The following is a 55,098-nucleotide window of genomic DNA, read 5'->3' as shown; positions in this document are numbered from 1 at the left end:
TCTATGACGGCGACCTGGATTATGAGCGCGATTACCTGCGGGCCTATCAGTCGCCCGGCGCGGTGGTGGTCGCGGCCTGGGACGGCGACCGCATGGTCGGCGCCGCAACCGGCGCGCCGATGGAGGACCATGCCGGCGATTTCGCCGCCGCTTTCGCCGACCGGCCCGAGCGGCTGGACGAGATCTTCTATTGCGCCGAATCGGTGCTGCTGCCCGAATATCGCGGCCGCGGCCTGGGCCACGCCTTCTTCGACGGGCGCGAGGTTCAGGGCCGGGCGCTTGGCCGCCGCTACAGCGCCTTTTGCAGCGTGATCCGCCCCCAGGACCACCCGCTGCGGCCCCAAGGCTATCGCCCGCTGGACGGGTTCTGGCAGAAACGCGGCTATGCGCCCTTGCCGGGCGTGGTCGCAGGCTTCGAGTGGAAGGACATCGGTAAGACCGAACCATCCCGCAAACCCCTGCAATTCTGGATGAAAACCCTGTGAGCCGGATCGTGAAAATCGCCGCTGCCGCCTATCCGCTGGACTGGTTGGAGGATCTGGACGCTTACCGCGCCAAGCTCGCCGCCTGGGTCGAAGAGGCCGCCGATTGCGACCTGCTGGTCTTTCCCGAATATGGCGCGATGGAACTGGCCTCGCTGGGCGGGCCTAAGGTCGCGGGCGATCTGGAGGCATCGCTGCACGAGGTCGCCCGCCACGAGGCCGCGCGCGATGCGCTGCACGGCGAGTTGGCGGCGCGGCATGGGCTGCATATCCTGGCCGCATCGGGGCCGCATTTCATCGGGCCGCGCCCGGTCAACCGCGCTGCGCTGTTCGGGCCGCAGGGGCGGATCGGCCATCAGGACAAGCAGGTCATGACCCGGTTCGAGCGCGAGGATTGGGACGTGGTCGGCGCCCCCGGCCTGCGGGTCTTTGACACCGCGGTCGGGCGGCTGGGCGTGCTGATCTGCTATGACAGCGAGTTTCCGCTGCTGGGCCGCGCGCTGGCCGAGGCAGGGGTCGAGGTGGTGCTGGTGCCTTCGTGCACCGACACGGTGGCGGGGTTCAACCGGGTCCGCATCGGCGCCATGGCCCGCGCGCTGGAAAGCCAATGCGTCGTGGTGCAGGCGCCGACCGTGGGCGATGTGGATTGGTGCCCCGCGGTGGATGAAAACCGTGGCGCCGCGGCGATCTATGCGCCCCCCGACGGGCTGTGGCCGGAAAGCGGCGTCATGGCCGAGGGGCTGATGGACGTGCCGGGCTGGGTCAAGGCCGAGGTGGACCTGGACCGCGTGGCTGAAAGCCGCCGCAACGGCCGGGTGCTGCCATTCGCGCATTGGCCCGAGACGGTGGGGGTGCCGGTGCAGGGTGCGACGCCGCGACGCGCGCCCGGTTAACCGAATCTTGGCAGTTTCTGTTGGAGTATCCCCGGCGACACGGGAGTTCTCTGGCATGACCATGATCCATACAGACGCTTATCGCGCAAGGGCATTCCGATCCGGCTGGCCCTGATGCAGGCAGGGCTGACAGACCAATACGTCCGGCGCTGCAACGGCTATTACACCGGCCTCCTTGGTGCTGTTTTTCTGCTCGATGGCCAGAAATACCCGTCGCTCCTGCCGCCCTGCGAATGGCGAAACCTCGACAATCCGGCACTGAAAAACCGTGCCTGGTTCGACCGACCCTGCGATGACAGATCATGGCGGGAGCCGCCCGCCGCATCAGACGCGAACAAGGCCGCGGCGGACGGCCGCCCCGAACCCTAGCCTATTCTGCCACGGCAGGCTCGTCCGGCACCACACCTTCGGGGGTCTCGGCGCCATCGGGCACTGTCGCACCCTCGGCGGGGACGGCCAAGCGGTTGTCCTCCCATTCGCCCTCGGCGACCTGGCCGGTGGCATAGCGCATCACCCCCGCGCCCTGGCGCTTTCCGGCGACGAAATGGCCGGTATAGACATCGCCATTGGCATAGGTCGCGATGCCCTCGCCGTCGATCTCGCCCTCTTTCCAGCTTCCTTCATAGCGGAAACCGTCCGGGGCGATCAGCCGGCCCTTGCCATGGCGCAGCCCGTCCACGAAGGAACCGTCATAGGTGGTGCCGTCGGGATAAGTCGCCTGCCCCTGCCCGTGGCGCTGCCCGTCGCGCCAGGCGCCGTTATAGACATAGCCGTCGGGATAGGTCATCCGGCCCTGCCCCTCGTTGCGGCCGCGCTTGAAGCCGCCTTCGTAGACCAGGCCGTTGGCGTATTTGGCGACGCCCTGCCCCTCGATCACGCCCGCGACCCATTCGCCGTCATAGCTGGCGCCGTCGGGATAGGTGATAAGGCCGCGGCCATGCGGCAGGTCGGCCATCAGCGCCCCTTCATAGACCGAGCCGTCGGGATAGGTGATGCGGCCCAGCCCCTCCATCCGGCCCTCGGCCCAGTCGCCGGTATAGACATAGCCGTCGGTGCCGGTGAAGGTGCCCGCGCCCCAGCGCTTGTCGGCGCGGAAATCGCCCTCGTAGCGGTCGCCGTTGGCATAGGTGGCGACGCCCTTGCCCTCGCGCTTGCCATTGGCGAACCGCCCCTCATAGGCATCGCCCGAGGGCTGGGTCAGCCGGCCCTGCCCGGCCATCTGCCCCGCCGACCAGCCGCCCTCATAGGCCAGCCCGTCCGGCATGGTCAGCTTGCCCTGGCCGGAACGCTGGTTGGCCCGCATCTCGCCTTCGTAGCTTGCGCCGTCGGGATAGGTGATCTTGCCCAGCCCGTCCTTGACGCCCTGTTTCCAGTCGCCTTCGTAGCGATAGCCGTTGGGCTGGGTCAGCACCCCCTTGCCGTCATGCAGCGCGTTCAGAAAGCCGCCCTCGTAGACCGAGCCGTTGGCATAGCGCGCCACCCCCTGCCCCAGGATCTGGCCGTCCTGCCAGTCGCCCTCGTAGCTGCCACCGTCGGCATAGGTGATCTTGCCCTTGCCATGCGGCTTGCCGCCGGCAAAGGCCCCCTCGTAGACCGAGCCGTTGGGGAATTTCGCCACGCCCTGGCCCAGGATCTCGCCCTCGACCCAGTCGCCGTCATATTCATAGCCGGACGGCAGCCTGTAGGTGCCGCGGCCATGCTGCTTGCCGTTGCGGAACGTGCCCTCGTAGACGCCGCCATCGTCATATTGCTTGGTGATGACCGCCTGCGCGCCGGCCGCGCCCGTGCCGGCCATGATGATCGCACAGGCGACAAGGGCTGCCTTCATGGGTGCTGCACTCCGCCTTGTTGCTGCTTTTGGCATCGGTTTATCGCAAGGGGCGCGCCGGCGCAAAGCCCGACTTTTCCTTTGCCGCGCGCTGACCTATCAACAGGGCAAGACACGGGTAAAGGAAACGCCATGACCGACACGTTCCGCATCACCCTGGGGCAGATGAACCCGACCGTCGGCGACCTGCCCGGCAATGCCGCCCAGGCGCGCGAGGCATGGGCCAGGGCGCGCGAAGCGGGCGCCAACCTGCTGGCCCTGCCCGAGATGTTCATCACCGGCTACCAGACCCAGGACCTGGTGCTGAAGCCCGGCTTCACCGCGGACGCGATGGAGCGAATCCTCGAACTGGCGCGCGATTGCGCCGACGGCCCCGCCATCGGCATCGGCGGCCCCCATGCCGAAGGGGACCGGCTTTACAACGCCTATTGGATTCTCAGCGGCGGCAAGGTGGTGGCGCGGGTGCTCAAGCACGAATTGCCGCACAAGCAGCTTTTCGACGAATGGCGGCTGTTCAACGTGGGACCGATCTGCGGCCCCTACAGCCTGGACGGGCTGCGCATCGGCAGCCCGATCTGCGAGGACGCCTGGTGGCCCGAGGTGGCCGAGACCCTGGCCGAGACCGGGGCCGAGATGCTGCTGGTCCCCAATGGCAGCCCCTATCACCGGGGCAAGCTGGACCTGCGCATGGGCCATATGGTCGCCCGCGTGGTCGAGACCGGCTTGCCCCTGATCTACCTGAACTCGGTCGGCGGGCAGGACGACCAGGTCTATGACGGCGCCAGCTTCGTGCTGAACCCCGGCGAGGACGGCGGCGCGGTCAAGGTCATGCAACTGGCCCCCTTCGACGAGATGCTGGCGCATGTCGATTTCGCCCGCACGCCGGCCGGCTGGCGCGCGGTGCCGGGGCGGATGGACCACCAGCCCGACGAATGGGAACAGGATTATCGCGCCATGACGCTGGGGCTGCGCGACTACATGCGCAAATCCGGCTTTGGCAAGGCGGTGCTGGGATTGTCGGGCGGCATCGATTCGGCGCTGGTCGCGGCGATCGCCAGCGATGCGCTTGGTCCCGAAAACGTCCGCTGCGTCATGCTGCCCAGCGAATACACCTCGCAGGCCAGCCTTGACGACGCCGCCGATTGCGCCGGACGGCTGGGCACGCGGCTGGACAGCGTGCAGATCGAAGCCGCCCGCGACGCGGTGGGCGCGGCCCTGGCGCATCTGATGGCGGGCACCCAGCCCGACATCACCGAGGAAAACATCCAGTCCCGCCTGCGCGGCGTGATGCTGATGGCGCTGTCCAACAAGTTCGGCGAGCTGCTTTTGACCACCGGCAACAAGTCCGAAGTCGCGGTCGGCTATGCCACGATCTATGGCGACATGGCCGGGGGCTACAATCCGATCAAGGATCTTTACAAGACCCGCGTGTTCCAGACCTGCCGCTGGCGCAATGAAAACCACCGCGACTGGATGGCCGGCCGCGCGGGCGAGGTGATCCCGCCGCAGATCATTTCCAAACCGCCCTCGGCCGAACTGCGCCCCGACCAGAAGGATCAGGACAGCCTGCCGCCCTATGAGGTGCTGGACGCCATCCTTGAAGGGTTGATCGAAAAGGATCTGGCGCTCAAGGATCTTGTCGCCCAGGGCTTCGAGCCCGAAACCGTCAGAAAGGTCGAGGCGCTGCTTTATGGCAGCGAATGGAAGCGTTACCAGGCCGCGCCGGGGCCGCGCATCTCGACCAAGGCTTTCTGGCTGGATCGGCGCTATCCGCTGGTCAACCGTTGGCGCGACCGGCTTTAGCACCCGCGCGGCGGGAGGGCCGAAATCGGCGTCCCCCGGCGTCCGCGGAAAGGCAAACCTCTGCAATAAAAAGGATAAATCTGGCTATCCCGCAGACCTGTCCCATTCGATAGGTTTATCGTTCTGATCTGAACCGTTTACTCTGGCTTCATTCGCCCCATGGCCCGCGCCTTGCGCGGTCCCTTCTGGTCGGGGCGGTGTTTTTGCCGTTGCGCCCAGTTCGGGCGCTTTGACGAGTAAGGGGTTGCCATGCCGACGGACATTTCGATCCGCGTGATCTATCTTGGTTTGCGCAGCGATCTGGACCTTGATCCAGACGAAACGGTTCCGGGGGCCGAGGCGCCCGGCGACCTGGTCGGCACCACCTTCGGCAGCGCCGAAGCGCCGCTTTTCCGCGACATCAACGATGTCGTGCTGCATGACGGCGACGATGACGGGGCCATCGCCTTTGACAATGCCTCGGGTCCGGCGGCGGCCGAACACGCCGTGCATCAGGGCGCGGTCTATCACCTGGATTCCGGCGTCATTTACAGCGGCACCGTCACCTATGCGGATGGCAGCACGGCCACGGGCGTGGCGCTGCGCGTGCTTCAGGCGACGGACGGGACGCTGGCGCTGGCGCCACCGCCCGCCGGTGCCGCGAACGGCGAAATCGCCGGGCTGACCGGCCTGCCCATCCGCTCGATCACGCTGACCGGGGTCGTCGACCCCGACCGGAACGAATTCGAGCTGGCCGGCTATGGCGCCGCGGATGCGCCGGCCTTCGTCTGCTTTTGCCAGGACACGCTGATCCTGACCGAACGCGGCCAGGTCGCCGTCCAGGACCTGCGGGTCGGCGACATGGTGATCACCCGCGACCACGGGCCGCAGCCCTTGCGCTGGATCGGCCGCAAGCACCTGGCCCCGGACCTGCTGGGACTGTTCGCCACGCTGCGGCCGGTGCGCATCCGGGCGGGCGCGCTTGGCCCCGGCCTGCCCCGGCGCGACCTTTACGTCTCGCAACAGCATCGCGTCCTTGTCGCCTCGCAGATCGCCCGGCGCATGTTCGGCGAGCCCGAGGTGCTGGTCGCCGCCAAGCACCTGACCGGGATCGAGGGGATCGAGATCGTCGACAGCCCGCGGGCGCTGACCTATTACCACCTGCTTTTTGACCGGCATGAAATCATCTGGTCGGAGGGGGCGCAGACGGAATCGCTGTTCACCGGCGCGCAGGCGCGGAAGTCGCTGGACCCTGCGGCGCGGGCCGAAATCGCGGCGCTTTTCCCCCAGCTTGCGGCCGGGCATCCGCCCCGGCCGGCCCGCCCGCTGGGCAAGGGCCGCGAAACCCGCAGGCTTGCCAGCCGCCATGCCGCCAACCGCCGCGCCTTGCAGTCGGCGGTGGCGCGCTAGGGCGGCCGGGGGTCAGACCACCACCGCCATGGGCTTTTGCCAGCCGACGCCGAAGACTCGCTTGTAGCGCGCGATCTCGTTCTCGGGGCCGGTGGCCTTTTGCGGGTTGTCGGACAGCTTGACGGTCGGCCGCCCCTCGGCCGCGACCGCCTTGCACACCAGCGAGAACGCCGCCAAGCCGTCGCCCGGCACCAGGCCGCGGAAATCATTGGTCAGAAGCGTGCCCCAGCCAAAGCTGATCTTGGCGCGGCCGTGAAAGCGGTGGAACAGGTCCTTGATCCTTTCGACATCCAGCCCGTCCGAAAAGATGATCAGCTTGTCGCGCGGGTCTTCGCCGCGCTCCTGCCACCAGCGTATCGCGGCCTCGGCGCCCTGGACCGGATCGCCGCTGTCGATGCGGATGCCGGTCCAGCCCGCCAGCCAGTCGGGCGCATGATCCAGAAACCCCTCGCTGCCATAGGTGTCGGGCAGGATGATGCGCAGCATCCCGTCATGTTCCTCGTGCCAATCGGCCAGCACCTTGTAGGGGGCCTGGCGCAGTTCCTCGTCGCTGTCGGCCAGGGCGGCATAGACCATGGGCAGTTCGTGGGCATTGGTGCCGATGGCCTCGATATCGCGGCGCATGGCGATCAGGCAGTTCGAAGTGCCGATGAAGCGGGTGTCGCCCAGGCCCTCGACCATGGCCTGCACGCACCAATCTTGCCACAGGAAGCTGTGCCGCCGCCTTGTGCCGAAATCGGCGATGCGCAGGTCGGGGCCAAGCTTGCGCAATTCCTCGATCTTTTCCCAAAGCCGGGCCATGGCGCGGGCGTAAAGCACCTGCAATTCGAACCGGCCCATGTCTTTCAGGACGGCGCGGCTGCGCAACTCCATGATGATCGCCAGGGCCGGGATTTCCCACAGCATGACCTCGGGCCAGCGCCCCTCAAAGGTCAGTTCATATTGCCCGTCGCGCTTTTCCAGGTGATAGGCGGGCAAGCGCAGGTTTTCCAGGAACTCCATGAAATCTGGGCGGAACATCTGCCGCTTGCCGTAAAAGGTATTGCCGCGCAGCCAGGTGCTTTCGCCCCGCGTCAGCGTCAGGCCGCGGACATGGTCTAGCTGTTCGCGCAGTTCTCCCTCGTCGATCAGCTCGGCCAGGCGGATGCGGCTGGTGCGGTTGATCAGGCTGAAGGTGACTTGCGTGTCGGGCCGGTTGCGAAACACCGACTGGCACATCAGCAGCTTGTAGAAATCGTCGTCGATCAGCGAGCGGACGATGGGGTCGATCTTCCACTTGTGGTTATAGACGCGGGTGGCGATGTCGACGGTCGGGATCATCATGCCAACACCACCCCCGCCTGGCGCATCTGCGCGCGCGCGGCGTCAAGCGAGCCGTCAAGGTCGATGGCGCGGGCCGCATCCTCGATCACCGTGGCGCGAAAGCCCAGCTTGGCCGCGTCGATGGCCGACCAGGCGACGCAGAAATCCTGCGCCAGCCCGACAAAGGCCAGGTCGTCCAGCCCGCGGTCGCGCAGATAGCCGGCAAGGCCGGTGGAGGTGCGGCGGTCGTTTTCGAAAAACGCCGAATAGCTGTCGATCTGCGGCCGGAACCCCTTGCGGATCACCAGGTCGGCGCAATCGGCGGCCAAAGCGGGGTGAAAGCCCGCCCCCTCGGTCCCGATCACGCAATGGGCGGGCCACAGCACCTGCGGCCCGTAAGCCATGTCCACGACCGAATAAGCCGCCGCGCCGGGATGGTTGTCGGCAAAGCTGGCATGGTCATGGGGATGCCAGTCCTGCGTCAGCACCACGGCGTCGAAATCGGCCATCAGGTCGTTGATCCCTGCCACGATCTCGTCCCCTCCCGCGACCGCCAAGCGCCCGCCGGGACAGAAATCCAGCTGCATGTCGACGACGATCAGGGCCCTTGCCATCGCGTCTCTCCTGTTTTGACGGGGAAATTGGTAGGCGCAGGCGGCCGGGGCGTCAATGCAGCAACTTGATCGCAGGTCCGGGCGGCGCTATGGCCAGCCCATGCTGATCGTCGCCGCGCTTTACCATTTCACCCGCTTTCCCGACCCCGCCGCGCTGAAGGCGCCGCTGGCGAAATGCGCCTGTTCGCATGAGGTCCGGGGCACGCTGCTGCTGGCGCCCGAGGGGATCAACGGCACCATCGCCGGCACCCGCGCTGGCATCGACGCGGTTCTGGCCCATATCCGCGCCCTGCCCGGCTGCGCGGCGCTGGAGTGGAAGGAAAGCACCGCCGAGGCCATGCCCTTCGGCCGCATGAAGGTCCGGCTGAAGCGCGAGATCGTCACCATGGGCCAGCCGGACGTGGACCCCACCGCCGCCGTCGGCCGCTATGTCGCGCCGCAGGACTGGAACGCGCTGATCAGCGCCCCCGACGTGGCGGTGATCGACACCCGCAACGACTACGAGGTCGAGATCGGCAGCTTTGCCGGCGCCGTCGATCCGGGCACCCGCAGCTTTCGCGATTTTCCGGCGTGGTGGCGCGACAATGCGCATCGCTTTCACAACAAGCGCATCGCCATGTTCTGCACCGGCGGTATCCGCTGCGAGAAATCCACCAATTTCCTGCTGGGCGAGGGCGTGGCCGAGGTGTTTCACCTGCAAGGCGGCATCCTGAAATACCTGGAGGAGGTGCCCCAGGAAGACAGCCTGTGGCGCGGCGAATGCTTTGTCTTCGACAAGCGGGTCAGCCTGGGCCACGGGCTGCGGCAGGGCCGCCACGACCTTTGCCATGCCTGCCGCCGCCCGCTGGCGCCCCAGGATCACGACCGCCCCGAATACGAGGAAGGCGTCAGTTGCCACCGCTGCGCCGCCGAATATTCCGACGCCGACCGCGCCCGCTTCCGCACCCGCCAGCGCCAGGCCGAGCGCGGCGAATGCTTTGGCCAGGACCTGCCAACCCGCCCGTGAAATCCAAGCCCTGTCAGGCGGTTGGCGCATTTCGCCGATCGCGCATCACGCGGCATCACGCCCGCTTGACCGCCAACCTGCTGGAAAGGCGGTATTTTCCCGGCGGCCCCGGTGGCGTCTGACAGCGGCTCACTTATGCGTTCCGGGGCGGCGCCAAGCCTTTCATTCCGGGGTGCGGGTGATAGGCAGGCGGTCCGAGTTGAGTGGAGAACCCATCATGAAGATAATCGGATACGCAGCCTTGGCTTCGCTTATGGCCGGTGGCGCCTATGCCGGGGGCTATGTCGCCCCGGTGGTCGAACAGCCGGTCGTGGCGCCCGCGCCCGTGACGATCACCCCCGAAAGCGACTGGACCGGGTTCTATGCCGGTCTGCAATACGGCAAGGGCAGCGCCGATCTTGACGGCGCCCTGTCCGATGTCGGCGATTACGACGGCTATGGCCTGCATGCGGGCTATCAGCGCGACCTGGGCCGCTTCGTCCTGGGCGGCGAGCTGGACTACAACAAGATCTCGCCGGACGAGAATTACGACGATGGCGACCTGACCCGGCTGCGCCTGCGCGCCGGCGCCGACATGGGCCGCTTCCTGCCCTATGTCACGCTGGGCGCGGCCCGGCTTTCGGTCGACGACATCTCGGAAACCGGGCTGACCTATGGCATCGGCGCCGACTACAAGGTGACCGAGCGCTTTACCGTCGGCGCGGAATACAGCCGCAGCGACTTCAAGGACGTGCTGGAGGATGAAACCGGCATCAGCGGCCTGGACCTGGACAGTGACATGGTGCAGTTGCGCGCCTCGTATCGGTTCTGAGCCGGCGCGACGGCCCAGGCGCCCCCCGTCCGGGGGGCGCTTTTCATTTCGGCCTATTTCACCTGACCCAGCCGGCCCGCGGCGATGGCCGCCATGTTCAGGATGTCATTGACCGACGAACTGGTCGAGCAGATCTGGATCGGCTGCGGCACCCCGGTCAGGATGGGGCCCACCACCGTCGCCCCCGCCATTTCCTGCAACAACTTGACCGAGATCGAGGCCGAGTGCCGCGCCGGCACCACCAGCACGTTGGCCGGCCCCTTGAGACGCGAGAACGGGTATTTCGCCGCCTGCGACGCGTTCAGCGCCACATCCACGGTCATCTCGCCCTCATATTCGAAATCGGCGCGGCGGGCATCCAGCACTTCGGTGGCGCGGGCCATCTTCACCGCCCGCTCGCTGATCGGATAGCCGAAATTCGAGAAGGACAGGAAGGCCACCCGCGGCTCCAGCCCCAGGCCGCGCGCGACATGGGCGCCGCGGGTGGCGATGTCGGCCAGGTCCTCGGCTTCGGGCCATTCATGGACCAGGGTGTCGCCCATCAGGATCACCCGGCCATTGTGCAGCACGGCGGTGATGCCCACCGCGCCCGCGGCCGGCGTCACGTCGAAGACCATGCCGATCTGGGCCAGCACATGCGCGTTCTTGCGCGTCGCGCCCGTCACCAGCCCGTCGCCATGGCCATGCGCCAGCATCAAGGCGGCAAAGACATGCCGGTCGCGATTGGCCAGCTTGACCGCATCCTCGCGGTCATAGCCCTTGCGCTGCAAGCGGGTGTAAAGCGTTTCGTGATATTGCTCCAGGTGGCGGGAATTGCCGGCATTGACCACGGCGATCTCGCGCGCCGCATCGGCCAGGCCGGCCGCCTCAAGCTTTTCGCGCACGTCGCTTTCGCGGCCGACGACCAGCGCCTGGCCCATGCCGCCGCGCTGCCAGGCCACGGCGGCGCGCAGGACGCGCGGGTCGTCGCCTTCGGCAAAGATCATGCGGGCCTGGGCCTGGCGGGCGCGGGCATGGATGCCTTGCAGGATCGCCGCGGTCGGGTCCATGCGCGCTTTCAGCGACTGGACATAGCCATCCATGTCGATGATCGGGCGCCGCGCCGCGCCGGTATCCATGCCGGCCCTGGCCACGGCAGGCGGCACGACATGGATCAGCCGCGGGTCAAAGGGCGTCGGGATGATGTAGTCGCGGCCGAATTGCAGCTTGCGGCCATAGGCCACCGCGACCTCGTCGGGCACATCCTCGCGCGCCAGTTCCGCCAGGGCGCGGGCGCAGGCGATCTTCATCTCGTCATTGATGGCGCGGGCATGGATGTCCAGCGCGCCGCGGAACAGATAGGGAAAGCCCAGGACGTTGTTGACCTGGTTCGGGTAGTCGCTGCGCCCGGTGGCGACGATCGCGTCGGGGCGCACCGCATGCGCCTCTTCGGGGGTGATCTCGGGGTCGGGATTGGCCATGGCGAAGATGACCGGGTTCTCGGCCATCGAGGCCACCATGTCCTGCGTGACCGCGCCCTTGGCCGAAACGCCCAGGAACACGTCGGCGCCCTGCATCGCCTCGTCCAGCGTGCGGGCGTCGGTTGCGACGGCATGGGCGGATTTCCACTGGTTCATGCCCTCGGTCCGGCCCTGGTAAATCACGCCCTTGGTGTCGCACATGATGCAGTTTTCATGCCGCGCGCCCATGGCCTTGAGCAGTTCCAGACAGGCGATGCCTGCGGCGCCGGCGCCGTTCAGGACGATCTTCACATCCTCGATCTTCTTGCCCGACAGTTCCAGCGCGTTGATCAGCCCCGCGGCGCAGATGACCGCCGTGCCGTGCTGGTCGTCGTGGAAGACCGGGATGTCCATCACCTCTTTCAGCCGCTGCTCGATGATGAAGCATTCGGGGGCCTTGATGTCTTCCAGGTTGATGCCGCCGAAGGTCGGGCCCATCAGCCGCACGGCATTGATGATCGCCTCGGGGTCCTCGGTGTCCAGTTCGATGTCGATGGCGTTGACGTCGGCAAAGCGCTTGAACAGCACCGCCTTGCCCTCCATCACCGGCTTGGAGGCCAGCGCGCCCAGGTTTCCCAGCCCCAGGATCGCCGTGCCGTTCGAGATCACCGCGACCATGTTGCCCTTGACGGTATAGTCATAGGCGGTCTCGGGGCGTTCGGCGATGGCTTCGACCGGAACGGCGACGCCGGGGGAATAGGCCAGCGACAGGTCGCGCTGCGTCGCCATGGGGGTCGAGGCCACGATGTCGTATTTGCCCGGACGCGGTTCCAGGTGATAGGCTAGGGCCTCTTCCCGCGTGATGCGGGACTTGCGCGGGGTGTTGTCGTCGCTCATCCGGTGCCTCCTCATGACGTGCGGGCAGCAATAGCGCCAGCGCCCGTGGAACCGAAAGGGGTAAAATGCCCGGCCGGCGGCCGGTCAGGGGCTCAGCGCGGCCAGCACGGCCTCGTGATGTCCGCTTAGCGCGGTGGCGGCGGCGGCCAGGGCCACCACACCGGCGATCAGGTCATGGCGCGGATCCCAGCAGCCATGGCGGCGGGCGATCCAGACCGTCACCGGATAGCAAAAGACCTGCGCCAGCGCCTGGCCGGTCAACAGCCCCGGCAGCCCGTGAAGCGCAGCACCCCCCGCAACCAGCGGGAAATAGATCGCCGCGCGCGAGGATTGCATGGCGAAGAAGCCGCGCGAATCCCCCGCCGCCAGCGCCGCCTGTTCATAGCTGATGGGGATGACTTGCAGCATCTGGATGCAGGCGATGGCGACCAGGATGCCGCCCGCCGTGCCGTAGCGCGGATCGTAAAGCAGATCGACCAGCGGCGGGCCCGCCCAGGCCAGCACCACCGCCACCAGCAGCAGCAGCGCCGTCAGCCCGGCGCGGGTGCGCGCCAGGATGCGGGCGTTCTGGGCGCTTTCGGCCGGCGGGTGCTGGCGATAGATCGGGATGAACAGCCGCCCCGCGATCGACGAACCCAGCATGACCGGCACCGTCGCCAGGAACAGGCCGATATTGTAGATGCCCAGTTGATCCAGCGTCAGCACCCGCCCCAGAATGATGCGGTCGCCCTGGAACAGCAAAAAGCCGCAGATGGTGCTGAAAAAGATCCACTTGCCGAATTTCATCACTTCGGCGCGGGCCTCTGGCTCCAGCCGCAGGCGGTTGCGATGACCGGGCAGGAACAGCCGGAACATCAAAAGCTGGGCAAGCGCGCCCAGCACATTGCCCCAGACCAGCGCCCAGACCGATTGCAGGATCAGCGCCGCGGCGATGGTGAAAAGAATGCCGACAAGCTGGTTGGCAAGCTCGATCACCGTCAGGCGGCCCAGTTGCAGATGGCGCGCGGCCGTGTCGATGCGGGTGGGGAAGAAGCCGCCCAGGATCATCGAACTGGCCGCCACCGGAAACACCCAGCCGAACAGCGGCGCGTCATAGAACCAGGCCAGCGGCCAGGCCATGAGGATGGCGGCGCCAAAGATCACGAAGCCGCGGATGATCTTGAGCGTCCAGATCGTATCCAGGAAATCCGGATCATCGCCGCGCTTGCTTTGCATGATCGAGGGGCCAAAGCCCATGTCGCTGAACATGGTCAGGCCGATCAGGAAGCTTGTGACCAGCGCCATCAGCCCGAAATCGTCGGGGCTGAGAATGCGGGTCAGGATCAGGTTCGACCCCAGCCGCATGATCTGGCCCAGGCCGAAATTGACCATGGACCACGCACCGCTGCCCAAAGCGCGCGAGGCAAGGCTTTTGCCGCGCCCCTCCGGCGCGGCGGCTGCGCCGCCTTCGGGCCCGCTCATCAGCCCATCCCGTCGGTGGGCATGCTGACCACCGCCGGCGACGGCAGGCCGGGGATCCGCCCGATCAGCCACAGCGCCACCAGGATGCCCAGCACCACCACAAGGACCATGTAAAGCACGCGCAGGCGGCGCCGGCGCAGATCGCCCGCCGACAGCCGATAGGGCAGCGACACCACCGGCCGGGTGCCGGTGGCGCGGGCGAACTGCTCGGTGCGGCGCAAGACCGGGTTCAGCAGTTCCAGCACAAAGGCCACGGCCAATGCCAGCGCCATGCTGCCGCCGACCCCCATCACCGCGCTTTTCTTGCGGTTCGACATGGCGGGATATTCCGGCGGCAGCGCGCGTTCCAGCAGCACGAAGCGTTCGGTCTGGTCGTTCTGCATTAGCATCTGCTGGGTTTCGACCTGGGCAAGCTGCCGCGAGATTTCATTGTAGCGGTCCTGCAAGCGGCGTTCCTGGCGGTTCATCGTCTCAAGTTCGCGGCTGACTTCGGGCGCGCGGGCGCGGGCGCGGTCGATCTCGGTGCGGCGCAATTCGATCGCGGCCTTCTGCTCGCTCAGGCTGGCAAGCTGGGCCTCGATCAGTTCGGCCTGTCGGCGGATCACGTCCGACCCGCCGCTGCCGGCGCCGCTGTTCAGCCGCGCAAGGGTTTGCTCCAGCCGCGCGATCTCGGGATGGTCGGGCGACAGGGTCCGGCGGGCCTGCGCCAGTTCGATCTCGGCCGAGCGGATCTGCTGCACCAGCGAGGCCGAGGGCCGGGTCTCGGCCGCCGTGCCTCCCGCCTCCAGCGACAGCCGTTCGCGCTGCAAGGTCATGATGTCGCGGTCCAGCGTCGTCTCCATTTCCGTCAGCCGGGCCAGTTCGGTTTGCAGGAACTCTTGCGAACTGGGCAAGGAATCCTCGTTGCGGGCGCTGAACTCGACCAGCTTGCGCTCTTGTTCGGAAAGCTGCTCGTTCAAGCGGCGTTCCTCGCTGCGCAGGTAATCCTGCGATTCCAGGATGCGGGCCTGGCGGTTCTCGCGGTCGCGGTTGACTACGCTGTTGGCAAAGTCATTGGCAATGGCCGCGGCCGTGGCCGGGGTTTCCGCCTGGGCGGTGATGATGATCGCCGCCAGCGACATGCGCGAATCGACCGAGACGCCCGGCGCGGCGATGCTTTCGATCCGGGTGGAACTGCGCAGCGCCGCCAGCTTTTCTGTCTCGCTAAGCGGCGAGCCGGCGAACAGGCCCAGCCGCTCGACCACCTCGCGCAGGTTGGTGCGCGCCATCAGCCGCTGCTCGATCAGCTGCACCCGGCGCGAGGCGGGCAGCGAACTGTCGGCACCCTGGTCGATCGCGGCCGGCATGTCCAGCTGGATCACGGCCGAGGCCTGATAGATGCGCGGCGAGGATACGATCAGGTAAAACGACGTCAGTACGCCCAGGACGATGATCGTCAGCACCAACGGCAGCCGCCGCCAGATCATCGAGATCAGATCCTGCAAGGATTGTATCGGTCCCAAATCTTGACCCTGTCTCTTTTTTGCTCAGTCTTCCGACTTGTTCAGGACCACGCCCATCACCGGCGGCATGCCGACCAGCAGCCTTTCGCATTCCGCCATATGCCCGGCCGTGCCGCGCCGCCCGTCGGCCACCAGCAGCAGCGCATCCGCCAGCGGCAGCGCGGCAAGCGCCGCATCCTCGCCCAGAAGCCCGGCGGTGTCGATGACGGCGATTTCGGCCGGGTGGCTGTCGTGCAGCCGCCGCATGGCCTGGGCCAGCGCCTCGTCCTGCAAAAGCTCGGCCGCCTCGGGCTCGGCCCGCTCGGGGGCCAGGACCGCCAGGTTCGGCGCCTCTTTCACCTGGCAGACCAGCGCGTCCAGGTCGCCGCCTTCGCGCAGCGCCGCCGAAACCGGCGCGCATCCCGCAATGCCAAGCTGCGCCGCAATGCCGGGGCTGCCCAGGTCCAGGTCGATCAGCGTCACCTTGGTATGCGGCTGGCGGGCCAGCGCCAGCGCCAGCTTGACCGCGACAAAGCTGCCGCCGGCGCCCGCCGTCACCGGCACCACCGCCAGCCTGGTCCAGCCGCGGTTGCGCATCTCGCGCAGGATGCGGGTGCGCAGCAGCGAAAAGCGCTGCGCGATAAGCTTGGCGTGTCGCGGGTCCGACGCGGCCAATGCCGCCTCTTGCCGGATGAACCGGCTTGAGACCTGGCCGCGCGCCGCCTGCGGTGCGGCCTGCCCTGCCGGCGTCATGTCCGGCTTGTTCCCTGTCGCGGGCGTCAAACTGTGGCCCCTCTGCCTCTGGTGAAACCGCGCCGTTCCGGAACGGCGACCTGCCGATGACATCCCCGGCAGCGGCATGGTAGCGTCCGCCTCATGAAGGCGACAACCGAAATCAGGCACGATCAGGACAATCTGCCGCATTTCCGGCCCGGCGGCGGGCGATTCGGTCCCAAGCGGGGCTTCGCCCTTGCCGTTGCCGTCTTCCCGGCGGGCGATGGCGCGCGATTCCACCCCCGCGCCCGCAGGCGCCGGGCGGCCGCTCCATGACGCCCTGCACCATCATCCTGCCCGCCCATGACGAGGCCGGCTATATCGGACCCTGCCTTGACCATGTGCTGGCCCAGGATCATCGCGGCCCGCTGGACCTGGTCCTGGTCGCGAATGGCTGCCGCGACGACACCGCCCTGCGCGCCCGCGCCCATGCCCCCGCCTTTGCCGCCCGCGGTTGGCAGCTGCGGGTCGAGGAGCTGGCGCAGGGCGGCAAGATCGGCGCACTGAACCACGGCGACGGCTGCGCGGGGCTGGGGGTGCGGCTGTATCTGGACGCCGATATCCGCATGGGACGGCGGCTTTTGTCGGGGATCATGCGCGCGCTGGACCTGCCCCAGCCGCGCTATGCCGGGGGCCGGCTGGTGGTCGCGCCGGCCCGCAGCGCGGTTTCGCGCGCCTATGCCCGGTTCTGGCAAAAACTGCCCTTCGTCGCGCAGGGCGTCACCGGAGCCGGGCTTTTCGCCGTAAACCAGGCCGGCCGGGCGCGCTGGGGGACGTTTCCCGACGTGATCTCGGATGACAGCTTTGCCCGGCTGCAATTCACCGAAGCCGAGCGCATCCTGGTGGACGAGCCCTATGAATGGCCGCTGGCCGAAGGCTTTTCGCGGCTTGTCCGGGTCCGCCGGCGCCAGGATGCCGGCGTGGCCCAGATCGCGCGGCTATACCCGCATCTGCCGCCGCGCCAGGGCCATGTCCGGCCCGGCAAGACCGAGCTCGCGCGGCTTGCAGCGGCCGATCCGCTGGGCTTTGCCGCCTATGCCGCCGTGGCCGCCGCCGTCCGCCTGGGCCGCAACCGCCAGGAATGGGCGCGCGGGCGCTAGGCACCCCCGCGCATGTGCTAAAGCGGCCTGCGCTTACCCCGTGGGACGACCGATACCCACGCGGGAAATCAGCATGCCTGCCACCCAGGGGACCGCAAGTCCGCGCTGCAAGTCGCCAGCAATATCAAGGAGGAAAGGAATTTTTGGTGGAGCCAAGGGGAGTCGAACCCCTGACCTCTTGAATGCCATTCAAGCGCTCTACCAACTGAGCTATGGCCCCACCGGAGGTCTCGGGCGGCGTTGCCGGCGCCCGTGTGAGGCGTCGTATAGGAGGGCCGGCGAATGGGTGCAAGCGGAAAAATTCGCTCTTCGGGAAATTTCGCGGCCGGGACCGCGGCGGGCTTTCCGGGGCCTTGACGCGCGGGTGGCGCGCCTTGCCGCGGCCGCCGCCGATGAACCCGGCAGGCCTCGCGCGATCCCCGGTTCAGCCCCGCCCGTGCGGCGCGTCCCAGTCGATCAGCGGGTTGATCGGGATGATGCGATGCGGGTTTATCGTAGCATGGCTGTAATGATAATGCCGCACGATATGGTCGAAATGCACGGTCGGGGCCACGCCCGGCCATTGGTAAAGCTCGCGCGTCCAGCCCCAGAGGTTGGGATATTCCCGCAGCCAGCGCCGGTTGCATTTGAAATGCGTGTGATAGACCGGGTCAAAGCGCAGCGCGGTGGTGAAAAGCCGCCAGTCCGCCTCGGTGATGCGGTCGCCGCAAAGATAGCGGTTCGCGGCCAGGTGGTCCTCCAGCCAGTCCAGCGTCTCGAACAGCGGATGCACGGCTTCGTCGTAAGCGTCTTGCGAGGTTGCGAAACCGGCCTTGTAGACGCCGTTGTTCACCTGGTCATAGATGCGGCCGTTCAGCGCCTCGATGCGCTCCAGCAGGTCGGGCGGGCAATAGTCGTCGCGATTGCCGGTCATCGCGTCGAAGGCCGAATTGAACATGCGAATGATCTCGGCGCTTTCGTTGCTGACGATGGTGCCCTGGGCCTTGTCCCAAAGCACCGGCACCGTCACCCGCCCCGAGGCTTTCGGGTCGACCCGCAGATAGATGTCGCGCAGATAGGACAGGCCGAACAGGTCATCCCCGGTCGCGCCGGGGAAATCGGTGGCAAAGGTCCAGCCTTCGGACAGCATGTCGGGATGCACGACCGAAACGCCGATATGCGGCGCCAGCCCCTTGATCGCGCGAAAGATCAGCGTGCGATGCGCCCAAGGACAGGCATAGGAGACATAGAGGTGGTAGCGTCCGCTTTCGGGGCCAAAGCCGCCTCGGCCGGTGGGACCGGGGCTGCCATCCGCGGTGATCCAGTTGCGATAGGCCGTCACGCTGCGCTGAAAGCGCCCGCCGCTGCTGTCGGTGTCATACCATTCGTCCTGCCAGACGCCGTCGATCAACTGGCCCATGCTGCCCCTCGCGCGTTTCCGTCCGGTCCCAGCATAGCGGGACCGGCAGGACGGGCAACCGTACGGTTCAGTCGCGCAGCTGCGACCGCGCCCAGCCGGCGATCGAGGCGGCGTCCATGGCGCCCGATTGCCGCGCAAGCTCGCGTCCCCCGCGATAAAGCAGCAGGGTGGGAATGCCGCGGATGCCCAGGGTGGCGGCGGTCTGCGGCTCGGCCTCGGAGTTCAGCTTGATAAGCCGCATCCCCGGTTCCAGCATCCCGGCGGCGCTGGCATATTGCGGCGCCATCATCCGGCAGGGGCCGCACCAGGGCGCCCAGACATCGACCAGGACCGGGATCGAGCTGCGCCCGATCTGGCGCTGGAACATCGCCCCGTCCACATCGGCGGGCTGGCCGGAAAACAGCGGCGCCCGGCATTTCCCGCAGCGCGCCGATTGCGGGTCGCGCCCCGGCGGCAGGCGGTTGGTGGCGCCGCAGGCGGTGCAGACGATCTGGATATCGGTGCCGGACATGCTGGACCTCGGGTTCATGGCAGTGCCCTTGGGATATGTTCGCATTGCCGTAGGTATTCAAGGCCGGGACCCGGCCAATGGCCTATCCGCCTGAACCTGCGTCCCGCCGGCCGCCCCGGCAGCAGGCCGGACCCGTTGCATGGGCCGGGGCCGCGCCGGGGCCCAGGTCGCGGTGCAACTGGCGGATCGCCTCGTGCTGGGTCAGGAAGATCCGGCCCGACAGGTGGCGCAGGAAATCGCTGCGCCGCAGCCGGTCCATGACCGGACCCTTGACCTCGGACAGATGCAGCCTGACGCCGCTTTCGGCCAGGCGGCGGTTGATCTCCTCCAGGCTTTCCAGGGCGCTAGCGTCGATATCGTTCACCGCCGGGCACATCAGCACGACATGGCGCAGCCGCGGATTGTCCGCCACCAGCGCGGCCACGCGGTCCTCCAGAAAGCGGGAATTGGCAAAATACAGGCTTTCATCGACGCGCAGCGACAGGATTTCCGGCCAGACCAGCACCCGGTGGCGGTCGATATTGCGGAAATGCTCTGTCCCCGGCACCTGGCCCACCACCGCCGAATGCGGCCGCGAGCTGCGGTAAAGCTGCATGACCAGCGACAGGATCACCCCGGCGCTGATCCCCGGCTCGACCCCGACCAGCAACGTGACCAGGATGGTCGCGGCCATCGCCAGGAAATCGCGCGGCGAATAGTCCAGCACCCGGCGGATGGCGCGGAAATCGACCAGCGACAGCACGGCCAGGATGATGGTCGCCGCCAGCACCGCCTGCGGCAGGTCCGCCAGCAGCGGCGTCAGGAACATCGCCGCCAGGGCGATGCCGATGGCGGTGAATACCCCGGCCGCCGGGGTCTGCGCGCCGGCGTCGTAATTGACCACCGAACGGGCAAAGCCGCCCGTCACCGGATAGCCGCCGCCCAGGCCCGCGGCGATATTGGCGGCGCCCAGGCCGATCAGTTCCTGGTCCGGGGCGATGCGCTCGCGCCGCCGCGCCGCCAGGGTCTGCCCGACCGAGACCGATTCGACAAAGCCCACGACCGAGATCAGCAGCGCCGCCGGCGCCAGCGCCACCAGCAATTCGGGCGACAGCCCCGGAAGCGACAGGCCGGGCAAGCCCTGCGGAATGGTGCCGACCAGCGCCACGCCCCGCGCGCCCAGGTCCAGCGCCTTGGCCAGCGCGATGGACACGGCAATGGCCAGGATCGGCGCCGCGCGCGCCAGCATGTCGGCCAGCCAGCCCGGCAGCCCGGCCTGCGCCAGCCCGCGCTTGCCCCAGCGCCGCGCCGCGTAAAGAAAGGCCAGCGCGCCGGTGCCGATCATCAGCGTCCAGGGATTGGTCCGCGCCAGCCCGCCCAGCAGCGACGGCAGGATCTCGGGCAGGGTCGAGCCGCCGCCGCCCACGCCCAGCAGGTGCCGGATCTGCCCCGCCGCGATCAGGATCCCCGAGGCGGTGATGAAGCCCGACATCACCGGATGGCTTAGGAAATTCGCCAGGAATCCCAGCCGGAACAGGCCCGCCGCCACCAGCATCGCCCCCGAAAGCAGCGCCAGCGCCACCGCGGCGCTTAGCGCATCGGCCAGCCCGGCCTGCACGACCGGGCCGATCGCCGCCGCCGTCATCAGCGACACGACCGCCACCGGCCCGACCGCCAGCACCCGCGAGGTGCCAAAGACCGCATAGGCGACCAGCGGCAGGATCGAGGCGTAAAGCCCGACCTCGGGCGGCAGGTTGGCAAGCATGGCATAGGCCAGGCTTTGCGGGATCAGCATGATGGTGACGATCACCGCGGCCAGAAGGTCGGCGCCCAGCAGCGCCCCGCCATAGCCGCGCGCCCATTGCAGCATGGGCAGGCGGCGGATCAGCTGCATCTGCGGCGCATGTCCTGCACGGCTTTCGCGACCATGATCCCCACGATCATCGTGGCGGTAAAGACCACCGGCTCGGGCCGCAGCAGGCCAAGCGCGGGAATGGCGCCGCCGGGACAAAAGCCCGCCAGCCCCCAGCCGATGCCGAACAGCGCCGAGCCGCCGACCAGCGCCGCGTCGATGTCATGGCGCTGCGGCAGGTTGAAGCGGATGTCGAAGGCCGGCGCCGGCCGGCGCAGCACCAGCCGGTAGCCGGCAAAGGTCACGGCCAGCGCGCCCCCCATCACAAAGGCCAGGGACGGGTCCCATGCCCCGGCGACGTCAAAGAAATTCAGCACCTTGGCAGGGTTGGCCATGCCCGAAACCGCGATTCCCGCGCCAAAGACCAGCCCGATCAGCAAAGCCGACAGCAACGCCATCTTACACCCCTTCCGGCTGGGCGCCCGCGGGGCGGGCAAGCAAGGCCGCGACCGGACGCTTAGCGGCGCCCCTGCCTGGACCCGATGGTTGCAATGCGATGCCGAAAAGAACGTCCATGTCGTCCTCCATCCCTTATGTCCTGTTAACCCAGGGAAAACGCGGCCCCCGGCCCCCCAGCGCGGTACGGGCGAACCTTGTCCTTCCTGGTCGCCGTTTCCAATCGGCCAAGTCGAAGTAATATTCGATTATGCGAATATATGCAACGCGCGGATCGCGGGGCGGCATGGATTCTTCTTGTCGGCGCAGGCGTGCGGCTTCATCCTGTTTCCTTGCTTCGGGCGGTGGGCGGCGTCTTGGCGATTGCCGCGGGCTTCCCGAGGTTTCGAAACCAGCGCAAGGAGAACGGAATGCAGATCGGCTGCCCCAAGGAGATCAAGCCGCAAGAGTTTCGCGTCGGCCTGACGCCTGCCGCCGCGGCCGAGGCTGCGGCCCATGGCCACCAGGTCCTGGTCGAGGCCGGCGCCGGCCTGGGCGCCGGTTTCCCGGACGAGGATTACCTGGCCGCGGGCGCGCGGATCGCGCCGGATGCGGCCGCGATCTATGGCGATTGCGACCTGATCGTGAAGGTCAAGGAACCGCAGCCGGCCGAGCGCGCCATGCTGCGCCGCGGACAGGTGCTGTTCGCCTATCTGCACCTGGCGCCCGACCCCGAACAGGCGCGCGACCTGCTTGCCTGCGGCGTAACCGCCATCGCCTATGAGACGGTGACGGACGCGCGCGGCGCGCTGCCGCTGCTGGCGCCGATGTCCGAGGTGGCCGGGCGGCTTGCGCCCCAGGTCGGGGCCTGGGCGCTGCAAAAGGCCAATGGCGGGCGCGGCGTGCTGCTGGGCGGCGTGCCGGGGGTCGGCCCGGCCAATGTGCTGATCATCGGCGGCGGCGTGGTCGGCGCGGCGGCGGCGCGGGTCGCGGTCGGCATGGGCGCCAATGTGACGGTGATGGACCGCTCGCTGCCGCGCCTGTCCTGGCTGGACGACAATTTCATGGGCAAGCTGGCCACCCGCCACGCCAGCGCCGCGGCGACCGCCGAACTGGTCCAGGCCGCCGACATGGTGGTGGGGGCCGTGCTGGTGCCGGGCGCGGCCACGCCCAAGCTGCTGTCGCGGGCGGCCTTGGCCACCATGCCCCGCGGCGCGGTGCTGGTCGATGTCGCCATCGACCAGGGCGGCTGTTTCGAGACCTCGCGCCCCACGACCCACCAGGACCCGATCTACGAGGTCGACGGGGTGATCCATTACTGCGTCGCCAACATGCCCGGCGCGGTGGCGCGGACCTCGACCCAGGCGCTTGGCAATGCCACGCTGCCCTTTCTGCTGGCGCTGGCCGACAAGGGCTGGCGGCGCGCGCTGGTCGATGACGCGCATCTGCGCGCCGGGCTGTCCACCCATGAGGGGCAGCTGACCTCGCCCCCGGTCGGAGAGGCGCTGGGGATGGCGGCGATCACCCCCGACCAGCTTCTGGCCGGATAAGCCGGCGGCCCTGGCCGCAGGATTTACCTGGGCCGGCCGCCGTGATAGCGGGGCGGGCATCCATCACAAGGCCCGCCCATGACCGTCCGCCCCTTCCTGCCCTATGCCGATCGCCGGCTGCATGTCCCGGCCGAACCCGTCGCCGCGATCACCGAAACGGTGCGGATGATCTGGGACGACATGATCGACACGATGGAGGCGATGCCGGGCGTCGGCCTGGCCGCGCCGCAGATCGGCATCATGCAGCGGCTGGCGGTGGTGGACGCGTCCGACAAGCGCGGCCAGGCGCTGCGCATGGCCAATCCCGAAGTGCTGCACGCCAGCGTGCAGCTGCGCGCGCATGAAGAGGCCAGCCCGAACCTGCCCGGCGTCTCGGCCCGGATCGAGCGGCCGCGGGCGGTGACGGTGCGCTTCCTGAATGCGGATGGCGAGATCGAGGAGCGGGATTTCGTCGGCCTTTGGGCGACCTCGGTGCAGCACCAGATCGACCATCTGGACGGGCGGCTTTATGTCGACCACCTTTCGGCCCTGCGCCGCAAGATGCTGGTGGCGAAATCGGCCAAGCTGGCGCGGCGCTGAACGGATCGCGCACCACGCACAGCGCGGGTCTAGCTGGAACCGCTGTCGCCCCATTTGGGCGCGCGCGGAGAGTGCAAGGCCGCAGGAGTATTTGGAAAACGGTGAAAGGGCTTTCTGCGCAAGGGGCCGGGGCAGTTGCCCGCCGGCGCGGCGATGGAGGACGAGGGTTTTTCTGCGCGCGGCGAAGCCCAGACCCGCTTTCACCAGCGGGTGAAGCTCGGGCATTCTGCACGCAAGGAGCCGGGTGCGGCGAGGGAGCGCGGGAAGGGGATCGCGACGGCAGGCGCTTTTCTTTGCCGCGCCGCGCCCCTAACCTTGCCACCGGCGGGCCAAGGGGAACGTGCCTTTCGCGCAGAACCCTGCCGTTGCCGCCGAAACCCGCCCGCCGCCGCGGGCCCAGCCCAAGGGGCGACAGGACAGAGATGTTTTCCGTGCTGCCCCTTCTTGCCGGCCTGCTGTTCATGGCCGCCTCGCTTACGCCGTCGCTGATCCCGCGGGACTGGCTGATGCAGGGGGTTCTGGCCGGGGCGTCGATGGCGGCGGGCTATGTCGCGACCCAATTCCTGCTGGCGCTGTGGCGGGCGCTGGAACTGCCGGTGCTGCGCGGCCGGCCGGCGCGCATCGCCCATGCCGTGCTGGCCGTGCCGGTGCTGGTGCTGCTGGGCCGCGGGGTGATCCTGTCGGGCGAATGGCAGAACAGCATCCGCGCCCGCATGGGCATGGCCGACCTGGAGGTCAACAACACCGCCAAGATGCTGGCCCTGGCGCTGGCGGTGTTCCTGGCGCTGTTCGTGATCGGCAAGGCGATCCAGGCGCTGTTCGACCTGCTGCGGCTGCGGCTGGCGCGCTATATTCCCGCGCGCAGCGCCAATGTGCTGGGCCTGCTGCTGGCGGCGCTGATCGTGGTGACGCTGACCCGCGACGGGGTGGTGAACGGGGCGATGCGCATCGCCGACAGCTCCTATGCCGCGGCCCAGCACCTGACCGATCCCAGCATGCCGCCACCCGCCGAGCCTTGGCAATCGGGTTCGGTCGCGTCCGGCATCGACTGGGAACTGATGGGCAAGCCGGGGCGCGACTTCGTGCTGGGCGGGCCGCGCGCCGCCGCCATTTCGGGCTTTACCGGCCGCCCGGCCAAGGAACCGCTGCGCATCTATGTCGGCCTGGCCCAGAACAAGGACCCCGAGATCCGCGCGCAGGTGGCGCTGGACGAGATGCTGCGCGTCGGCGCCTTTGACCGCAAGGTTCTGGTGCTGGCCAGCCCCACCGGCACCGGCTGGATGGATCCCGCGAGCTATGACGCGCTGGAATACATGCATGGCGGCGACGTGGCGACGGCGGCGGTGCAATATTCCTATCTGCAAAGCCCGCTGGCGCTGATCTTCGAGACCGCATCCGGCCTTGACCAGGCCACGGCGCTGATGCGCGCGGTCTATGACCATTGGCGTGGCCTGCCGCCGGATCGCCGGCCGCGGCTTTACCTGCACGGCATCTCGCTGGGCGCCTGGTCGTCCATGTATGCCTTCAACCCGTTCCAGATGATGAACGAGCCGGTGGCGGGTGCGTTCTGGGTGGGTCCGCCCTTTACCTCGACCCTGTGGCGGCAGGCCAATGACGCGCGCCGGCCCGGCAGCCGCTTCGTCCTGCCCGAACTGGATGAGGACGAGGTGATCCGCTATGCCAGCCAATATGCGCCGCCCGATCGCTCGGGCCGGCCCTGGGGGCGGCTGCGCATCCTGTTCCTGCAATATGCCAGCGATCCGATCGTGTTCTACGACCCGGCCTCGCTGTGGCGGGCGCCGGAATGGATGCGCGAGCCGCTGGCGCCCGACGTCTCGCCCCGGCTGCGCTTCACCCCGGTGGTGACGCAGCTGCAACTGGCGGTGGACATGCTGGTTTCCACCTCGGCGCCGCCGGGCTTTGGCCATAGCTATCACGCCCGCGACTATATCGACGGCTGGGCCGCCGTCACCGCGCCCGAGGGCTGGACGGCCGCTGATAGCGAAAGGCTCAAGGCGATCTGCGGCCAGGAGGAGCGGCCGGGATGCGCAAACGGCTGATCCTGGTGCTGGCGCTGCTGGGGCTGGCGGCCCTGGCGCTGGGGCTGAACACGGCGCGCAACTATGCCGGCTGGCAGCCCGCGACCGAGACACCGGCCGAACGCCTGACCCGGCTAAAGCCGCATTGGCGCATCCTGCGCCCCGATGGTCCCGGCCCGCATCCCGCCGCGGTGCTGCTGTCGGGCTGCGACGGGGTGCATGACAACATGGACCATTGGGCGCGGCAGTTCCTGGCCATGGGCCGGGCGGCGCTGATCCTGGACAGCCACGCGCCGCGGCTGCTGGACAAGGCGCAGACCTGGCGCGCGATCTGCGCCGGGCAGGTGCTGCCGGGGGCCGAACGCGCGGGCGACCTGGCCGTGGCGCTGGCGGCGCTGCGCGACATGCCGGGCATCGACGGCGCGGACGTGGCGCTGCTTGGCGCCTCGCATGGCGGCTGGACGGTGATGGAGCTGCTGCGCCAGTTGGGCGGGGCTGAGCCGCCGCCCGGCCTGACCGCCTGGCCTGCGCCGCCGGGCAGCCTGGCGGCGCAGCTTGGGCCGGTGGTGCTGCTGTATCCCTATTGCGGGTTGCTGAACGGCGCGGCAGGCGGGCCCTGGCCCGGCCATGTGCGGGGGCTGATGTTGCTGGCCGAGCTGGATTCGATCACCGATTCCGCCGATTGCCGGCAGATGGCCAAGGATCTGGTCGCGCAGGGCGCGCATCTGGCCGTCACCACCTATCCCGGCATCAATCACGGTTTCGACCAGCGCGAACGGTCCTTGCTGTCGCCGCTGGAGTTCGACGCGCAGGCGCGGGCGCGGGCCACCCGCGACATCCGCAGCTTCATGCTGGGTTTTTCCCCGCGGCCGGGCAGGATATGAGACCGCAAGGACAACGGAGGGCAGCGATGCGCGTCATCTTCATGGGCACACCCGATTTCTCGGTCCCGGCGCTGCGGGCCATCGCGGCGCGGCACCAGGTCGTCGCGGTCTATTCCCAGCCGCCGCGCGCGGCCGGGCGCGGGCAGAAGCCCCGCCCCTCACCCATCCATCGTGCCGCCGAGGAGCTGGGCCTGCCCGTCCGCACGCCCGAGCGGCTGAAAGCGCCGCAGGACCAGGCGGATTTCGCCGCCCTTGCCGCCGACGTGGCGGTGGTGGCGGCCTATGGGCTGATCCTGCCGCCGCCGGTGCTTGCGGCGCCGCACTTCGGCTGCCTGAACATCCACGCCTCGCTTCTGCCGCGCTGGCGGGGGGCGGCGCCGATCCATCGGGCGATCCTGGCCGGCGACGCGGAAACCGGCGTCGCCATCATGCAGATGGAGGCGGGGCTGGATACCGGCCCGGTCCTGGCCGAGGCGCGCACCGCCATCGGCCCCGAGGATACCACCGCCGCGCTGCACGACCGGCTGGCCGAGATGGGCGCGGCGCTGATCGTCGAGACCTTGCACCGCCTGCCCCTGCCCGCCCGGCCGCAACCGGCCGAGGGCGTGACCTATGCCCAGAAGATCGACAAGGCCGAGGCGCGGATCGACTGGAGCCGGCCGGCCGCAGCCGTGGACCGGCAGATCCGCGGCCTGTCGCCCTTTCCCGGCGCCTGGTGCCTGATCGGGGACGAGCGGGTGAAGCTGCTACGCTCGCGCCCGGCCGCCGGTTCGGGCGCGCCGGGCCGGGTGCTGGCGGGCTTTACCATCGCCTGCGGCGATGGCGCCGTCGAGGTTCTGGAGGCGCAGCGCGAGGGCAAGCGCCCGATGCCGGCGGCCGAGGTGCTGCGCGGCATGGCCCTGCCCGAGCGGCTGGGCTGATTGTAGCAGATCCGCCGCAGGTTGCGGTTGCTGCTGATGGTTCGCGGCGTTTTGCTGGCGCTGATGCCGGCGGCGGGGTTTTGGGGCATCGCCTGGCTGATCGGCGGGGCGATGATCGTGCCGGCCTTGCGGCTTGGGCGGCGGCGGCCGGTCCAGATTGCGCGGTTGCCGGAGTATTTGGGAAACGGTGAAATGGTCAGGTGCCGCGCGGCTTGGCGCGGGTGGTCGGGTCGGCCTGGGCCGGGTTTTCCGGCCAGGGATGGCGCGGATAGCGGCCGCGCATGTCCTTTCTGACATCGCAATAGCCGCCGGCCCAGAAGCCGGGCAGGTCGGTCGTCACCGCGACGGGCTTGCCGCCGGGCGACAGCATGGTGATGCGCAGCGGCCGGTTGCCGACCATCGGGTGGCGGGCAAGGCCGAAGAGCTCTTGCAGCTTCAATTCGACCGAGGGGGTTTCGTGGTCGTAGTCGATGGGCACCTTGCGGCCGAGCGGCGTGACGAAATGCGCCGGCGCCGCCTGGTCCAGCCGGCGCTGGCCGTCCCAGCCGATGCGCGACTTGAGCGCCTGGGCCAGGTCCGGTCCGCGCAGGTCGGCAAGCGTCCGCATCTTGCCCAGGTAAGGCAGCAGCCAGTCGGGATCGGCCAGCAGGCTGTCGTCATCGACCGGGCCGAGTTCCGGGAGCAGCGCGATCCGCGCCCGCAGCCGGGCGGCGCCGGGGCTCCATGTCAGCCCGTTCGCGCGCAGCCCCTCGAATGCGGCGCGGGCCAGCGCCTGCGGGTCGGGATCGTCCAGCGTCCGGTCGGCCAGCACCAGCGCGCCGAAGCGTTCCTGGCGGCGGGCCAGGATGCGGTTTTCGCGCCGCGACCATTCCACCAGTTCGGCGGTCTCGATGCGGGTGGGGAACAGGGCGCGGATCTCTTCCTCGGTCACGGGGGTGGCCATGCGGATGCGCGCCTCTCGCGTGTCGCCGTCGAGGTCGGTGGCGACGATCAGCCGCTGCGCCGCCAGCGCGTCGCCTTCGGGCAGCGCGGCGCCCTTGCCGCCCGACAGCACATAGCGCGGCTGCTCGCCCTTGCGGCGCTGCCCGATGCGGTCGGGATAGGCCAGCGCCGCCATGGCGCCGGGCGAGAGGCCCGCGCCCTCGCCCGCCATGCGGCGCAGGCGCTTGGCCTCGTCGCGGATGCGATGCAGCGTGCCGGGGTTGGCCGGCCAGGGGTGCCGGTCCTGATAGGCGCGCAGGTCGCGGATCGCCGCCAGGCGCAGGGCCAGGTCGGCGGGCGCGCCGGTCAGCGGATCGCGTTCGGCCATCAGCGCCGCCAAGTCGGCGGCATCGCGCCCGGCGGTGACCAGCATATGCGCCAGCCGCGGATGCAGCGGCAGCGGCGCCAGGCGCCGGCCGTGGTCGGTAATGCGATTCTCGCGGTCCAGCGCGCCGAGATCGCGCAGAAGCGCCCGCGCCTCGGCCAGCGCGGCCTCGGGCGGCGCGGTCAGGAAGGCCAGGTCGCGCCCGTCCGAACCCCAGATCGCCAGTTCCAGCGCCAGGCCCGCCAGGTCGGCCACGGCGATTTCCGGCGGGGCGAATGCGGGCAGCGCGCCTTCCTCGGCCCGCGCCCACATCCGGTAGCAGAGGCCCGGCGCGACCCGGCCGGCGCGGCCGCGGCGCTGTTCTGCCTCGGCGCGGCTGACGCGTTCCGTCACCAGCCGCGACATGCCCGAGCCGGGATCGAAGCGCGCCCGCTGCGCCCGGCCGGCATCGACCACCACCTTCACGTCGGGAATGGTCAGCGAGGTTTCCGCGATCGCGGTCGCCAGCACGATCCGCCGCCGCCCGCCGCCCTGGGGTTGCAGGGCCGCGCGCTGCGCCTTGAAATCCATGGCGCCGTAAAGCGGCAGCACCTCGGCCGGGACGTCCAGCATGGCCTGCACCCGACGGATCTCGCCCTCGCCGGGCAGGAAGGCCAGGATGGTGCCGCCGATGTCGCGGGTCGCCGCCTCGGCATCCGCGATCAGCCGCGCCGCCTCGGGGACCAGCCGGCTGCCTGCGGGCAGCGGACGGGGCAGCCAGCGCGTCTCGACCGGAAAGGCCCGGCCTTCGGAGCGGATGACCGGCGCCGCGTCCATCAGCGCCGCGACCGGCTCGGCATCCAGCGTCGCCGACATCACCAGCAGCGCCAGGTCGGGGCGCAGCGCCTGCCGCGCCTCCCATGCCAGGGCCAGGCCCAGGTCGGCATTCAGGCTGCGTTCGTGGAATTCGTCGAAGATCACGCAGCCGATGCCCGCAAGCTCGGGGTCGGACTGGATCATCCGGGTCAGGATGCCCTCGGTCACGACCTCGATGCGGGCGCCCGCCACCGCCTCGCCGCGGATGCGATAGCCGACGGTGCGGCCCAGCGGCTCGTCCAGCGTCTGGGCCATGCGCTCGGCCGCGGCGCGGGCGGCCAGGCGGCGCGGCTCCAGCATCAGGATGCGGCCGGGGATGGCGGGCAACAGCGCCAGGGGCACGCGCGTGGTCTTGCCCGCCCCCGGCGGCGCCATCAGCACCGCGCGGCCATGGGCGGCCAGCGCGGCGGTCAGGTCAGGCAATACGGCGTCGATGGGCAGTTGCATTCCCGCCTTATGGCAAAGCGTCGCCCAGGCGAAAAGACCTGCCCCTACACATCCGCCGCCGGCCTGCCTATCTTGACCCGGCCAAAGCGAGGGACGGAATGGGTATCGCCGACGATCTGATGCAGGGCCTGGGCATGTCCGACCCGGTGATCCGGCTGGGGGTGACGGGGCTGTCGCGGGCCGGCAAGACCGTGTTCATCACCTCGCTGGTGGCGAATCTGCTGGACCGCGGGCGCATGGCGGCGCTGCGGGCGGCCGCCGACGGCTCGCTGAAAGCCGCCTGGTTGCAGCCGCAGCCCGACGATACCGTGCCGCGATTCGATTACGAACGCCACCTGGCGGCGATGACCGGCCCCGACCCGCATTGGCCCGAGGGCACGCGCCATGTCAGCCAGCTGCGCCTGTCGCTGCGCATCCAGCCGCGCGGACTGATCGCCGGCTGGCGCGGCCAGCAGGTGCTGCATCTGGATATCGTCGACTATCCGGGCGAGTGGCTTCTGGACCTGCGGCTGATGGACAAGGATTTCGACCAATGGTCGCAAGAGGTGCTGGACCGCATGGCCGTCCGTCCGGGGGCCGAGGCGTTCCGCGCCGCGCTGGCCGCCACCGATCCGGGGCGCTTTGACGAGGCTGCCGCGCAGGCGCTGGCCGCGGCCTATACAAGCCACCTGCACCTGGCGCGCGAGGCGGGCTGGTCGGATTGCACCCCCGGCCGCTTCCTGATGCCGGGGGAACTGGAGGGCTCGCCGGCGCTGACCTTCACGCCCTTGCCGCATGAGATGCGGGCGACGCCCCTTGGGCGCGAATTCGCGCGTCGCTTCGGCGCCTACAAGGCGCGGGTCGTGAAGCCGTTCTTCCGCGACCATTTCGCCCGCATCGACCGGCAGGTGGTGCTGATGGACGTGCTGGGCGCCATCCATGCCGGCCCGCCGGCGGTCGAGGACATGCGCCGCGCCATGGCCGACATCCTGACCGCCTTTCGCCCCGGCCGGGCGGGCTGGCTGGCGCAGCTTCTGGGCTCGCGCCGGGTGGGGCGCATCCTGTTTGCCGCGACCAAGGCCGACCACCTGCACCACATCCAGCACCCCCGCCTGACCGCGATCACCGCCGCCATGCTGCGCGAGGCGCGCGACCGCGCCGATTTTTCCGGCGCGCGGACCGAGGCCATGGCCATCGCCTCGCTGCGCACCACCACCGAAGAGGTGATCCGCCAGGACGGCGAGGAACTGCCCGCCGTGCGCGGCACGCTGATGGACGGGCGGCAGGCGGCCTTTTATCCGGGCGAGTTGCCGGCCAACCCGGCCGAACTGCTGGTGCCGGCAAGCCAGGGCGCGGCACGCTGGCTGGACGGCGATTATGCGATCATGAATTTCGCCCCGGCGCCGGGCACGTTGCGGCCGGGCGACGGGCCGCCGCATATCCGGCTGGACCGCGCGGCCGAGTTCCTGATCGGCGACAGGCTGTAGGAGGGCGCCATGGCTGAACCCCCGAAACGCCGCGGCCCGGTGCTGCTGGAACTGGGCGAGGCGCAGGGCGACCAGGCCGCGGCCGCCAGCCCCGCGCCGGCATCGGGCGCCGCCCCGAGTCCCCCCGGCGGATCGGCGCGGCCCGATCCCTTGGCCGCGGCCCCGACCCGCCCCGACCAGCGCGACCGCAAGGCGCCGCGGGCCGAATGGCGCGAGGGCGAACCCGCGCCCTCGCCCGCCGACGCGCCGATGATCGACGGCGGGGGTGCCCTGCCCCTGCCGCAGCCGCGCACCATGCAGCTTGTCGCGCGGCTGGTCGGGCGCGGGCCGTCGCGGCTGACGCGGTTCTTCATCAATAGCGGCGTGGCGCTGTTCACCTTTTTGCTGTCGGTGGCGGCGCTGCGCTATCTGACCGACCTGCTGAACAGCTATCCGCTGCTGGGCTGGATCGGCATCGCGCTGATGGTGCTGTTCTGCCTGGCCGCCCTGGGGATGGCCTGGCGCGAATACCGGGCCTGGTCGCGCTTTGCCGCCATCGACGGCATCAGCCTCGACGCCGGGGCGGCGCTGGCGTCCAGCGACCTTGGGGCGGCGCAGCAGGTGGTGGCGCGGATGGAGAGCCTCTATCGCGCCCGGCCCGAGCTGGAATGGGGCCTCACGCGCCTGCGCGAGCGCAAACCCGATGCCTATGATGCCCAGACGCTGATCGCCCTGGCCGAGACCGAGTTGCTGGCGGCCCTGGACCTTGAGGCCCGGCGCGAGATCGAGGCCGCCGCCCGCACCGTCGCCGCCGCCACCGCGCTGATCCCGCTGGCCCTGGTCGACGTCATCGCGGCGCTGGCCGCGAACCTGCGGATGATCCGCCGCATGGCCGAGATCTATGGCGGCCGCGCCGGCGCCGTCGGCGGCTGGCGGCTGGCGCGCACGGTGATGACGCATCTGATCGCCACCGGCGCGGTCGCCGCCGGCGACGACCTGATCCACACCGTCGCCGGGGGCGGGCTTCTGGCCAAGGTCTCGCGCCGCTTCGGCGAGGGGGTGGTGAACGGCGCCCTGACCGCCCGCGTCGGCATCGCGGCAATGGAGGTCTGCCGGCCGCTGCCCTTTATCCACCAGCCGCGGCCGCGCGTGGGCAACCTGATCGCGCGCGGGCTGAAGGGGCTTTTCGGCGAGGAAGAGGCGAAGTAGGTCCGGGATGCGCCGGTGCAGGAGTATTTGGAAAACGGTGAAAGCGGGCCTTGGGCCTGCGTCGCCGGTGCCGGGGTATCTGGGGAACGAAGAAGCCGCGTTCTCTATCCTTCGCGGCTGGCGTATTGATGGGTCATGAGAGCGCGCCGCCTTGCCCTGTCGCTGATGGCTGCCGTCCTGGTCCTGGGGATCGGGGCGGGGCTGCGGGACCGGCTTGACGATTGGGTCGATGCCACCGCCCTGCCCCGGCTGGACGTGCCGGTGGGGGTCGAGGTGGTGGCGCGCGACGGTTCGCTTTTGCGCGCCTTCCAGGTCGCGGACGGGCGCTGGCGGCTGGATGCGGGGCCGGTCGATTCGTTGTTCGTGGATATGCTGCTGCTATGGGAGGACCGGCGCTTTCAGGACCATGGCGGCGTCGACGCCTGGGCCTTGTTGCGCGCGGGCCGGCAGGCGCTGCGGCATGGGCGGGTGGTTTCGGGCGGCTCGACCCTGACCATGCAGGTCGCCCGCCTGGTCGAGGCGGGGCCGACCGGCCAATGGGCCGGCAAGCTGCGGCAGATGCGGCTGGCCCTGGCGCTGGAACGGCGGCTGGAAAAGCCAAAGATCATGGCGCTTTATCTGCGCCTTGCCCCCTATGGCGCCAATGTCGAGGGCATTCGGGCAGCAAGCCTGCAATGGTTCGGCAAGGAACCGCGGCGGCTGTCGCCGGCCCAGGCCGCGCTGCTGGTCGCGCTGCCGCAATCGCCCGAGACGCGGCGGCCGGATCGCTTTCCAATGGCGGCCAAGCTGGCGCGCGACCGGGTGCTGGCGCGCGCGGCGCGGGCCGGGCTGATCTCGGCCGCCGATGCGCGGGCCGCGATGGCCGAGCCGGTGCCGCGGGTGCGGCGCGCCTTTCCGGCGCTGGCGCCGCTGCTGGCCGCGCGGCTGATGCGCGAACACCCCGGCGCCCTGCGGATCGAGACCACCATCGACCCGCGCCTGCAACGCCGGGCCGAGGCGCTGGCTGCGCGCGCCGTGCAAGGCGCCGGGCGGCGGCTGTCTGCCGCCGTGGTGCTGGCCGATCACCGCACCGGCGAGATCCTGGCCGAGGTCGGCGCCGCCGATTGGACCGACGGCGCATCGGCCGGTTTCGTGGACATGGCGCGGGCCTGGCGCAGCCCCGGATCGACGTTGAAGCCGTTCGTCTATGGGCTGGCCTTCGACGACGGTCTGGCCCATCCCGAGACGCTGATCGAGGACAGGCCGGCCGTGTTCGGCCGCTGGCAGCCGCAGAATTTCGACCATCATTTCCGCGGCACCGTCAGCCTGCGCAACGCGCTGATCTGGTCGCTGAACATCCCGGTGGTGAAGCTGGCCGAGGCCGTGGGGCCGAACCGCATCGCCCAGGCGCTGCGCCGCGGCGGGATGGACCTGCGCCTGCCGGGCGACGCGCCCGGCCTGGCGGTGGTGCTGGGCGGCACGGGCGTGACACTGGAGGGGTTGGCCCAAGGCTATGCCGCCCTGGCCCGCGGTGGGCGCGGGGTCACGCTTTCGGCCCTGCCGGGGGGCAGCGAGGAACGGGCGGCGGCGATGTTCGGCCCGGTCGCCGCCTGGCAGGTCGGGCATATCCTGGCCCAGAACCCCGCCCCGCAGGGCGCCCGGCTGCGGCCGCTGGCCTATAAGACCGGGACCTCATATGGGCATCGCGATGCGCTGGCGGTGGGCTATGACGGCGCGCATGTGGGGGCGGTCTGGCTGGGGCGACCGGACGGCACGCCCGTGCCCGGCGCCTTTGGCGGCGATCTGGCCGCGCCGGTGCTGTTCGACCTGTTCGACGCGCTGCCGGGGGTGGCGCTGGCGCCGCCGCCGCCGCAGGCGCTGACCGTGCCCAACAGCGCCCTGCCTTTGGCCCTGCGCCGCTTTTCCGCGCCGGGCGAGGCCAGCGCCGCCGCCTCCGGCCCGGCCGCGCCGGATGCGCTGCGCCTGACCTATCCGCCCGACGGGGCCGAGATCGACGCCCAGGGCGCCTTGGCCGCCAAGGCGCGGGGCGGGCGCGGGCCATGGACCTTTCTGGTGAACGGCGCGCCTGTCGCCATCGCCCGGCCGCAGCCGGTGGCCAGCCTGCCCCATCCCGGTCCGGGCTTTGCCGAAGTGACGGTGCTTGACGCCCTGGGTGCCTCGGCGACTGCGGCAATCCGGCTGCACTGACGCTATTTGCGCGGGCTATGGCCGGCTTGGCCTTTTATTGGCGGGGATTTGCGACATATTCGCTGCATGCTTCAGATCACCGACCAGATCGCCATCGAGGAATGGGAATTGTCCGAACAGTTCACCCGGTCACAGGGACCGGGCGGGCAGAACGTGAACAAGGTCGAGACGGCGGTCGAGCTGCGCTTCGAGGCCGAGCGGTCGCCGCATCTGGCCCCGCCGGTCAAGGCGCGGCTGAAGCGGCTGGCGGGGCGGCGCTGGACCCAGGACGGCGCCCTGCTGATCCGGGCCGAGGAAACCCGCAGCCAGGCCCGCAACCGCGAAATCGCGCGCGAGCGGCTGGCCGAGCTGATCCGCCAGGCGCTGGTGGCGCCGCGCAAGCGCATCGCCACCCGGCCGACGCTGGGCAGCCAGCGCCGCAGGCTGGCCGCCAAGACCCAGCGCGGCACGGTAAAGGCGATGCGCGGCCGCATCCGCGATGCGGAGGATCCGGCATGATCGTCGCCTTTCGCGACCGGCTGGCGCGGCTGCTGGGCCGCCATCCGGCCGACATGCAGGTCGCCGCCCTGTGCCTGGACGAGCAGACGGGCCAGGTGCTTTTGGTCACGAGCCGCGGCACCGGGCGCTGGATCGTGCCCAAGGGCTGGCCGATGGCCGGCCGCAGCCTGGCCGAGGCCGCCGGGCAGGAAGCCTGGGAAGAGGCCGGCGTCCGAGGCCGCATCGCCCCGGCCGAGATCGGCCGCTATCGCTATGACAAGGACCAGGATCGCGGCTTTGCCATTCCCATCGAGGTGCGGGTATTCCCGCTTTACGTCGACCGGCTGGAGCCGCAATTCCCCGAGTCGCAAGAGCGCCTGCGCCGCTGGTTCGCGCCCGAAGAGGCCGCCCGCCTGGTGGCCGAGACCGGGTTGAAGCAGATCCTGCGCCGCCTGCCCGCCGCGGCCCAGCGGCCCCCGCCGGCATGAGGCGCGAACCCCGCGAATACCGTACGCTCGACAAGGACCTGCGCCGCGTCACCCATGCCGAGCGCGCGGTGCTGCATTCCGCGCGCCCGCTGTGGCGGATCGGGCTGGCGCTGATCTTCATCGCCGCCGCCAGCTATGTCGGAACCAGCCTTTTCGCCGGGCAGCCCGCGCTTGGCATCCTGGCGGCCGGCATGGCGGTGGCGGCCTATCTGGCGCTGTCGATCGGCGGCAACGACGTGGCCAACGCCCTGGGGCCCGCGGTCGGCGCCGGGGCCATCGGCATGACCAGCGGCCTGCTGCTGGTCGCGGGCATGGAGGTGCTGGGCGCCGTCGTCGCCGGCAGCGCCGTGACCGCCACCCTGACCGAAGGGCTGGTCGGCAGCACCCTGGGCGAGGGCGAGGCGACGGCGCGGATGATGCTGGCGGCGCTGCTGGCAGCGGGAAGCTGGATCAGCCTGGCGACCTGGCTTGGCGCGCCGGTCAGCACCACGCATTCGGTGGTCGGCGCCATCGCGGGCGCGGGGCTGGCCACCTTTGGCCTGGGCGCGGTCAACTGGCCGGCCATGGCCATGATCGCCTTTGGCTGGATCGTCTCGCCGCTGGTTTCGGCGCTGATGGCGGCGGGGCTGTTGGCCCTGTTGCGCCGGCTGGTCATGGACCGGCGGGACCGCGTCGCCGCCGCCCGGACCTGGATGCCGGTGGTCGTGGGCCTTGCCTCGGCCATGCTGGCGGGCGTGGCGGAACTGGCCTGGCACGGCACCGGCCTGGCGGCCAACGCGGCGCTGGCGCTGGCCTGCGGGGCGCTAGGCTGGCTTTACACCCGCCGCCGGCTGCGGCAGCAGGCCCGCGCCGGGGCGGGCGGGCGGCTGGCGATGAAGCAGTTGCTGGCCGTGCCGCTGGCGGCCGCGGCGCTGGTCATGGGTTTCGCCCATGGCGCCAACGACACTTCGAACGTGGCGGCGCCGCTGACCATCATCCTCGACAGCCTGTCGGCCGGGGGCGGCGGCGACCTGCGCGCCCGGCTGGTGCTGCTGCTGGGCGGGGTGGGGATCGCGCTGGGAGTGCTGCTGTTCGGGCGGCGGCTGGTGCATATGGTCGGCAGCCGGATCACGCGGCTGAACTCGGCGCGGGCGCTTTGCGTGTCCCTGGCGACGGCGGCAACGGTGCTTGGCGCCTCGCTTCTGGGGCTTCCGGTATCAAGCACCCATGTCGCGGTGGGCGGCGTGTTCGGCGTCGGCTTCTACCGGGAATGGCGCGACCGCCGGCTGGCGGCGAACCGCCCGCCCCTGCCCGCCGAGGAACGCCGCCGCCGGCATCTGGTCCGCCGCTCTTACATGCGGATGATCCTGGGGGCCTGGCTGGTGACGGTTCCGGCGGCGGCGGCGCTGGCCGCGGCCATGGTGCGCTTCGCCGGGCTCTGACCTGGCGTCGCGAATCGCCGCCGCGGCCGCGCGCCCCGCCGGCCCTGCCGCAGCCCGGCCTTTACAGCCGCGGCCCGCCGCCCTATCTCTGCGCGATCATGGCCACGAAATCCGACCCCAACTACAAGATCATCGCCGAGAACCGCCGGGCGCGCTTCGATTACTTCATCGAAAGCGATCTCGAGGTCGGCATCGTGCTGACCGGGTCCGAGGTGAAAAGCCTGCGCACCGGCCAGTCCAACATCGCCGAAAGCTATGCCTCGGTGGAACAGGGCGAGCTGTGGCTGATCAACGCCCATATTGCCGCCTACAAGCAGGCCGGCGTTTTCGGGCACGAGGAACGGCGCCGCCGCAAGCTGCTGGTCTCGCGCAAGGAGCTTGCCCGCCTGTGGCAGGCCATCGGGCGCGAAGGCATGACGCTGGTGCCGCTGGTGATGTATTTCAACGACCGCGGCAAGGTAAAGCTGAAGATCGGCGTGGCCAAGGGCAAGAAGAACCACGACAAGCGCGAAACCGACGCGAAACGCGACTGGAACCGGCAAAAACAGCGTTTGCTGAAGCAGGGATAAGCCTTGCCGCCCCGCGCGGCTGCGGTTACATCGGTGTCGTTTCTGCGCATGCGCGAGGGAAGGCTGATGTCCACCGATTCCGAGGATCCGAAACTGCTGGTCTCGACCGGCTGGCTGGCGGCCCATCTGAACGACCCCGACCTGCGTGTCATCGACGCCACCTGGTTCCTGGAGCCGGGCCGCGACGCGCAGGCCGAATACATGGCCGCCCATATTCCCGGCGCCCGCTTCTTCGACATCGACGCGATTGCCGACAAGCGCAGCGAACTGCCGCATATGGCACCGCAGCCGGAAATGTTCATCAGCCGCATGCGCGCCATGGGCATCGGCGACGGCCATCAGGTGGTGGTCTATGACAATTCGCCCATGCGCTCGGCCGCGCGGGTCTGGTGGACCTTCAAGCTGATGGGCAAGCAGGACGTGGCGGTGCTGGACGGCGGCCTGGGCAAATGGCTGGCCGAAGGCCGCCCGACCGAGGACATGCCCCCCGTCATGCGCGACCGCCACATCACCGTGCAGCGCCAGGCGGGCCTGGTGCGCGACGTGACCCAGGTCGCCGCCGCCAGCAAGCTGGCCGATCACGAGATCGTCGATGCCCGCGCCGCCGACCGTTTCCGCGGCGAGGCGCCCGAGCCGCGCCCCTGCCTGCGCCTGGGCCATATCCCCGGCGCAAGGAACCTGCCCTTCGCCCGGCTTTACAGCCCGGACGGCACGATGAAATCCCCCGACGCGCTGCGCGCCGAATTCCAGGCCGCCGGCGTAGACCTGTCCAAGCCCGTCATCGCCACCTGCGGCTCGGGGGTGACGGCGGCCTCGCTGTTCCTGGCGCTTGAACGCATCGGGCACCGCGACCATTCGCTCTATGACGGCGGCTGGGCCGAATGGGGCAACTTCCCCGACCTTAAAATCGCAACCGGAGACGCGTGATGCTGGGCAATCTGAAACCGCAGGCCGCAGACAAGATCCTGGCCCTGATGGGTGAATTCAAGGCCGATCCCCGCCAGGGCAAGATCGACCTGGGCGTGGGCGTCTACAAGGACCCGACCGGCCACACCCCGATCATGCGCGCCGTCCACGCCGCCGAACAGCGCATGCTGGAGTCCGAGACGACCAAAAGCTATGCCGGCCTGTCGGGCGAACCCGAATTCCACAAGGCCATGGGCGAATTGATCCTGGGCCAGGGCCTGAAACCCGAAACCACCGCGACCCTGGCCACGGTCGGCGGCACCGGCGCCATCCGCCAGGCGCTGGAACTGGCGCGGATGGCGAACCCGGATCTGCGGGTCTTTGTCAGCGATCCGACCTGGCCCAACCATATCTCGATCATGAATTTCATGGGCCTGCCGGTCCAGACCTACCGCTATTTCGACGCCGGGACCCGCGGCGTCGATTTCGACGGCATGAAGGCCGACATCGCCCAGGCGAAAAAGGGCGACGTGGTGCTGCTGCACGGCTGCTGCCACAACCCGACCGGCGCCAACCTGACGGCGGAGCAATGGGCCGAGGTGGCCTCGATCCTGGAAAACACCGGGGCGCTGCCGCTGATCGACCTGGCCTATCAGGGCTTCGGCGATGGGCTGGAAGAGGACGCGGCCGGCACCCGGCTGATCGCCTCGCGCCTGCCCGAGGTGCTGGTCGCCGCCTCGTGCAGCAAGAATTTCGGCATCTACCGCGAACGCACCGGCTGCCTTTTGGCGCTTTGCGCCGATGCGGCGACGCGCGACTTGGCCCAGGGCGCCATGGCCTTCCTGAACCGGCAGACCTATTCCTTCCCGCCCTTCCACGGCGCCAAGATCGTCTCGACCGTGCTAAGCACCCCGGATCTGCGCGCCGACTGGATGGCGGAACTGGAAGCCGTGCGCAGCGGCATGCTGCGCCTGCGCGAACAACTGGCGGCCGAATTGCGCGACCTTTCGGGTTCGGACCGCTTCGACTTCGTCGCCCGGCATCGCGGCATGTTCTCGCGCCTTGGCGCCACGCCGGAACAGGTCCAGCGCATCAAGCAGGATTTCGGCATCTACATGGTGGGCGATTCGCGCATCAACATCGCCGGGCTGAACCAGGACACCATCCCGGTCCTGGCCCGCGCCATCATCGAGGTGGGGGTGTAAGCCACCGCAACCACCGCAGGGGGGCGCCGAAAACGGCGCCCTTTTTCATTCCAACCTGCCGATCAGGACAGGCCAGGCGCAACGACAATCCAGTTGCCAGACGCGAGCCTGCTGCCTAGAACTGGGGTAGGCACGGCTGTTCAAGAGGTTACAATGTCAGAGAGTTTCGTTCCGCCCTGTCTGCCGACCTCAAGGCGCTGCTTTACGACCTGGCGCAATTCACGGTGAAGGTCGGAGAGGTCGTGGTCGCCATCGGCCGACGCATGGTCAGCATCGCCATGTGGCTGGCGCAGACGATTCCCAATACCGCCCTGGGCGTGGCCGTCGCGCTGGCGTTGACAGCGGTGATAGGTGCGATCCCCCTTGGGGTCGGAACGGTTCTTACGCTGATACTGAACAAGCTTCTGCTGCTGATCGGCCTTACTGCCGGCGCGATAGAGGACATCCGCGAGCACGCGATGAAAGATGCGATGGACCGCATGGCCCAGCAATTCGCGGCCTTCAAAAGCGGGGTCGTGGCATGACAACGGAACAGGACCAGATCGGCGAATTCGCCGACGTGAAACGCGTCATCGCCAACGACCTGAAGTTCAAGGCCCGGCTGGGCATTCGCGAGGACGCCTTTGCTTCGGTGAAACTCGGCAAGACCATCGGCAGCCTGTCGGACCTGGGTGGCGCCGCGGCTACCGGGGCCGGTATCGCGCAATCGGGGGCCGTCGCGTCGACCTTCTTTGCCAAGTCGGGACTGATGGGCGTCCTGAGTATCGGGGGTGCGGCGACTCTGGTGGGCTGGGTCATCGCCGCGGCGCTTGTCAGCGGTGGCGCCTATTACGGGGTGACGCGGCTCTTCAAGGGCTACGAGGATTCCCGCGTCGAGGTGGTGCCCCGGTTCCTGAACACCCCCATCGACCTGCTGGGCGCCTCGATGCTGGACCTGATGGGATCGCTGTCCTTGAAGGTCGCGGCGATGGACGGGCAAGTCGACCCGCGCGAGGTCGCCGTCATCCGAGATTACTTCATCCACGACTGGGGCTATGACGCGGATTACGTCGGCCATGCCCTGATGCTTTTGCAGGAGAACGCCGAGAAATCCCGGCTGGCCGAGATGACCCAGGCATTGGCCGAATTCGTCCATGCCAACCCCGACTGCAAGTTCACCGCCATCCAGCAGGAGATCAAGGTGCTGCTGCATGAGATCGCCCAGGCCGATGGCAAGCTGGACGAGCGCGAGGACATGGCCATCGAGCGCATCCTGCGGGCGCTGGACGAACAGAATTCGATCCGCGCCTCGGTCGGTCGCGCGGCCTCGGGGACAGTCGCGGCGGCATCATCGGCGGCGGGCTGGATCGGCAGCAAGTTCGGCCTAGGCAAGACCTAGCGGCCCAGCTTGCGGTCGATATAGTCCCGCAATTCCTCGATCTCGGTCAGGCTTTCGCGCAATTGCCCCTGGGTGGCGCGCAGTTCCGCCTCGGCGGTGGACAGGCGCGCGACCAGGTCGGCCTCGCGCGTTTCCAGTTCGGCGACGGCGCGGCCGCGCTCCTCCTCGGCCTCGTGCAATTGCTGCGCCATGCTTTCCAGCTCGCCCATCTCGGCGCGGGTGACGCGGGACAGGCGGTGGACCAGCCAGCTTGCGAACCAGCCCAGCATGAAGGCGGCGAACAGGACGATCGCGATGGCGATGATGAATTCGGTGCGGTTCATGCGGATGACTTCACGGCAAGGGGTTGCGGGTCACGGCGTCTGGGGCCGCGGCAGGGGCCGGTTCACATGCAGGGCATCGCGCAAGGGCATGGTTCCGGCCGCTATCGCGGCGCCGACCAGCGCCTGCTGTGCCGGCCGGGTGGCGGCCAGCGCGGGGTCGACGGGACCGCCTGCCGCCTGGGGCAGCAAGCTTGCCGCCGGCAGGGTCGCGGCCCGCACCGCCGGCAGTTCCGGCAGGCCGGCCTGCTGCGCCGGCTGGCTGGCCACGCGCAAGGGATCGGCCCCCGACGCCAGCAACCGCACCGGCTGGGTCGCGGCGAACAGCGCCATCTGCGGGTCGGTGGGCACACCCAGGGCCGGACCTATGGCCGCGGTGGCGGCATGCAGCGCGGCCGCGGCGGCGCGCGCGGCCACCGCCTCGGGGCTGTCGGTCACGCCCTTGACCAGTTCGGCCGGGGCCGGCGCCACGGTGACGACCGGCTCTTCGGCCAGCAGCAGGAACTCGATGCGGCGGTTTGCCTCGCGCCCGGCATCGGTGTCATTGTCGGCGATGGGCCGGCTTTCGCCATAGCCTTTCGCGGTCAGGTTGGCGATGACGATCCCCGCCTCGGCCATGGCGCCCAGCACCGCCTGGGCGCGGGCGCGGGACAGTTCGGCGTTGAAGCCTTCGGAGCCTTGCGAATCGGTATGGCCGCCGATCTCGATGCGGAAATCCGAACATAGCGCCATCGTCTCGGCCAGCCGCGCCAGGGTCGGGGCAGGATCGCCGGCGATGACCGATTTGTTCGGCTCGAAGCCGATCTCGGATTGCTGCATTGCGGCGTTAAGCCGGTCCACGCATTCCCGGCCCGATGGCAGGCCCAGCAGCGGGTCCTTGCGCCGGTCATAGCGGATCGCCAGCTCATAGCGCGCGCCCGCGCCCAGCCGCTGCGCCAGCCGCGCCGCCGCCACGTCCGAGGCGGTCTGGCTGCCGGAAACCCCCTTGATGCGCACCAGATCGCCTGTCACTTGGGCTTCGCCACGTTCCAGCCCGTCCAGCGCCTCAAGCGCGGCGATGGCGCGCAGCGTCCAGCCATCGGGAACCGAGGCATCGCTGCGCAGCGCGCTGTCCACCTGGCCAAAGCGCGCCCGCGCCAGGCTTTCGACAGCATCGCGCATGCGTTCATCGGCGATGCGGCCGCGCAGGCTTAGCCCGTCGGGGGCCAGCACGGCGGAAAACTCGGCCGGCCCGGCCGCGGCCGCCTGGCCCGAGGTTTCGTGCCGCGCGCCAAGGGTAAAGGGCGGGGGCAGCGCCGCCTCCAGCCGGCCGGCTGCCTCGTTGAAGGCCGCCGCCTCGACCTGCGGCGGCACAATAAGCGCCACGTCCGCGTCCGAAATCGTGACCGAACCCGCCCCCAGCGCCGCCACGGCGCGGATGGCCGGCACGGCCGCATCGGCCCAGCGGGACGATGGCGCGCCCAGGCCCAGCGTGCATTGCAAGTCGCCCGAGGCGCCGGCATCACGCCCGGCCCCAAGGATGCGCTCGCGCGCCGCTTCGTCATCGGCGGCGCAGGCGTCGAAGCGGGCGCCGGCATCATCCTTGACGAAGCGCAGGGTAAAGGGCGCGATCACCGGGCGCGGCGCGGTGATCGTGGCCGCCAGCGTGACATCCGCCGGCTTGGCGCGGTTCAGCGCCGCCTCCAGCACGGCCTTTTCGCGCGGGCTTGCGGTGACCGCGCGGACCGAGACCTTGCCCGCCGCGATCGAGACCTTGGCCTGGCCGGCCATCTGCGCGGCCTTCAGGCCAAAGGCAAAGGCGTCCTGCCAGCCGGCGGGAACCGGATAATCGGCGGCCTCCATCAGGTCCGAAACCTGGACGGCGCCGGTCTGGCGCTTCAACCGCTCGACCAGCCGGGCGCGGTCCAGGCTGGCGGGCACCAGCCCGATGATCGAGACGCCCTGCTCGTTGCGCAAAAGCTCGACCTCGAAGGCCGGGGTGGCCAGTTCGGCGCGGGCAACGACCTGCATCCTGTCGACGACCCGCTCGGGGCCGACCAGCGCTTCGGCCTGGGCGCGGGCGCGAAACCGCTGCACCTCGTCCGGGGCGACGCCTTCCAGACGGACCTGCAAGCCGTCGGTGGCGATTTCGACCCATTCGAAATCGGCCAGGGCGCTGTGCATGTTTCGGACGGTGCGGGTCTCGACCAGGTCCGCACCGGCGCGCGCGCCCAGAAAGGACATGCCCGCCGCCGCGACAAGGGCGACCAGGCTGACGGCAAGGACGGGGCCGCGCCGTGCGGATCTGGGTGCGGATCGCTGGGCTTTGGCCATCCAGGAACCTTCGGGCTGTTTTTCGATCCGCCGCATGTAATCCCTGCGCCGGATTTTCGCAATCAGACCAGCCCCGCCAAGGCAAGAAACAGCGCAACCAGCAGCCCCGCGTCGCGGTTGCTGCGGAAAAGCCGCAGGCAGGTGGCGCTGTCGGTCATCTTCAGCCGCCACAACTGCCGGGCCAGATGCGCGGCAAAGCCCACGACGCCCAGCAGGCCAAGCGTCAGCCCCAGCCCCTGCGGCGCCGCCGCCATCACCGCCAGCCCCAGCAGCAGAACCGAGGCGGTGCCAAAGCCCGCCAGCCAGCGCGGCGTGTCGGCCCCGAACAGTCGGGCGGTGGATTTGACGCCGATCAGCGCGTCGTCATCGGCATCCTGATGGGCATAGATGGTGTCGTAAAAGATCGTCCAGCAGATCCCCGCCAGATAGGCCAGCACCGGCGCAGGGGCCAGGTTGCCCATATGCGCCGCCCAGGCCAGAAGCACGCCCCAGTTGAAGGCCAGGCCCAGAAACACCTGCGGCCACCAGGTGAAGCGCTTGGCAAAGGGATAGATCGCCACCAGGGCCAGCGAGCCCACGCCCAGCGCGATGGCCGCCCCGCCCAACGTCAAGAGCAGCGCCAGCCCGGCCAGCGACTGGGCCACCAGCCAGGCCAGCGCCCCCCGGACCGTGACCTGCCCCGAGGGGATCGGCCGCAACCGCGTGCGCGCCACCTTGTCGTCGATGTCGCGATCGGTGATGTCGTTCCAGGTGCAGCCCGCGCCGCGCATCAGCACCGCGCCCGCGCCGCAGGCGACCGCGATCCACAGGTCGCGCCATTCCGGCCCGTCGGCCATCATCGCCAGCCCGATGCCCCACCAGCAGGGCAGCAGCAACAGCCAGGTGCCGATCGGCCGGTCGGCGCGCGACAGGCGCAGCCACGGCCTCCAGTCCGGGGGGGCATGGCGGTCCACCCAATTGTCGGGCGGCGCGTCGGCGACAGTGCTTGTGCCCTCTGGCGTCTGACGGTCTGTCTGCATTAGGCTGCGCCCCATCATGGCGAAAATCAGACTGTTCATAGATCACCCGCTGGCCCAGGGACAAGGCGTCGGGCTGAATCCCGACCAGGCGCATTACCTGTCGGCGGTCATGCGGCAGGCGCCGGGGGCCGAGATCCTGGTCTTCAACGGGCGGGACGGCGAATGGCTGGCGCGGATCGAGCGGCTGGCAAAGCGCCAGGGCGCGCTGACGGCGCTGCGGCAGACGGCGCCGCAGTTGAACCCGCCGGACCTGTGGCTGGTCTTTGCCCCGATCAAGAAGGCGCGCACCGATTTCATCGTCGAAAAGGCCGCCGAGATGGGCGCGGCCCGCATCCTGCCGGTCCAGACCGACCATACCAATGCCGAGCGTATCCGCCAGGACCGCTTGCAGGCCCATGCCGTCGAGGCGGCCGAGCAATGCGGCGGCACCTTTGTCCCCGAGGTCTGCGACCTGGCGCCGCTGCCCAGGCTGCTGGACGGCTGGGACGCGGCGCGGCGCATCCTGTGGGCCGACGAGGCGCTGGCCGGCCCCGCGCAAGTGCTGTCGGCCCTGCCGCCGGGGCCTTGGGCGATTCTCATCGGCCCCGAAGGCGGCTGGTCCGAGGCCGAGCGCCACCGGCTTTCGGCGATGGATTGCGTCACCCCCGTGGCGCTGGGGCCGCGCATCCTGCGCGCCGACACGGCGGCCGTTGCGTCAATGGCGTTGTGGCAGGCGGCCCTGGGCGATTGGCGCTGAACGAATCCGTTCGAATCGTGCAAGCTTCCTGCGAAAATAGCGCCTTTGACAACAGGATGTTGCACCGCAGCCGGATTTCCGCAGGCTTTGCGCAAAACTTTAACAATCCCGGCATCTTATGCACAAGCTGCATGGCTGGAATGCCGGTTTGTCCATAGTTTTCGCAAATTGCCCGGCCTATATGCTGATCATCAACGAAGCGCCCGATGAACGGGCAATGATCTCAAGGTGAAAAACTATGTCGGCGATTGACACGAACCGCATCCATGGCGGGGCGGGCTCTATCGGTATTGGCTCGAAAATCTGGGCGGCCCTGTCTGCCTGGAACGATGTGCGGATGACTCGGAACGCGCTGAACCGTCTTACGGATCGCGAACTCGACGATATCGGCCTGTGCCGCGGCGATATCGAGCGGATCGCGCGCGCCCGCTAAGCTGGCGGTTGAAGGCGCGAAAACGGCTGCGGCACGCCCGCAGGCTGTTTCCCGGCCCGGATGGGCAAGACGACCAGGCGGCCCCGCAAGGCCGCCTTCCGTATTTTCGGCGGGGCGTTTGCGGCGATCAGCCGCGCCGGACGACCAGGGTGGACCATTCGCCCAGGTCGTCGCGCCGCTCCAGCGCCAGGCCGCCTGCCGCATAGGCGGCGATCACCTCATCGGCCTGGGTGGCAAGGATGCCCGACAGGATCGCCCGGCCGCCCGGCGCAATATGGCGCGCCATGTCCGGCACCAGGTCGATCAGCGGCTGTTTCAGGATATTGGCGAAAACCAGGTCGAAGGGCGCCGCGCCCTCGATCAGCGGATGGTCGAAACCCACCGCCTCGACGCATTCGACGCGCCCGTCCAGCCCGTTGGCAATGACATTGGCGCGCGCCACGTCCACCGCCTGCGGGTCGATGTCACCCGCCAGCACGATCACCGGAAAGGACCGCGCCGCCGCCATGGCCAGCACGGCCGTGCCGCAGCCGATGTCCACGATGCGCCGCGGCTCGATCCCCTGGCCGATCATGCGGTCCAGCGCCAGCAGGCAGCCCTTGGTCGTGGCGTGATGGCCGGTGCCAAAGGCCATCGCCGCCTCGATCAGCAGCGCCTCGGCACCCTGGGGCACCTTGTCGGCGTCATGGCCGCCATGGACGAAAAATCGTCCGGCCTCGACCGGGGTCAATTCGCGCCGCACATGCGCGACCCAATCCACCTCGGGCAGTTCCGAGACGACGAAGGGCTGCGCATCCCAGGCCGCGGCCAGCAGCGCCAGCGCCACCGCGTCGGGGTTTTCGGTGAAGTAAAGCCCCACCTCCCAGCGGCCCGATCCGTCCTCGATCTCGAAGACGCCGCTGCCGACGGGTTCGGGGGTCAGTTCCTCGCCCGCCTCGGCAAGCGCCTCGGCGGCGTCGCGTCCGATGGTATGGGTCAGCGCGGTCCAGGTCGGCATTCAAAGTCCCTCGGCTATATCGGTCAGGGGTGCTTTGACACCCGTGCCGCGCAAGCCGCAATAGCCGTTCGGATAACGGTCCAGATATTGCTGGTGGTCGTCCTCGGCCCGCCAGAAGGGGCCGGCAGGAATGATCTCGGTGGTGATCTGCGGATAGCCCTCGACCGCCAGCCGGTTGCTGTAATCGGCCTTGCTGAGTTCCGCCGCCGCCTTCTGGCTGTCGTTGAACACCATGATGAGCGAGCGGTATTGCGACCCCACGTCATTGCCCTGGCGGTTGCCCTGGGTCGGATCGTGGTTTTCCCAGAAGATCTGCAACAGCCGCTCATAGCTGACGCGCGAGCTGTCATAGACGACGCGCACCGCCTCGGCATGGCCGGTTCCGCCGGCGCAGACCTGGTGATAGCTGGGGTTATCGACCGTGCCGCCGGCAAAGCCGACCTCGGTCAGCCAGACGCCCTCTTGCTGCCAGAACAGCCGCTCGACGCCCCAGTAACAGCCCATGCCGAAGATCGCCTGATCATAGCCTTTCGGCATCTCGGCATCCAGCGGCCGGCCGAAGATCCTGTGAATGGGGGCGCTCATGGTGCAGTCCTTTCGCATGTCATGCCGCATTAGGTAGGGGCGGCAACCCCACCGTGCAACGCCAGAGTGCCGCGGCGGGTTGCCGGGCGGGGGCCGCTTCTGCCAGATTGCAGGTCATCGACCCCGCAGGAGACGCCGATGCGACCCGGACCGCGAAACCTGATCACCGACGTTTCCGGCCTGCGGGTCGGCAATGCCCGCGACGACGCGCTGCGCTCGGGCAGCACCGTGCTTTTGGCCGAGACGCCCTTTGCCTGCGGCTTCAACGTCATGGGCGGCGCGCCCGGCACGCGCGAAACCGAATTGCTGGCCCCCGACAAGCTGGTGCAAGGGGTGGATGCGCTGGTGCTGTCGGGCGGCTCGGCCTTTGGGCTGGCCGCCTGCGACGGGGTGGCGGCGGGGCTGCGCGCCATGGGGCGGGGCTTTGCCGTCGGGCCGGTGCGCGTGCCGATCGTGCCCGGCGCCATCGTCTTCGACCTGCTGAACGGCGGCGACAAGGATTGGGACGAAAACCCCTATCCCGCCCTTGGCCGCAGGGCGCTGGAGACCGCCGGGGCCGATTTCGCGCTTGGCAGCGAGGGCGCGGGCACCGGCGCGATGACGCAGCGCTGGAAGGGCGGGCTCGGCTCGGCCTCGGCGGTGCTGGAAGGCGGCATCACCGTCGGCGCGCTGGTGGTGGTGAACGCGCTGGGATCGGTGACTGCGGGCCAGACGCGGCAGTTCTGGGCCGCGCCATGGGAATTGGGCGACGAATTCGGCGGGCTGGGCCTTGCCGGCCCCTACCCCGCCGCGCATGAGCCCAGCCCGGCCAAGCGGCTGGGCGAGGCCACGACCATCGCCATCGTCGCCACCGACGCGGCGCTGGACAAGGCCGGGCTGACGCGGCTGGCGACGGCCGCACAGGACGGCATGGCCCGCGCCATCGTGCCCAGCCATACGCCCTTTGACGGCGACCTGGTCTTTGCCGTCTCGACCGGCGCGAAACCCCTGCCCGATCCGGCGCTGGACCCGTTCCGGCTGGGCCATGCCGCGGCCTGCACATTGGCCCGCGCCATCGCCCGCGGCGTCCATGCCGCCAGCCCGCGGCCGGGCGACCTGCAACCCTGCTGGCACCAGGGCTAGGCGCTACTCCACCGTCACCGATTTCGCCAGGTTGCGCGGCTGGTCCACATCGGTGCCCTTGGCGACCGCGGTGTGATAGGCCAGATACTGCATCGGCACCGCGTAAAGGATCGGCTGGAACATGCCCCCGCCCATGGGCATGGCCAGCCCGGCATGGGTGCCCTGGCCGCCCGCCTCCAGCCCGGCCGCATCGGAAATCAGCAGCACCTGCCCGTGGCGCGCCATCACCTCTTGCATGTTCGAGACGGTCTTTTCGAACAGCGCGTCGCGCGGCGCCAGCACCACCACCGGCACGTTGCGGTCGATCAGCGCGATGGGACCATGCTTCAACTCGCCCGAGGCATAGCCCTCGGCATGGATATAGCTGAGCTCCTTGAGCTTCAGCGCCCCTTCCAGCGCCACCGGGTAAAGCGCGCCGCGGCCCAGATACAGCACGTCCTGCGCCTCGGAAAGCCAGCCGGCCAGGCGGCGGCATTCGTCGCTGACCGCCAGCGCTTGGTTCAGCAGCCCCGGCAGCGCGCGCAGGTCCGCCAGATGCGCGGCCAGCTCGGCCTCCGAGATGCGGCCGCGGTCGCGCGCCGCCTTCAAGGCCAGCACCGCCAGCACGGCAAGCTGGCAGGTGAAAGCCTTGGACGAGGCGACGCCGACCTCGATCCCGGCCAGCGTCGGCAGGGCGATGTCGGCATCGCGCGCGATGGCCGAGGTGCCGACGTTCACCACCCCCACCGTGCGCGCCACCTTGTCGCGGGCGTAATGCAGCGCGGCCAGCGTGTCGGCCGTCTCGCCCGACTGGCTGACGAAGATCGCCCAGCTTTGCGGCGAAAGCGGCGGCTCGCGATAGCGGAACTCGGACGCCACGTCGAGGTCGCAGGGCAGGCCCGCCAGCGTCTCGAACCAGTAGCGCGCGACATGGGCGGCGTAATAGGCGGTGCCGCAGCCGACCAGGGTCAGCCGGTCCGCGTCGCGAAAATCCAGCGCCTCGGGCAGGACGATCCGGTCGCCCTTGATGTAATGGTTCAACGCGTCGCCCAGCACCACCGGCTGCTCGGCGATCTCCTTGGCCATGAAATGCCGGTAGCCGGCCTTGTCGATCTGGGTCGCGCCCACGTCGATCTGCTGGATCTCGCGATTGGCGGGGCGGCCCTCGGCGTCGAAGATCTCGGCCCCCGCGCGGCGGATGATGGCGTGGTCCCCGTCTTCCAGATAGGTGATGCGGTCGGTGAAGGGCGCCAGCGCCACCGCGTCCGAACCAAGGAACATCTCGCCCGTGCCATGGCCCACGGCCAGCGGGCTGCCCTTGCGGGCGGCGATCATCAGGTCGGGCTCGCCCTCGAACAGGAAGGCCAGGGCAAAGGCGCCGTGCAGGCGCGAAAGCGTCGCCCGCGCCGCCTCGACGGGCGACAGGCCCTGGTCCATGTGCCAGGCGGTCAGCAGCGCCACCGTCTCGGTATCGGTCTGCGATTCCGGCTGCATGCCCAGCCGCGTCACCTCGTCGCGCAATTCGCGGAAATTCTCGATGATGCCGTTATGGACGACGGCAACCGGGCCGCGGCGATGGGGATGGGCATTGGCCTCGGTCGCCGCGCCATGGGTGGCCCAGCGGGTATGGCCGATGCCGGCATGTCCCGTCAGCGGCTCGTGCACCAGCCGGTCGGACAGGTTCACCAGCTTGCCCACGGCGCGGCGGCGGTCCAGCCGCCCCGAGGCGTCCACCGTCGCCACCCCGGCGCTGTCATAGCCGCGATATTCCAGCCGCTTCAGCGCCTCGACCAGTTGCGGCGAAACCTCGTGTTCGCCCAGGATTCCGATGATGCCGCACATGTCAGTTCCCTTTCTTCTGGCGCAGGGCCTGCATCAGCCGCGTGGCAAGGCCGGGCTTTGTCACCTGCTGGGCGCGTCCCAGCGCCAGCGCATCGTCCGGCACGTCCTGGGTGATGACCGAGCCCGAGCCGGTCATCGCCCGCGCCCCCACCCGCACCGGCGCCACCAGCATGGTATCCGAGCCGATGAAGGCATGGGCGCCGATCTCGGTCCGGTGCTTGCCGACGCCGTCGTAATTGCAGGTCACGGTCCCGGCGCCGATATTCGTCGCCTCGCCGATATGGGCATCACCCAGATAGGTCAGGTGGCCGACCTTGACGCCCTCGTCCAGCACCGAATTCTTGATCTCGACGAAATTGCCGACATGCACGTCGCCGCCCAGCTCCGCGCCGGGCCGCAGCCGGGCAAAGGGGCCGACGGTGGCGCCGGCGCTGACATGGCAGCCCTCAAGGTGGCAAAAGGGCAGGATCTCGGCGCCGCTTTCCACGGTCACGCCGGGGCCGAAGACCACGTTCTGCCCGATCACCGCGTCGCGGCCGATGCAGGTGTCCAGCGCGAACCAGACCGTCGCGGGGTCGGCAAGCGTCACGCCGTCTTCCAGCGCCTGGGCGCGGGCGCGGGCCTGAAAGGCGGCCTCGGCCTGCGCCAGTTCGGTGCGGGTGTTGATGCCCAGCGTCTCGGCTTCGTCGCAGGTGACGACCTCGACCCGGTGGCCGGCCTCGCGCGCCAGGGCGGGCAGATCGGTCAGGTAATATTCCCCCGCCGCGTTGCGGTTGCCGATCCGGGGCAGGAATGCGCGCAAAAGCGCCGCATCCGCCGCCAGCACACCGGAATTGACCAGGCGGATGGCGCGCGTCGCCTCGTCTGCGTCCTTGTATTCGACGATCCGCTCCAGCCCCTCGGGGCCGGTGACAAGGCGGCCGTAGCGGCCGGGGTCGGCGGCCTCGAAGCCCAGCACCACCACGTCGGCGGGATGGGCGGCAAGGCTTGCCAGCGTTTCCTGCCCGATAAAGGGCGTGTCGCCGTAAAGCACGATCACCCGGCCCTCGAAACCCTTTAGCGCCGGCAGGGCCTGGCTGACCGCATGGGCGGTGCCAAGCTGCTGGTCCTGCAAGGCGATCTGCGCATCAGGGTCGAGCTTGGCGACGGCCTTGGCCACCGCCGGGGCGCCATGGCCGGCGACGACGACCACCGCCTGGGGCTCCAGCACCCTGCCGGCGGCAAGCGCATGGGCGACCAGCGGCAGGCCGCCCAGCCGGTGCAGCACCTTGGGCAGGTCCGACTGCATGCGGCTGCCCTGTCCGGCGGCCAGCACGATCAGCGCGACGGGTTTCTCGGTCATCTCTGCCCTCTTGCCTGTTCCTTATCCTTGCCGGGCGTTCTACCTAGAGCGCGGCATCCGGGAAAGGCCCCGGCGGATCAAACATCTTGACGGAAGGTTACAGCATGGCGGGAACGGTGGTCTTCGATCTGGACGGCACGCTGGCCGATACCTCGGGCGACCTGATCGCGGCGGCCAATGCCTGCTTTGCCGCGCGCGGGCTGGGGGCACTGCTGGACCCGGTGGGGGACGCGCTGATCGCCTTTCACGGCGGCCGGGCCATGCTGCGCGCGGGCTATGGCCGCATGTCCGGCGACCACCTGCTGCCCCCCGGCGCCGAGGACGAGGATTACCTGCGCCTGCTGGACCATTACGGCCAGGCGATCGCCGTGCATACAAAACTATATCCGGGGGCCGAAACGGCGCTGGACCGGCTGGCAGGCGCCGGGCACCGGCTTGCGGTCTGCACCAACAAGCCCGAGGCGCTGGCCGAAACCCTGCTGCAAGAACTGGGCATCCGCGACCGTTTCGCGGCGATGATCGGCGCCGACACCCTGCCGGTGCGCAAGCCCGATCCGCGCCCCTACCAGGCCGCGGTCGAGGCGGCGGGCGGCACGGTGGCGCAATCCTTCCTGGTCGGCGATACCGAAACCGACCGCAAGACCGCCGCCGCCGCCGGCGTGCGGGTGGCGCTGGTCGGCTTTGGCCCCGAGGGCGAGGCGCTGCGCCGCTTGGCCCCCGAAGCCCTGCTGGCGCATTTCGACGACCTGCCGGACCTGGCCGCCGACTGGCTGGGCTGAGGGCTGGCGGGGCGAAAGACGACAAAGGGGGCCGCAAAGGCCCCCGGATACGCCGATTTTTGCCGGTTATTCCGCGTCGTCAGCGGATTTGGCGTTCAGCAGGCCATAGTTCTGCGCGCCGATTTCCTCGTAAAGGCCCAGTTGGGTTTCCAGGAAGTCGATATGCCCTTCCTCGTCGGCCAGAAGATCGTCGAACAGGCTTTTGCTGACGTAATCGCCGACCTGATTGCAGTATTCCCGCGCCTCGATATACAGGGTGCGGGCGTCGTGCTCTGCCGCCAGGTCGGATTCCAGCGTTTCCTTAAGGTTCTGGCCAATGCGCAAGGGGTCAAGCTTTTGCAGGTTCGGATGGCCTTCCAGGAAGATGATTCGCTGGATCAGCCGATCCGCGTGGTGCATTTCCTCGATGGATTCGCCGCGCGACTTGTCGGCGATCTTGCCATAGCCCCAGTCCTCTTGCAGGCGATAGTGCAGCCAATACTGGCTGACCGCAGTAAGTTCAGACCGCAGCGCTGCGTTGAGATACTCGATGACCTTTGCGTCGCCCTTCATGGCTTTCCCCCGTGCGGTTGGCTTTCAGCCCCCGCAGCATGGGGGGCACCGCCAGATTATCGCATCCGCGCATGGTGTCCAGAAACAAAGGCATGCAGCCGCCGCAGTCGGCGCGCTTGCCAAGGGCGTGGTAGATCTTGCCGGGGGTGATGATCGTTTCGGGGTCGGCGGCGCGCATCCAGTCGATCGCGGCCTTGATGTCGTGGTCGGAAATCTGGGTGCAGTGGCAGACGATCATGGGCTCACCTCGGCTTCAAGGAAAACTTACGCATTTGATCGGATATGTAAAGCCCGACCTTTTCACTTTGTGATGACGGCCGGCTTGACGCTCCATGGCGGCGCGGACAGAAGCTTAACCCCATGAAGCTTGACGATTTCGACTTTCACCTGCCCGAAGGGCTGATTGCGACCCGCCCGGCGCGGCCGCGTTCCTCGGCCCGGCTGCTGCTCGCGCAGGGCGATTCGATTCGCGACCTGCATGTGCGCGACCTGTCGGACCTGCTGGGTCCGGGCGATCTGCTGGTGCTGAACGACACCAAGGTCATCCCGGCGCGGCTGACCGGCACCCGTTCCCGCCCCACCCCCCAGGGCGAGGCGGTGGCAAAGGTCGAGGTGACGCTGCTGGAGCCCGCGGCCGATGGTTGGCGGGCGCTGGCAAAACCGCTGCGCAAGCTCAAGCCCGGCGAGGTGATCCGCTTTGGCGAGGCGCTGTCGGCAACGGTGGCGCGGATCGCGCAGGGCGAACTGACGCTGCGCTTCGACGCCACGGGCGAGGCGTTCGACGCCGCGCTGGCGCAGGTCGGCGCCATGCCGCTGCCGCCCTATATCGCCGCGCTGCGCCCCCCGGACGAAGCCGACCGCCAGGATTACCAGACCGTCTGGGCACGGCGTTCGGGCGCCGTCGCCGCGCCCACCGCCAGCCTGCATTTCGACGACGCCTTGCTTGCGCAATTGGCGGCCAGGGGCGTGCGCTTTGCCCATGTCACCCTGCATGTCGGCGCCGGCACCTTCCTGCCGGTCAAGGTCGAGGACGTGACGACGCACAAGATGCACGGCGAATGGGGCGAGGTCACGCCCCAGGCCGCGGCCGCCATCAACGCCACCCGCGCCCAGGGCGGGCGGGTGATCCCGGTCGGCACCACGGCGCTGCGGCTGATCGAATCCGCCGCCGACCCGGACGGAACCGTCCGCCCCTTCCAGGGCGTTACCGAAATCTTCATCTATCCCGGCTATCGCTTTCGGGTGACGGATGCGCTGATGACCAATTTCCACCTGCCCAAATCGACCTTGCTGATGCTGGTCAGCGCCCTGATGGGCCAGGACCGCATCCGCGGCATCTATCGCCATGCGGTGGAATCGGGCTATCGCTTCTTCAGCTATGGCGACGCCTCCCTGCTGATTCCGAAGGATCCGTGATGCTGACCGTCCTGCGCACCACCTGGCCATTGCTTCTGGGCATCCTGCTTTTGATGGTCGGCAACGGGATGCAGGGCACGCTGCTGGGCATCCGCGGCACCATTGAACACATCTCGACCAGCCAGATGTCGGTGGTGATGGCAGCCTATTTCGGCGGCTTCCTGCTGGGGTCGCGGGTGGTGCCGGAACTGATCCGCAATGTCGGCCATGTGCGGGTCTTTGCCGCACTCGGCTCGCTCATCTCCTCGGTGCTGATCCTTTATGCGGCGGCGCCGCATTGGATCGCCTGGGCGTTGATGCGGCTTTTGATCGGCTTCTGCTTCTCGGGGGTCTACATCACCG

The 55,098-nt window shown here is 69.2% G+C and carries 51 protein-coding genes and 1 tRNA gene (2 of these 52 running past the window's edge); 30 read left to right on the top strand and 22 right to left on the bottom strand.

Annotation, left to right across the window (positions count from 1 at the left end; translation table 11 throughout):
- The 3 genes from F3H32_RS05975 to F3H32_RS05965 all read left to right on the top strand — a co-directional run.
- Positions 1 to 485, top strand: the 3' portion of a protein-coding gene (locus tag F3H32_RS05975; protein WP_149765046.1) for a GNAT family N-acetyltransferase. 97 nt of this gene lie to the left of the window's left edge; only the last 485 of its 582 coding nucleotides appear in the window; its start codon lies beyond the left edge, outside the window; it ends in the stop codon at positions 483 to 485.
- 8 nt (positions 486 to 493) lie between these two features.
- Positions 494 to 1,375 (top strand): carbon-nitrogen hydrolase family protein, encoded by an 882-nt coding sequence (locus tag F3H32_RS05970; protein ID WP_188128599.1) that lies wholly within the window; start codon positions 494 to 496, stop codon positions 1,373 to 1,375.
- A 114-nt stretch (positions 1,376 to 1,489) separates the two neighbouring features.
- Positions 1,490 to 1,744, top strand: coding sequence for a hypothetical protein (locus tag F3H32_RS05965; protein WP_149765044.1), 255 nt, complete (start codon positions 1,490 to 1,492; stop codon positions 1,742 to 1,744).
- 1 nt (position 1,745) lies between these two features.
- Here the strand turns inward: F3H32_RS05965 and F3H32_RS05960 are convergent, their stop codons facing one another.
- Entirely contained in the window at positions 1,746 to 3,203 is a 1,458-nt protein-coding gene (locus F3H32_RS05960) for an MORN repeat-containing protein (protein WP_149765043.1), read from the bottom strand.
- 132 nt (positions 3,204 to 3,335) lie between these two features.
- Here F3H32_RS05960 and F3H32_RS05955 point away from each other — a divergent pair, with 132 nt between their 5' ends.
- Positions 3,336 to 5,006 carry an NAD+ synthase gene (locus tag F3H32_RS05955; protein WP_149765042.1) on the top strand — a complete coding sequence of 557 codons (1,671 nt, stop codon included), beginning with the start codon at positions 3,336 to 3,338 and terminating at the stop codon, positions 5,004 to 5,006.
- A 249-nt stretch (positions 5,007 to 5,255) separates the two neighbouring features.
- Positions 5,256 to 6,395: a Hint domain-containing protein gene (locus F3H32_RS05950; protein ID WP_149765041.1), complete on the top strand. Its 1,140-nt coding sequence runs from the start codon at positions 5,256 to 5,258 to the stop codon at positions 6,393 to 6,395.
- Positions 6,396 to 6,407: 12 nt separating this feature from the next.
- Here the strand turns inward: F3H32_RS05950 and pncB are convergent, their stop codons facing one another.
- Both pncB and pncA read right to left on the bottom strand, forming a co-directional pair.
- A complete protein-coding gene (gene pncB / locus F3H32_RS05945) occupies positions 6,408 to 7,718 on the bottom strand; it encodes a nicotinate phosphoribosyltransferase (protein WP_188128597.1) in 1,311 nt (436 codons plus the stop codon).
- A complete protein-coding gene (gene pncA, locus F3H32_RS05940) occupies positions 7,715 to 8,311 on the bottom strand; it encodes a bifunctional nicotinamidase/pyrazinamidase (protein WP_149765040.1) in 597 nt (198 codons plus the stop codon). The genes pncB and pncA overlap by 4 nt, the downstream gene beginning before the upstream one ends.
- A 100-nt stretch (positions 8,312 to 8,411) precedes the next feature.
- Between pncA and trhO the strand changes: the two genes are divergently transcribed.
- Together trhO and F3H32_RS05930 are read left to right on the top strand one after the other, a co-directional pair.
- On the top strand, positions 8,412 to 9,317 hold the full coding sequence (gene trhO, locus F3H32_RS05935; RefSeq protein ID WP_149765051.1) for an oxygen-dependent tRNA uridine(34) hydroxylase TrhO: 906 nt from the start codon (positions 8,412 to 8,414) through the stop codon (positions 9,315 to 9,317).
- A gap of 217 nt (positions 9,318 to 9,534) precedes the next feature.
- Positions 9,535 to 10,128, top strand: coding sequence for an outer membrane protein (locus F3H32_RS05930; protein WP_149765039.1), 594 nt, complete (start codon positions 9,535 to 9,537; stop codon positions 10,126 to 10,128).
- Positions 10,129 to 10,181: 53 nt separating this feature from the next.
- On the opposite strand, the gene F3H32_RS05925 is transcribed toward F3H32_RS05930, so the two are convergent.
- The 4 genes from F3H32_RS05925 to F3H32_RS05910 form a co-directional block, all read right to left on the bottom strand.
- Positions 10,182 to 12,464, bottom strand: a complete 2,283-nt coding sequence (locus tag F3H32_RS05925; RefSeq protein ID WP_149765038.1) for an NADP-dependent malic enzyme — start codon at positions 12,462 to 12,464, stop codon at positions 10,182 to 10,184.
- 84 nt (positions 12,465 to 12,548) lie between these two features.
- The gene (locus tag F3H32_RS05920) at positions 12,549 to 13,925 is read right to left on the bottom strand and encodes an oligosaccharide flippase family protein (RefSeq protein ID WP_149765037.1); all 1,377 of its coding nucleotides are present in this window, start codon (positions 13,923 to 13,925) and stop codon (positions 12,549 to 12,551) included.
- Positions 13,925 to 15,409, bottom strand: coding sequence for a GumC family protein (locus F3H32_RS05915; protein ID WP_149765036.1), 1,485 nt, complete (start codon positions 15,407 to 15,409; stop codon positions 13,925 to 13,927). Before F3H32_RS05915 ends, F3H32_RS05920 begins: the two co-directional genes overlap by 1 nt.
- 42 nt (positions 15,410 to 15,451) lie before the next feature.
- Complete coding sequence (locus tag F3H32_RS05910) at positions 15,452 to 16,159, bottom strand: P-loop NTPase family protein (protein WP_149765035.1); 708 nt, start codon at positions 16,157 to 16,159, stop codon at positions 15,452 to 15,454.
- Between the two features lie 293 nt (positions 16,160 to 16,452).
- Here F3H32_RS05910 and F3H32_RS05905 point away from each other — a divergent pair, with 293 nt between their 5' ends.
- The gene (locus tag F3H32_RS05905) at positions 16,453 to 17,280 is read left to right on the top strand and encodes a glycosyltransferase (protein WP_149765034.1); all 828 of its coding nucleotides are present in this window, start codon (positions 16,453 to 16,455) and stop codon (positions 17,278 to 17,280) included.
- 144 nt (positions 17,281 to 17,424) lie between these two features.
- Here the strand turns inward: F3H32_RS05905 and F3H32_RS05900 are convergent.
- The 5 genes from F3H32_RS05900 to F3H32_RS05880 form a co-directional block, all read right to left on the bottom strand.
- Positions 17,425 to 17,500: transfer RNA gene (locus F3H32_RS05900), tRNA-Ala, on the bottom strand.
- Between the two features lie 204 nt (positions 17,501 to 17,704).
- The gene (locus F3H32_RS05895) at positions 17,705 to 18,679 is read right to left on the bottom strand and encodes a glutathione S-transferase family protein (protein ID WP_149765033.1); all 975 of its coding nucleotides are present in this window, start codon (positions 18,677 to 18,679) and stop codon (positions 17,705 to 17,707) included.
- A gap of 67 nt (positions 18,680 to 18,746) precedes the next feature.
- Complete coding sequence (locus F3H32_RS05890; RefSeq protein ID WP_115755401.1) at positions 18,747 to 19,190, bottom strand: thioredoxin domain-containing protein; 444 nt, start codon at positions 19,188 to 19,190, stop codon at positions 18,747 to 18,749.
- An 82-nt stretch (positions 19,191 to 19,272) separates the two neighbouring features.
- Positions 19,273 to 21,063 carry a SulP family inorganic anion transporter gene (locus tag F3H32_RS05885; protein ID WP_223191356.1) on the bottom strand — a complete coding sequence of 597 codons (1,791 nt, stop codon included), beginning with the start codon at positions 21,061 to 21,063 and terminating at the stop codon, positions 19,273 to 19,275.
- The gene (locus F3H32_RS05880; RefSeq protein ID WP_115755402.1) at positions 21,054 to 21,479 is read right to left on the bottom strand and encodes a DUF6691 family protein; all 426 of its coding nucleotides are present in this window, start codon (positions 21,477 to 21,479) and stop codon (positions 21,054 to 21,056) included. Before F3H32_RS05880 ends, F3H32_RS05885 begins: the two co-directional genes overlap by 10 nt.
- A gap of 408 nt (positions 21,480 to 21,887) precedes the next feature.
- On the opposite strand from F3H32_RS05880, the gene ald reads away from it, so the two are divergent.
- The 5 genes from ald (at position 21,888) to fmt (ending at position 27,428) form a co-directional block, all read left to right on the top strand.
- Positions 21,888 to 23,006 (top strand): alanine dehydrogenase, encoded by a 1,119-nt coding sequence (gene ald / locus F3H32_RS05875; protein WP_149765032.1) that lies wholly within the window; start codon positions 21,888 to 21,890, stop codon positions 23,004 to 23,006.
- Between the two features lie 78 nt (positions 23,007 to 23,084).
- Positions 23,085 to 23,585, top strand: a complete 501-nt coding sequence (def, locus tag F3H32_RS05870) for a peptide deformylase (RefSeq protein WP_149765031.1) — start codon at positions 23,085 to 23,087, stop codon at positions 23,583 to 23,585.
- Positions 23,586 to 24,007: 422 nt separating this feature from the next.
- A complete protein-coding gene (locus F3H32_RS05865) occupies positions 24,008 to 25,645 on the top strand; it encodes an alpha/beta hydrolase (RefSeq protein WP_149765030.1) in 1,638 nt (545 codons plus the stop codon).
- Complete coding sequence (locus F3H32_RS05860; protein ID WP_149765029.1) at positions 25,630 to 26,508, top strand: dienelactone hydrolase family protein; 879 nt, start codon at positions 25,630 to 25,632, stop codon at positions 26,506 to 26,508. The genes F3H32_RS05865 and F3H32_RS05860 overlap by 16 nt, the downstream gene beginning before the upstream one ends.
- Positions 26,509 to 26,534: 26 nt before the next feature.
- Positions 26,535 to 27,428: a methionyl-tRNA formyltransferase gene (gene fmt / locus F3H32_RS05855; RefSeq protein ID WP_149765028.1), complete on the top strand. Its 894-nt coding sequence runs from the start codon at positions 26,535 to 26,537 to the stop codon at positions 27,426 to 27,428.
- A gap of 196 nt (positions 27,429 to 27,624) precedes the next feature.
- Here the strand turns inward: fmt and hrpB are convergent, their stop codons facing one another.
- Entirely contained in the window at positions 27,625 to 30,036 is a 2,412-nt protein-coding gene (hrpB, locus tag F3H32_RS05850) for an ATP-dependent helicase HrpB (protein ID WP_149765027.1), read from the bottom strand.
- A 98-nt stretch (positions 30,037 to 30,134) separates the two neighbouring features.
- Here hrpB and F3H32_RS05845 point away from each other — a divergent pair, with 98 nt between their 5' ends.
- The 11 genes from F3H32_RS05845 to F3H32_RS05795 all read left to right on the top strand — a co-directional run bounded on the left by F3H32_RS05845 (position 30,135) and on the right by F3H32_RS05795 (position 41,321).
- Entirely contained in the window at positions 30,135 to 31,502 is a 1,368-nt protein-coding gene (locus F3H32_RS05845) for a YcjX family GTP-binding protein (protein WP_149765026.1), read from the top strand.
- Between the two features lie 9 nt (positions 31,503 to 31,511).
- On the top strand, positions 31,512 to 32,690 hold the full coding sequence (locus F3H32_RS05840; protein ID WP_149765025.1) for a YcjF family protein: 1,179 nt from the start codon (positions 31,512 to 31,514) through the stop codon (positions 32,688 to 32,690).
- 135 nt (positions 32,691 to 32,825) lie between these two features.
- Entirely contained in the window at positions 32,826 to 34,877 is a 2,052-nt protein-coding gene (gene pbpC / locus F3H32_RS05835; protein WP_149765024.1) for a penicillin-binding protein 1C, read from the top strand.
- A 66-nt stretch (positions 34,878 to 34,943) separates the two neighbouring features.
- Positions 34,944 to 35,375, top strand: coding sequence for an alternative ribosome rescue aminoacyl-tRNA hydrolase ArfB (gene arfB / locus F3H32_RS05830; RefSeq protein ID WP_115757371.1), 432 nt, complete (start codon positions 34,944 to 34,946; stop codon positions 35,373 to 35,375).
- Positions 35,372 to 35,842: an NUDIX hydrolase gene (locus tag F3H32_RS05825; RefSeq protein WP_149765023.1), complete on the top strand. Its 471-nt coding sequence runs from the start codon at positions 35,372 to 35,374 to the stop codon at positions 35,840 to 35,842. The genes arfB and F3H32_RS05825 overlap by 4 nt, the downstream gene beginning before the upstream one ends.
- Complete coding sequence (locus F3H32_RS05820) at positions 35,839 to 37,263, top strand: inorganic phosphate transporter (protein ID WP_149765022.1); 1,425 nt, start codon at positions 35,839 to 35,841, stop codon at positions 37,261 to 37,263. The genes F3H32_RS05825 and F3H32_RS05820 overlap by 4 nt, the downstream gene beginning before the upstream one ends.
- A gap of 98 nt (positions 37,264 to 37,361) precedes the next feature.
- On the top strand, positions 37,362 to 37,832 hold the full coding sequence (gene smpB, locus F3H32_RS05815) for an SsrA-binding protein SmpB (RefSeq protein ID WP_115757137.1): 471 nt from the start codon (positions 37,362 to 37,364) through the stop codon (positions 37,830 to 37,832).
- 66 nt (positions 37,833 to 37,898) lie between these two features.
- Positions 37,899 to 38,759 carry a 3-mercaptopyruvate sulfurtransferase gene (gene sseA / locus F3H32_RS05810; RefSeq protein WP_149765021.1) on the top strand — a complete coding sequence of 287 codons (861 nt, stop codon included), beginning with the start codon at positions 37,899 to 37,901 and terminating at the stop codon, positions 38,757 to 38,759.
- The gene (locus tag F3H32_RS05805; RefSeq protein WP_149765020.1) at positions 38,759 to 39,943 is read left to right on the top strand and encodes an amino acid aminotransferase; all 1,185 of its coding nucleotides are present in this window, start codon (positions 38,759 to 38,761) and stop codon (positions 39,941 to 39,943) included. The genes sseA and F3H32_RS05805 overlap by 1 nt, the downstream gene beginning before the upstream one ends.
- Positions 39,944 to 40,206: 263 nt before the next feature.
- Positions 40,207 to 40,467: a hypothetical protein gene (locus tag F3H32_RS05800; RefSeq protein WP_223191355.1), complete on the top strand. Its 261-nt coding sequence runs from the start codon at positions 40,207 to 40,209 to the stop codon at positions 40,465 to 40,467.
- Positions 40,464 to 41,321: a TerB family tellurite resistance protein gene (locus F3H32_RS05795; RefSeq protein ID WP_149765019.1), complete on the top strand. Its 858-nt coding sequence runs from the start codon at positions 40,464 to 40,466 to the stop codon at positions 41,319 to 41,321. Before F3H32_RS05800 ends, F3H32_RS05795 begins: the two co-directional genes overlap by 4 nt.
- On the opposite strand, the gene F3H32_RS05790 is transcribed toward F3H32_RS05795, so the two are convergent.
- The 3 genes from F3H32_RS05790 to ubiA form a co-directional block, all read right to left on the bottom strand.
- Positions 41,318 to 41,644 (bottom strand): hypothetical protein, encoded by a 327-nt coding sequence (locus F3H32_RS05790; protein ID WP_149765018.1) that lies wholly within the window; start codon positions 41,642 to 41,644, stop codon positions 41,318 to 41,320. The genes F3H32_RS05795 and F3H32_RS05790 overlap by 4 nt on opposite strands.
- A gap of 30 nt (positions 41,645 to 41,674) precedes the next feature.
- Positions 41,675 to 43,954: an OmpA family protein gene (locus F3H32_RS05785; protein WP_223191354.1), complete on the bottom strand. Its 2,280-nt coding sequence runs from the start codon at positions 43,952 to 43,954 to the stop codon at positions 41,675 to 41,677.
- 62 nt (positions 43,955 to 44,016) lie between these two features.
- Entirely contained in the window at positions 44,017 to 44,973 is a 957-nt protein-coding gene (ubiA, locus tag F3H32_RS05780; protein ID WP_149765016.1) for a 4-hydroxybenzoate octaprenyltransferase, read from the bottom strand.
- A gap of 16 nt (positions 44,974 to 44,989) precedes the next feature.
- Between ubiA and F3H32_RS05775 the strand changes: the two genes are divergently transcribed.
- On the top strand, positions 44,990 to 45,709 hold the full coding sequence (locus F3H32_RS05775; protein WP_149765015.1) for a 16S rRNA (uracil(1498)-N(3))-methyltransferase: 720 nt from the start codon (positions 44,990 to 44,992) through the stop codon (positions 45,707 to 45,709).
- A 238-nt stretch (positions 45,710 to 45,947) separates the two neighbouring features.
- The gene (locus F3H32_RS05770; RefSeq protein ID WP_115755462.1) at positions 45,948 to 46,142 is read left to right on the top strand and encodes a DUF1127 domain-containing protein; all 195 of its coding nucleotides are present in this window, start codon (positions 45,948 to 45,950) and stop codon (positions 46,140 to 46,142) included.
- A 127-nt stretch (positions 46,143 to 46,269) separates the two neighbouring features.
- Here F3H32_RS05770 and F3H32_RS05765 read toward each other — a convergent pair whose 3' ends face one another.
- Positions 46,270 to 47,139 (bottom strand): 50S ribosomal protein L11 methyltransferase, encoded by an 870-nt coding sequence (locus tag F3H32_RS05765; protein WP_149765014.1) that lies wholly within the window; start codon positions 47,137 to 47,139, stop codon positions 46,270 to 46,272.
- On the bottom strand, positions 47,140 to 47,724 hold the full coding sequence (gene msrA, locus F3H32_RS05760) for a peptide-methionine (S)-S-oxide reductase MsrA (RefSeq protein ID WP_149765013.1): 585 nt from the start codon (positions 47,722 to 47,724) through the stop codon (positions 47,140 to 47,142).
- Between the two features lie 138 nt (positions 47,725 to 47,862).
- On the opposite strand from msrA, the gene F3H32_RS05755 reads away from it, so the two are divergent.
- Positions 47,863 to 48,846 carry a P1 family peptidase gene (locus F3H32_RS05755; protein ID WP_149765012.1) on the top strand — a complete coding sequence of 328 codons (984 nt, stop codon included), beginning with the start codon at positions 47,863 to 47,865 and terminating at the stop codon, positions 48,844 to 48,846.
- A gap of 3 nt (positions 48,847 to 48,849) precedes the next feature.
- On the opposite strand, the gene glmS is transcribed toward F3H32_RS05755, so the two are convergent.
- Together glmS and glmU are read right to left on the bottom strand one after the other, a co-directional pair.
- A complete protein-coding gene (gene glmS, locus F3H32_RS05750; RefSeq protein ID WP_149765011.1) occupies positions 48,850 to 50,667 on the bottom strand; it encodes a glutamine--fructose-6-phosphate transaminase (isomerizing) in 1,818 nt (605 codons plus the stop codon).
- A gap of 1 nt (position 50,668) precedes the next feature.
- Positions 50,669 to 52,009 (bottom strand): bifunctional UDP-N-acetylglucosamine diphosphorylase/glucosamine-1-phosphate N-acetyltransferase GlmU, encoded by a 1,341-nt coding sequence (gene glmU, locus F3H32_RS05745; protein WP_149765010.1) that lies wholly within the window; start codon positions 52,007 to 52,009, stop codon positions 50,669 to 50,671.
- A gap of 104 nt (positions 52,010 to 52,113) precedes the next feature.
- Here glmU and F3H32_RS05740 point away from each other — a divergent pair, with 104 nt between their 5' ends.
- The gene (locus tag F3H32_RS05740) at positions 52,114 to 52,788 is read left to right on the top strand and encodes an HAD-IA family hydrolase (protein WP_149765009.1); all 675 of its coding nucleotides are present in this window, start codon (positions 52,114 to 52,116) and stop codon (positions 52,786 to 52,788) included.
- A gap of 66 nt (positions 52,789 to 52,854) precedes the next feature.
- Here F3H32_RS05740 and bfr read toward each other — a convergent pair whose 3' ends face one another.
- Positions 52,855 to 53,340 (bottom strand): bacterioferritin, encoded by a 486-nt coding sequence (gene bfr / locus F3H32_RS05735; protein WP_115755456.1) that lies wholly within the window; start codon positions 53,338 to 53,340, stop codon positions 52,855 to 52,857.
- Positions 53,288 to 53,578 carry a (2Fe-2S)-binding protein gene (locus F3H32_RS05730; RefSeq protein ID WP_115755455.1) on the bottom strand — a complete coding sequence of 97 codons (291 nt, stop codon included), beginning with the start codon at positions 53,576 to 53,578 and terminating at the stop codon, positions 53,288 to 53,290. The genes bfr and F3H32_RS05730 overlap by 53 nt, the downstream gene beginning before the upstream one ends.
- A gap of 122 nt (positions 53,579 to 53,700) precedes the next feature.
- Between F3H32_RS05730 and queA the strand changes: the two genes are divergently transcribed.
- Together queA and F3H32_RS05720 are read left to right on the top strand one after the other, a co-directional pair.
- Positions 53,701 to 54,756, top strand: a complete 1,056-nt coding sequence (gene queA / locus F3H32_RS05725; protein WP_149765008.1) for a tRNA preQ1(34) S-adenosylmethionine ribosyltransferase-isomerase QueA — start codon at positions 53,701 to 53,703, stop codon at positions 54,754 to 54,756.
- Positions 54,756 to 55,098, top strand: partial view of an MFS transporter gene (locus F3H32_RS05720; protein ID WP_149765007.1) — the 5' end (the start) only. Its footprint extends 902 nt past the window's final position; 343 of the gene's 1,245 nt are visible here — the first part of the coding sequence; the start codon lies at positions 54,756 to 54,758; its stop codon lies beyond the right edge, outside the window. Before queA ends, F3H32_RS05720 begins: the two co-directional genes overlap by 1 nt.

Origin of the sequence: Paracoccus thiocyanatus (assembly GCF_900156255.1) — a bacterium.
Taxonomy (GTDB): domain Bacteria; phylum Pseudomonadota; class Alphaproteobacteria; order Rhodobacterales; family Rhodobacteraceae; genus Paracoccus; species Paracoccus thiocyanatus.
Note: the sequence above shows the minus strand (reverse complement) of the source record. Positions and strands in the feature narration are given on the sequence as shown.

What these genes read in the sequence shown, in the direction of transcription:
- F3H32_RS05965 (WP_149765044.1), top strand. Translation starts at nt 1,490, where the DNA reads ATGCAGGCAGGGCTGACAGACCAATACGTCCGGCGCTGCAACGGCTAT.
- F3H32_RS05960 (WP_149765043.1), bottom strand. Translation starts at nt 3,203, where the DNA reads ATGAAGGCAGCCCTTGTCGCCTGTGCGATCATCATGGCCGGCACGGGC.
- F3H32_RS05955 (WP_149765042.1), top strand. Translation starts at nt 3,336, where the DNA reads ATGACCGACACGTTCCGCATCACCCTGGGGCAGATGAACCCGACCGTC.
- F3H32_RS05950 (WP_149765041.1), top strand. Translation starts at nt 5,256, where the DNA reads ATGCCGACGGACATTTCGATCCGCGTGATCTATCTTGGTTTGCGCAGC.
- pncB (WP_188128597.1), bottom strand. Translation starts at nt 7,718, where the DNA reads ATGATGATCCCGACCGTCGACATCGCCACCCGCGTCTATAACCACAAG.
- pncA (WP_149765040.1), bottom strand. Translation starts at nt 8,311, where the DNA reads ATGGCAAGGGCCCTGATCGTCGTCGACATGCAGCTGGATTTCTGTCCC.
- trhO (WP_149765051.1), top strand. Translation starts at nt 8,412, where the DNA reads ATGCTGATCGTCGCCGCGCTTTACCATTTCACCCGCTTTCCCGACCCC.
- F3H32_RS05930 (WP_149765039.1), top strand. Translation starts at nt 9,535, where the DNA reads ATGAAGATAATCGGATACGCAGCCTTGGCTTCGCTTATGGCCGGTGGC.
- F3H32_RS05925 (WP_149765038.1), bottom strand. Translation starts at nt 12,464, where the DNA reads ATGAGCGACGACAACACCCCGCGCAAGTCCCGCATCACGCGGGAAGAG.
- F3H32_RS05920 (WP_149765037.1), bottom strand. Translation starts at nt 13,925, where the DNA reads ATGAGCGGGCCCGAAGGCGGCGCAGCCGCCGCGCCGGAGGGGCGCGGC.
- F3H32_RS05910 (WP_149765035.1), bottom strand. Translation starts at nt 16,159, where the DNA reads ATGACGCCGGCAGGGCAGGCCGCACCGCAGGCGGCGCGCGGCCAGGTC.
- F3H32_RS05905 (WP_149765034.1), top strand. Translation starts at nt 16,453, where the DNA reads ATGACGCCCTGCACCATCATCCTGCCCGCCCATGACGAGGCCGGCTAT.
- F3H32_RS05895 (WP_149765033.1), bottom strand. Translation starts at nt 18,679, where the DNA reads ATGGGCCAGTTGATCGACGGCGTCTGGCAGGACGAATGGTATGACACC.
- F3H32_RS05890 (WP_115755401.1), bottom strand. Translation starts at nt 19,190, where the DNA reads ATGTCCGGCACCGATATCCAGATCGTCTGCACCGCCTGCGGCGCCACC.
- F3H32_RS05885 (WP_223191356.1), bottom strand. Translation starts at nt 21,063, where the DNA reads ATGCAGCTGATCCGCCGCCTGCCCATGCTGCAATGGGCGCGCGGCTAT.
- F3H32_RS05880 (WP_115755402.1), bottom strand. Translation starts at nt 21,479, where the DNA reads ATGGCGTTGCTGTCGGCTTTGCTGATCGGGCTGGTCTTTGGCGCGGGA.
- ald (WP_149765032.1), top strand. Translation starts at nt 21,888, where the DNA reads ATGCAGATCGGCTGCCCCAAGGAGATCAAGCCGCAAGAGTTTCGCGTC.
- def (WP_149765031.1), top strand. Translation starts at nt 23,085, where the DNA reads ATGACCGTCCGCCCCTTCCTGCCCTATGCCGATCGCCGGCTGCATGTC.
- F3H32_RS05865 (WP_149765030.1), top strand. Translation starts at nt 24,008, where the DNA reads ATGTTTTCCGTGCTGCCCCTTCTTGCCGGCCTGCTGTTCATGGCCGCC.
- F3H32_RS05860 (WP_149765029.1), top strand. Translation starts at nt 25,630, where the DNA reads ATGCGCAAACGGCTGATCCTGGTGCTGGCGCTGCTGGGGCTGGCGGCC.
- fmt (WP_149765028.1), top strand. Translation starts at nt 26,535, where the DNA reads ATGCGCGTCATCTTCATGGGCACACCCGATTTCTCGGTCCCGGCGCTG.
- hrpB (WP_149765027.1), bottom strand. Translation starts at nt 30,036, where the DNA reads ATGCAACTGCCCATCGACGCCGTATTGCCTGACCTGACCGCCGCGCTG.
- F3H32_RS05845 (WP_149765026.1), top strand. Translation starts at nt 30,135, where the DNA reads ATGGGTATCGCCGACGATCTGATGCAGGGCCTGGGCATGTCCGACCCG.
- F3H32_RS05840 (WP_149765025.1), top strand. Translation starts at nt 31,512, where the DNA reads ATGGCTGAACCCCCGAAACGCCGCGGCCCGGTGCTGCTGGAACTGGGC.
- pbpC (WP_149765024.1), top strand. Translation starts at nt 32,826, where the DNA reads ATGAGAGCGCGCCGCCTTGCCCTGTCGCTGATGGCTGCCGTCCTGGTC.
- arfB (WP_115757371.1), top strand. Translation starts at nt 34,944, where the DNA reads ATGCTTCAGATCACCGACCAGATCGCCATCGAGGAATGGGAATTGTCC.
- F3H32_RS05825 (WP_149765023.1), top strand. Translation starts at nt 35,372, where the DNA reads ATGATCGTCGCCTTTCGCGACCGGCTGGCGCGGCTGCTGGGCCGCCAT.
- F3H32_RS05820 (WP_149765022.1), top strand. Translation starts at nt 35,839, where the DNA reads ATGAGGCGCGAACCCCGCGAATACCGTACGCTCGACAAGGACCTGCGC.
- smpB (WP_115757137.1), top strand. Translation starts at nt 37,362, where the DNA reads ATGGCCACGAAATCCGACCCCAACTACAAGATCATCGCCGAGAACCGC.
- sseA (WP_149765021.1), top strand. Translation starts at nt 37,899, where the DNA reads ATGTCCACCGATTCCGAGGATCCGAAACTGCTGGTCTCGACCGGCTGG.
- F3H32_RS05805 (WP_149765020.1), top strand. Translation starts at nt 38,759, where the DNA reads ATGCTGGGCAATCTGAAACCGCAGGCCGCAGACAAGATCCTGGCCCTG.
- F3H32_RS05800 (WP_223191355.1), top strand. Translation starts at nt 40,207, where the DNA reads ATGGTCAGCATCGCCATGTGGCTGGCGCAGACGATTCCCAATACCGCC.
- F3H32_RS05795 (WP_149765019.1), top strand. Translation starts at nt 40,464, where the DNA reads ATGACAACGGAACAGGACCAGATCGGCGAATTCGCCGACGTGAAACGC.
- F3H32_RS05790 (WP_149765018.1), bottom strand. Translation starts at nt 41,644, where the DNA reads ATGAACCGCACCGAATTCATCATCGCCATCGCGATCGTCCTGTTCGCC.
- F3H32_RS05785 (WP_223191354.1), bottom strand. Translation starts at nt 43,954, where the DNA reads ATGGCCAAAGCCCAGCGATCCGCACCCAGATCCGCACGGCGCGGCCCC.
- ubiA (WP_149765016.1), bottom strand. Translation starts at nt 44,973, where the DNA reads ATGCAGACAGACCGTCAGACGCCAGAGGGCACAAGCACTGTCGCCGAC.
- F3H32_RS05775 (WP_149765015.1), top strand. Translation starts at nt 44,990, where the DNA reads ATGGCGAAAATCAGACTGTTCATAGATCACCCGCTGGCCCAGGGACAA.
- F3H32_RS05770 (WP_115755462.1), top strand. Translation starts at nt 45,948, where the DNA reads ATGTCGGCGATTGACACGAACCGCATCCATGGCGGGGCGGGCTCTATC.
- F3H32_RS05765 (WP_149765014.1), bottom strand. Translation starts at nt 47,139, where the DNA reads ATGCCGACCTGGACCGCGCTGACCCATACCATCGGACGCGACGCCGCC.
- msrA (WP_149765013.1), bottom strand. Translation starts at nt 47,724, where the DNA reads ATGAGCGCCCCCATTCACAGGATCTTCGGCCGGCCGCTGGATGCCGAG.
- F3H32_RS05755 (WP_149765012.1), top strand. Translation starts at nt 47,863, where the DNA reads ATGCGACCCGGACCGCGAAACCTGATCACCGACGTTTCCGGCCTGCGG.
- glmS (WP_149765011.1), bottom strand. Translation starts at nt 50,667, where the DNA reads ATGTGCGGCATCATCGGAATCCTGGGCGAACACGAGGTTTCGCCGCAA.
- glmU (WP_149765010.1), bottom strand. Translation starts at nt 52,009, where the DNA reads ATGACCGAGAAACCCGTCGCGCTGATCGTGCTGGCCGCCGGACAGGGC.
- F3H32_RS05740 (WP_149765009.1), top strand. Translation starts at nt 52,114, where the DNA reads ATGGCGGGAACGGTGGTCTTCGATCTGGACGGCACGCTGGCCGATACC.
- bfr (WP_115755456.1), bottom strand. Translation starts at nt 53,340, where the DNA reads ATGAAGGGCGACGCAAAGGTCATCGAGTATCTCAACGCAGCGCTGCGG.
- F3H32_RS05730 (WP_115755455.1), bottom strand. Translation starts at nt 53,578, where the DNA reads ATGATCGTCTGCCACTGCACCCAGATTTCCGACCACGACATCAAGGCC.
- queA (WP_149765008.1), top strand. Translation starts at nt 53,701, where the DNA reads ATGAAGCTTGACGATTTCGACTTTCACCTGCCCGAAGGGCTGATTGCG.